A 54,641-nucleotide genomic window follows, 5' to 3' on the forward strand; every position below is an offset into this window, starting at 1 on the left:
CCCCCCCCCCCCCCCCCCCCCCCCCCCCCCCCCCCCCCCCCCCCCCCCCTCTTTTAGATGTGTATAAGAGACAGGGCCTGTGGCGCGCGCGCCTGCTGCTGGACGCCGCGGGCCGGCCGCGCGCCGAGGCCTTCGCGCTGGCGCCCACGCCGCAGCCGGTGCGGCTGCAACTCGCCGGGCGCGCCTTCGCGCAGGCGCAGAGCGAATTCGTGCGCCACAAGACCACGCGCCGCGCCCACTACGCCGTCTTCGCACCCACCGCGCCGGGCGTCTTCGACACCCTGCTCTGGAACGAGGCCGGCGAGATCACCGAATGCACCTTCGGCAACGTCGCCGCGCTGCTGGACGGCCGCTGGATCACCCCGCCGCTGGCCTGCGGCCTGCTGCCCGGCATCGGCCGCGCCGTGGCGCTGCGCGAGGGCCGCATGACCGAGGCCGTGCTGCGCGTCACCGACGTGCCGCGCGTGCAGGGCTGGGCCTTCGTCAACAGCCTGCGCGGGTGGCTGCAGGCGCAGTGCGGGTGACAATCCCCGTTCTGCGAAAGAAAAGGAAACGGTCATGCTGACGCGCCTGCAAATAGATGGCTTCAAGACTTTCGAGGATCTTGACATCAGCTTCAGCCCATTCACGGTCATCCTGGGCAGCAATGCTGCGGGCAAGAGCAACCTGTTCGATGCCATCAAGCTGCTGTCGAATCTGGCGACCAAGGATGTCAACGAAGCGTTGAAGGACATGCGCGGCGAACCGCTGGAGCTTTTCCGGCAGGTTCCCTCGGGCGGCCGGGCCAAGCAGATTTTCCTGGCCGCAGAGGTGATCGTGGATCGCCTGGTGCGCGACCCTTGGGGCAGCGAGGTCAGTCTCTCTCACACTCGAATGCGCTATGAGGTGACGTTGGAGCGGCGCGCGGTCAAGAACGGGCTGGAGCGCGTGCAGGTGGCCAGTGAGGCGGTCTATCCCATCAAGAGCAAGGATGACCGGTGGGTCAAGGCGCAGAAGCCCACCCGATCGTTCAAGGATGCCTACCTCAAATACAACCGCCAGAATCCCTGGCTGACGACCGAGACGCTGCCCGAAGGCCTGTCGTTCAGCATCCACCAGGATGGCAAGCAGGGGCGCAACCGCCCAGCGAGTGCGGCGGAAGCGACGGTGCTCTACAGCATCACGAATGCGGAGTTTCCGCATCTGTTCGCCCTGCGCGAGGAAATGCGCCATTGGCGTCTGCTGCAACTCGATCCTGCACTGCTGCGCAAACCCGTGCCGGCAACGGCGTCCGACGTGCTCGACGTGGACGGCGCCAATCTGGCCGCCGTGCTGGCGCGCCTGAAGGCAGAGACGGCGACGGCCGAGCGCCCGAACGGCGTGCTGAGCGACATCGTCGGCGAACTCGCCAGCCTGATTCCTGGCGTCGTCCAGCTCGATGCCGGATTGCACGACGCCAGCCGCGAATACCGGATCGAGCTGACCATGCGCGACGGGCTGCCCTATTCGTCGCGCGTGATCTCCGATGGCACCCTGCGTGTGCTGGCCTTGCTGACGCTGCTGAACGACCCTAAACACCGGGGCCTGATCTGTTTCGAGGAACCTGAGAACGGAGTGCATCCGGGACGCGTGAGGCAACTCGTGCGCAGCTTGAATGAAATGGTGTCGACGCCGGCAAATTTCGAGGCAGTGGAGGGGCCGGCTGCGCCGCTGTGCCAGCTATTGCTGAACAGCCATTCGCCCGTGGTGCTTTCCGCACTGCTGGAGGCCGGCGAAGACCGTCAAGCGCTCGATGCCGAAATCCTCTTCGCCGACACGGCCACCGTCAGCGATCCCGCCCGCAAGGAACTGCGGCGCAAGACGCGGCTGCGTCCGGTGGTGGACCCACGCTCCCGAGTGCAGGCCGATCTCTTTGACGCAGCCCACGTGCCACAGGGGCATGTCTCCAGGCTGGAGGTGGACAAGGTCCTTGGAACCGTGGTCGCGGAAGGCTAGACCATGCACTACCTGGGACTGGCGCTGTATGCCGAAGGCCGCACCGACCAACGTTTTCTGGGCCCGATATTGCGGCGGCTGTGCGGGCAGGTGTGCGCAGAGTCGCCACGCCCCGTGGAAATCAATGACGAAATCCTGATGCTGTCGGATACGCAAGAGTCAAAAACTGAGCGCAGGGCTGAGCGCGTTCTTTCTGCCGCACGCCATGCGCAAGGTGCATGGTCGCTCTTGTTCGTACATGCCGATGCGGATGGTGATGCGATCAAGGCCAGGCAAGAGCGTGTGCAGCCCGCGCTCGACAGGCTGCGCGGGGCGTTTGATCAGCGCGTCTGCCAGAGCGTCGCGGTCATCCCGGTGCAAACCACCGAATCGTGGCTCGTCTGCGATGGCGCTGCTTTGCGGCAGGCCTTGGGCACGACGCTGGATGACAAGGCCTTGGGCCTGCCGGCTTCGGCCAAGGCTGCCGAAAGGCTGGCTGACCCCAAGGCTTGCCTGGAGGCCGCCTTCAGAGCAAGCCATGCAGGTGGACGACGCAGGCCGCTTGCGACCGTGCATGCAAGACTGGGCGCGTTGGGTGAGCAGGTGGCGCTGCATCGTCTGCGCCAGCTGGTGGCATTCCAAGGCTTGGAATCCGAGTTGAGGCAGGCATTGCAGGCCATGGGCGTGCTCGATCCGACATAGTGCGCTCGTCGCTTCCTGCAACAGCAGGCCGGAGGATCGGAGCTTGCTGCAAACCGAGCGCACCAGCCTCACACCGACGCGCCCTGTACCGGGATGTGGGCGCGCTCTTCCTGGATGCGGTTGGCCGCGTCGACGAACACCAGGCGGGGGGTGAAGCCCGCCACGCGCTCCTCGGCCACCTGGGCGAAGGCCGCGATGATCAGCAGGTCGCCCACGGCGGCGCGGCGTGCCGCCGAGCCATTGACCGAGATGATGCCGCTGCCGCGCTCGCCGCGGATGGCGTAGGTGACGAAGCGCTCGCCGTTGTTGATGTTCCAGATGTGCACCTGCTCGTTCTCGGCCAGGTTGGCGGCGTCGAGCAGGTCCTGGTCGATGGCGCAGGAGCCTTCGTAATGCAGTTCGCAATCGGTGACGGTGGCGCGGTGGATCTTGGATTTGAGCAGGGTGCGGTACATCGGGCTTGCCTCTCTTGGTGATGGAATCAGTCAGTCGGCCGCGGGCAGCATTTCCTTGACGTAGGACGGGCGGTCCATGTCGACGATCTCCACGCTCAGCGCCACCTGCAGCCCCGCGGGCCGCGGCAGCTGCCGCCGCAGCACGCCGGCCACCAGGTGCGACAGCTCGCGCTTGGCCTCCGGCGTGCGCCCCGAGAGCAGGGCCAGCCGGGCGTGCACGAAGGCGCGCGCATTGGGCGCCGTGCCGACCTGGAACGTGTCATGCACCACCAGGCGCGACTTCAGGTCGGATTCGTCCGCGATCTCGGGGTGGGCGGTGACCGCTTCGTTCAGCGCGCGCAGCAGTTCCCGCTCGGGCAGGCCGGCGAGGTTGCGGGAGTATTCGACGGTCAGATGGGGCATGGCACTCTTCTCCTGAATGGAATTGGGTTGGGGCTACAGGTCCAGCGCGCAGCCGTCGCCGACCGAGTCGCGCCAGACGCGTACCTGCGACAGCGGCGGCTGCAGGTCCTGCAGCGAGCGGGCGATGAACAGGCACAGGTTCTCCAGCGTGGGCGTGCCCAGGCCGGGGACTTCGTCCAGCAGATGGTGGTCCAGCCGCTCGCGCAGCGCGGCCAGCCGCAGGCGCAGATGGCCCAGGTCGATCACCATGCCGCTGTCAGGATGGCGCGGGCCGCTGACGGCGATCTCCGCGTAGTAGGTGTGGCCGTGGATGCGGCGGCTGCCTTCGACTTCGATCTCGCGCTCCAGCGTGTGGGCGGCGTCGAAGAAGAAACGTTGGCGGACGGTGAACTGCATGGGGGAGGACGCTGGGGCACAGCGATGCGGCGCGCGCATCGCTGCTGAAAACGGATGAACCCGCCGGGAAGGCGCGCCATTGTCGGCGCCGCTGGCAGGTCACGAACGGTGCTGAGCATAAAGCCCTCTTCGCCTTCGCGCCGGCCCCGCCCACAGAGCTTGCGACTTCGGCTGTGCAAGCTCATGAAGGTATGATTTACATTTAATACTTTTTCTAACTTCTTGTTGCAGAGATGAACCCAAGCCGTCTATTGGTTGTTCTCATACCAGCGTTTCTTGCGGGGTGCGCAGTCCCGAGCACTCCCCAGCAACCGGTGGAGCCCCCGGTTTCACGTACACAGCAGATCGATGCGCAGAAGCTGGCTTTGCAGCCGGCGGCGAAGGCGCTCAAGCGCAAGGTCGCCATTGGCCGCTTCTCCAACGAGACACGCTATGGCCGCACGCTGCAGACGGATGCCAGTCTCGATCCCCTGGGCAAGCAGGCCTCCGACATGCTGTCCAGCCGGCTCGTGTCCTCCCAGAAGTTCCTGGTGTTCGAGCGTCCTGACATCAGCAAGATCCAGGCAGAGCAGGCGATTCTGAAGGATGGCGGCCTCGTTGGGGTGGATGCACTTCTGTTGGGCTCCGTCACGGAGTTCGGGCGCAGCACCTCGGGACAATCCGGCTTTCTGAGCGCGACGAAAGTGCAGACCGCGCGGGCAAAAGTGGAGATTCGCCTGGTCGACCCCAAGACCGGACTGGCCTTCTTCGCCGCCACTGGCACCGGAGAGGCGAGCACCGAGTCCGGGTCCGTAGCCGGTTTCGGCAGCAAGGCCGACTATGACGGATCACTGAACGACCGTGCCATTGCCGCGGCCATCTCCGACGTGCAGAACGCGCTGATCAGCAAGTTGGAGGAGCGTCCCTGGCGTACCGACATCCTGCGTGTGGCCGGCAAGCAGATCTTCATCTCGGGCGGAACCAAACAGGGGCTGAAGGTCGGGGACAACCTGGCCATCCTGCGCCAGGGTGAAACCGTGAAGAGCGCCCAGACCGGCTTTGCCATCACGCTGCCGGCCACGCCCGTGGGCAAAGCGAGGGTCGTGAGCCTGTTCGGCGACAGCGAAAGCAATGAAGGCGCAGTGGCGGAGGTCACCTCAGGTGCCGTGAGCGCCGCGGATCTGTCTTCCGTATTCATCAGCGAGTGGAAGGAGTGAGCGCCATGCGACGCATAGCCCTGTTCATGATGGCCGCCGTGTTGACGGCCTGTGCCATGCCAGAGACGAGCGTCAGGACGGGTTCTCCCCGCCCCGCAATTTTCGTCAAAGGCGCGCCCGAGGGTGCCACCTTGTTTGTAGACGGCCTGGCCATGGGTGCCGCCAGCCAGTTCAACGGCACGCCTCAGACCTTGCGGGTGGAGGAAGGCGTGCACCTGGTCGAGGTGCGCAGCGGCAATGCCGTGCTGCATTCCGAAAAGTTGTTTGTCAGCAATGGCGAATCCCGTGGCGTGACCGTCTCCGGGGGGGCTCGGTGATGCGAAGCTGTACCTGGGCATTGGGCCTTGCGGCGCTGCTGCTGACCGGCTGTGCCGCGCAGCAGAAGTACCACTGGGGCAGCTATGAGGGGGCCATGTATTCGTACTACAAGGACCCGGCCAAGGCCAGCGAGTTTGCCGCCTCGCTGCAGCAGACCATTGCCGCGGCGGAACAAGCCAAGCGCATCGTTCCGCCCGGGGTCTATGCCGAATATGGATTCCTGCTGCTGCAGCAGGGCAAATCGAAAGAGAGCATGGAGTACTTCGCCAAGGAGAAGGCGACGTGGCCTGAATCCACCGTGTTGATGGACACCATGACCAAGACCGCCGGGAAAACCGCCAATGCACAGGCCAGTACACAGTGAAAACGATATCTAGACTCCTGCGGGCTTCATTCCTGCTCAGTGCCGCACTGGCACTCGTTGGCTGCGCGGCTACCGCGCCTCCCAAGAAAACGGACTACACCCAGTTGCGGACGGAGAATCCCCGCTCCATTCTGGTGGTGCCCACAGTCAATCGAAGCGTGGAAGTCAATGCGCCCGACTACTTCCTTTCGACCATCGTGCGACCCATCGCGGAACGGGGTTACTACGTTTTCCCAGTCCATCTCGTCAAGTCGGTGATGGAGGAAGACGGCCTCAACGATGCGAACATGGTGCATGAAGGCGATCCCGCGCGATTGGGTCAAATCTTCGGCGCGGATTCCATCATGTACATCTCGATCGAGCGATGGGATGCGCAGTACATCGTCCTGTCAACCACCGTGACGGTCGAGCTCTCGTACGCACTCAAGAGCACCAAGTCCGGCGAAACCCTGTGGAGCAACAAGCAGAAGCTGGTCTATCAGCCGCAGAACAACCAGAGCGGAGGAGTCGCCGGGCTTATCGCCGCGGCAATCGTCGCGGCGGTCGAGAGGGTTGCGCCCAACTACATTCCCTTGGCGCAGCAGGCCAATGCCATCGCGGTATTTGGCAAGGGCACGGGCCTGCCGTCAGGGCCGTATGACCCGCTCTACCTGAAAGACCAGGCCGACTTCTAACGAATGCCGGTGAGCTTGTGCGTCTGCAGGCTCAGCCGCCAGGCCGGGCGCTGCATGCAGGTGGCGATGCAATGCGCGATGTTCGCGGCCTGCGCGGGGCCGTCCATGGGCTGCAGGAAGCGGTGGGTGAAGTCGGTGCCGGCCTCCAGCGCGTCCAGGTCGAAGCCCGGCTGCGGCCAGACCAGCTTCAGTTCCTGGCCGCGCTTCTGCACCCAGGGCGCGCCGGCCTTGGGGCTGATGCAGAGCCAGTCGATGCCCTTGGGCGCGGCCAGCGTGCCGTTGCTTTCCACGGCGATGCGAAAGCCCTCGGCATGCAGCGCATCGACCAGCGCGGCGTCGACCTGCAGCAGCGGCTCGCCGCCGGTCAGCACGACCAGGCGGTGCGCTCGGTCGCGCCGCGGCCATTGCGCGGCGATCCGCGCCGCCAGTGCGGCGGCGTCGGTGAACTTGCCGCCCAGCGTGCCGTCGGTGCCGACGAAGTCGGTATCGCAGAAGCGGCAGATGGCGCTGGCGCGGTCTTCCTCGCGGCCGCTCCAGAGGTTGCAGCCGGCAAAGCGGCAGAACACCGCGGGCATGCCGGCCTGGCCGCCTTCGCCCTGCAGGGTGTAGAAGATTTCCTTGACGCTGTAGGCCATGGCGGTCAGGGCGTGAGAACGGTGGGCACGGCCGTGTCGGCCGTGGCTGGATGGTCGCGGCTGAAGTGCAGGCCGCGGCTTTCGCGCCGCGCCTGGGCCGAGCGCACGATCAGCCCGGCCACCTGCACCAGGTTGCGCAGCTCCAGCAGGTCGCGGCTGACATGGAAGTGGGCATAGAACTCGTCGATCTCGGCCTGCAGCAGCGCGATGCGGTGCGCGGCGCGCTCCAGCCGCTTGTCGGTGCGCACGATGCCCACGTAGTCCCACATGAAGCGGCGCAGTTCGTCCCAGTTGTGCGAGATGACCACGGCCTCGTCGGCGTCGGTCACGCGGCTGTCGTCCCAGGGGCGCAACGCGGGCGGGGCCGCAGCGGGCGCCGCATCGATGGCGGCGGCGGCCGCGCGGGCGAACACCATGCATTCGAGCAGCGAATTGCTGGCCAGCCGGTTGGCGCCGTGCAGGCCGGTGCAGGCGGTCTCGCCGATGGCGTAGAGGCCGGCCAGGCCGGTGCGGCCGTCCAGGTCGGTCTGCACGCCGCCGCAGGTGTAGTGGGCGGCCGGCACCACGGGGATCGGCTGCCTGGTGATGTCGATGCCCAGCGCCGCGCAGCGCGCCAGGATGGTCGGAAAGTGCTCGTGCAGGAAGGCCGGGCTCTGGTGCGAGATGTCGAGGTGGACGCAGTCCAGGCCGTGCTTCTTCATCTCGAAGTCGATGGCGCGGGCGACGACGTCGCGCGGCGCCAGCTCGGCGCGCGGGTCGTGCCGGGGCATGAAGCGGGTGCCGTCGGGCAGCTTCAGTTGCCCGCCTTCGCCGCGCAGCGCCTCGCTGATCAGGAAGGACTTGGCCTGCGGGTGGTGCAGGCAGGTCGGGTGGAACTGCATGAATTCCATGTTGGCCACGCGGCAGCCGGCACGCCAGGCCGCGGCAATGCCGTCGCCGGTGGCGCTGTCGGGGTTGCTGGTGTAGAGGTAGACCTTGCCGGCGCCGCCGGTGGCCAGCACGACCTGGCCGGCGCCGAAGGTGGCGACCCGGTCGCGGGCGGTGTCGAGCGCATGCAGGCCGACGCAGCGGCGGCCGCACCCGGTGGTGGTCTCGGTGACCAGGTCCACCAGCACATGGCCTTCGAGCAGGGTGATGCCGGGCGTGGCGCGCACCCGCTCGATCAGGGTGCGCTGCACGGCCGCGCCGGTGGCGTCGGCGGCATGCACGATGCGGCGCTGGCTGTGGCCGCCCTCGCGCGTGAGGTGCAGCGCGCCGTCTTCGCGCGTGAAGGGCACGCCCAGCGCCTCCAGCCAGGCGATGGCAGCGGGTGCCTGCCCGACCACGAAGCGCGCCGCGGCCGCGTCGCACAAGCCGGCGCCGGCGACCAGCGTGTCCTGCAGGTGCTGCTCCACGCTGTCGCCCTCGGCCAGCACGGCGGCGATGCCGCCCTGCGCCCACTGGCTGGCGCCGTCGGCGAGCGCGCCCTTGGTCAGCACCGCGACGCGGTGGCGCGGGGCCAGGTGGAGCGCGGCGGACAGGCCGGCGAGGCCGCTGCCGACGATCAGGACGTCGAAATGGGTGGTGCTCATGCTCGCGGGGGGCCGGCTGCTGTGCCGCGGCCGGTTTTCATGCCGGGGTGAATGCCAGGCGCACGTAGATCGGCGCGAACGCCTCGGCCTGGGTGATTTCGATCAGGGTTTCCTTGGCCAGTTCCAGCAGCGCGATGAAGGTGACGACCAGCACGGTGGCGCCCTTTTCGGGCTGGAACAGTTCCTCGAACTCGACGAAGCGCCGGCCCTGCAGCGTCTTGAGCACCATGCTCATGTATTCCCGCACGCTGAGTTCCTCGCGCGTGATCTTGTGGTGCTGCACCAGCTTGGCGCGCTTGAGGATGTCGCGCCAGGCGGCCTGCAGGTCGGCCAGCTCCACGTCGGGGAAGCGCGGCTGCAGGCTCTGCTCGATGTAGACCTGGGCCTTGAGGAAGTCGCGGCCGAGCTGCGGCATTTCGTTCAGGCGCGCGGCCGAGAGCTTCATCTGCTCGTACTCGAGCAGGCGGCGCACCAGCTCGGCGCGCGGGTCTTCCGGCTCCTCGCCCTCGGCCGCCTTCTTGGGCGGCAGCAGCATGCGCGACTTGATCTCGATCAGCATCGCCGCCATCAGCAGGTACTCGGCCGCCAGCTCCAGGTTGCGGCTGCGGATCTCGTCCACGTAGGAGAGGTACTGCCGCGTCAGCCCGGCCATCGGAATGTCGAGGATGTTGAAGTTCTGCTTGCGGATCAGGTAGAGCAGCAGGTCCAGCGGGCCTTCGAAAGCCTCAAGGAACACCTCCAGCGCGTCGGGGGGGATGTACAGGTCGGTCGGCAGCGCGAACAGCGGCTCGCCATAGAGGCGGGCCAGCGCCACCTGGTCCACCACGTCCGGCAGGCTGCCCGCGGCGGGGGCGGCGTCGAGGGCCGCATCGGCCTGCGCGTCGGAAGACATCGGGTGGGTGCTATAGAAAATGTAGCTAAAAACCCAGGTGCTACCTGGGCTATAGCTGCTTTTTCTTCAAAATCAGCCGGCGTCGGTCTGGTAGACGTAGGGTTTCTGCGGCACGTCGCCGGCGCGGAATTCGCGCGAGGCGCTGCGGTCCACGTTCTTGTCCCACAGCAGGGCCCGGCCGGCGCGCTGTTCGGCCTCCAGCGTCGGCCTCTGCTGCTTGAGCTGCTGGATGAACTGCGTGGCGTCGGAGGTGTAGTGCGGGCGGTTGAAGAAGGACATGGCAGGCTGCTATCGTGGAACCCTCGATTTTACCGGGGATGGGATATGAAGGCGGTCTGGCGAGGCGGGGCGCAGGCGGCACATGCGGCGCTTCTGGCCCTGGTGCTCTGGCTGGCCGGCTGCGACGGCGATCGCATCCGGGCGCTGGAGGAGGGCGTTTCCACCGAAGCCGACGTGCGCCGCGCCTTCGGCGAGCCCGAGCGCATCTGGCCCGAGGCCGACGGCGCGCGCACCTTCGAATACAACCGCCAGCCCGCCGGGCAGCGCAACTACATGATCACCATCGGCCCCGACGGCCGCATGAGCGCCCTGCGCCAGGTGCTCACGCCCGCCAACTTCGCCGCGATCCAGCCCGGCATGGCGGCCGACGAGGTGCGGCGGCGGCTCGGCCGGCCCATGAAGGACACGCCTTTCGCCCGCATCGGCGAGACGGTGTGGGACTGGCGCTACCTGGAGCCGCCCAACACCCCGATGGTGTTCAGTGCCACCTTCGGGCCCGACGGCCGGGTGCTGCGCACCGGCAGCACGCTCGACCCGCAGTCGGAGGCCCAGCGCGGCGGCTGAGCATTTACACCAGGTCACAAGAGGCCCGGGCGGCTCTTCTTATAAACATGGGTCCGGGCCGAAGATCCCCGGCCCTCCTGCTTCAACTCAAAGGAACTGCGCCATGTCCATCATCGGAACCCTGATCGTCGGCCTCATCGTCGGGCTGATCGCACGCGCGATCAAACCGGGTGATGACAGCATGGGCTGGATCATGACGATCATCCTGGGCATCGCGGGATCGTTCATCGCCGGCTATGTCGGCCAGGCCATGGGCTGGTATGCCGTGGGCCAGCCGGCCGGCTGGATCGCGTCGGTCGTCGGCGCGATCGTGCTGCTGGTGATCTACGGAATGGTCCGGCGCCGTAGCTGAGGCTGCGCGGCCGCGGCAGGCCGTGGCGCGCGTCATCCCGCCAATCCCGCCAGAATCGCCTCGCGGTCCTGGTCCAGCCGTGGCGGCTGCCGCAGCACCTGCGTGCGGTGCCCGCCCACGTGCACCGGGTTGCCTGCCACCGTGAGCGGCCGGCCGCTGTGCGTGCGCACCTGCACCAGCATCTCTCGCGCCCGCACCTGCGGGTCTTTCACCACCGCGGCCACGTCGTTGTAGCCGCCGGTGGGAATGTTGTGCTGCATCAGCAGTGCCTGCCAGTGCGCGCAGGTCGCCGATGCCAGGCGCTGTTCCAGCAACTGTTTCAGCGCCTCGTGGTGCTGGCAGCGCGCCGGGTTGGTGGAAAAGCGCGGGTCGTCCTGCAGCGCCGGCAGCTCCAGCACCGTGCACAGGCGCTGGAACAGCGCGTCGTTGCCTGCTGCGATCACGAACCAGCCGTCGGCAGCGCGGAACAAGTCGAAGGGGGTGATCGACGGATGCCGCGAGCCGATCGGCCCCGGCGCGCGGCCGTCGGCCTCCATGCGCGAGATCGCGTTCTCGAGCAGCGCGACCTGGCAGTCGAGCATCGCCACGTCGACCCGGTCGCCCAGTCCGGTGCGCCCGCGCTGCAGCAGCGCGGCCTGCGTGCCGATGGCCGCGTACAGGCCGGCGCCCAGGTCGCCGATCGACACGCCCACGCGCGTCGGCGGCGCGCCGGGGTGGCCGGTCAGGCTCATGATGCCGCCCATCGCCTGCACCACCATGTCGTAGGCGGGGCGCCTGCTGTACGGCCCGGTCTGCCCGAAGCCCGAGACCGAGGTGAACACCAGCCGCGGAAAGCGCGCATGCAGCGTCGGCCAGTCGTAGCCCAGCTTCTCCATGGTGCCGGGGCGGAAGTTCTCCACCAGCACATCGGCCTTGGCCAGCAAGGATTCGAAGACCGCCCGGTCGGCCGGCGCCTTCAGGTCCAGCGCGATCGACTCCTTGTTGCGGTTGACCGACATGAAGTAGGCCGAGTCGCCCTCGACGAAGGGGCCGATCTGCCGCGCATCGTCGCCCAGGCCCGGCTGCTCCACCTTGATGACGCGCGCGCCCAGGTCGGCGAGCAGCAGCGTGCAGTACGGGCCGGCGAGCACGCGGGTCAGGTCGATGACGGTGAAGCCCTGCAGCGGGCCGCTCGTTGGCATGCCCGGCGTCATTCGAGGGTGGCGCCCGAGCGCTGGGTAAGTTCCTTCGATTTCGCACCTTCGGCCGCGGCCCAACTGCGGAATTCGGCCAGCGACTGCGACGGTGCCGATTCGTTGCCCGACTTCTCCAGCCGCGCCTTGACCTCCGGGTCGTTCAGCGCCGCCACGCTGGCGTCGAACAGCTTCTGCGCCACCTCCGGCGGCACGCCGGCCGGCGCGAACAGGCCGAACCAGAAGGTGTAGTCGTAGCCCTTCACGGCCTCGCCGATGCTCGGCAGGTCGGGAAACAGCGGCGAGCGCTGGCCCGAGGTGACGGCCAGCACGCGCAGCTTCTGCCCCTGGGCCATCGGCAGCACCGAGGGTGGCGTGCCGAAGGTGAGCTGCACGTCGCCCGCGGCGACGGCCTGGATCGACGGGGCGCCGCCCTTGTAGGGCACGTGCAGCATGCTCACGCCGGCGGCCTTTTCGAACGACAGCGCCGCAAGGTGGGTGACCACGCCGGTGCCCGAGGACGAATAGGTCAGCCTGCCTGGGTTCTGCCGCGCCTGGGCGATCAGGTCCTGCACGGTCCGGGCGCTCATGTCCTTGTGGACCGCGAGCAGCATCGGCGCCGAACTCCAGCGCGAGATCGGCACGAAGCTCCTGGCGCCGTCGTACTTCACGGCCTTGTAGAGCAACTGGTCGCTGCCGTAGAGGTTGCCGCTGCCCAGCAGCAGCGTGTAGCCGTCGGGCGCCGCGCGCGCCACGAAGTCCGATCCGATGGTGGTGCCGGCGCCCGGCCTGTTGTCGATGACGATCGGCTGCCCGAGCAGCCTGGCCATCTTGTCGCTCACGATGCGCGCCACCGTGTCGGCCCCGCCGCCGGCGGGGAAACCCACCACCAGCGTGATCGGCCGCGTCGGGTAGCTGTCCGCCACGGCGCAGGCCGAGGCGAGCAGCGCCGCGGCGGCGAATGAAAGGGCGCGAAGTTCTTTCTTCATGTCTTTGTCTCCTGTTGCTTGTGGGGAGTCCAGGGGGAAGGCCGGGCTCGGCCTCTCAGCGGCCCCTGAAGACCGGCGGTCGCTTCTCGCGCCAGGCGCGGCCGCCCTCGGCCAGGTCTTCGGAAGCGACGGAGCGCTGCACCTCGCGCTGGATCGCAGCGGCGTCGGCCGTGCCGCGCGCGATCTGGTTCAGGTGCTTCTTCATGCCCAGCAGCGCCAGCGGCGCCATGCCGGCGAGCGTGCCGCGCAGGCGCAGCACTTCGGCCTCGAGCGCGGCGGCGTCGTCGACCAGTTGCGTGAGAAAGCCGCAGTCCCGCATGGCGGGGCCGTCGAGCTTCTCGGCGGTCAGGAACAGCCGCTTGGCCGTATCCAGCCCGAGCCGCGACACATAGCGCTGCATGCCGCTCTGGTAGTAGTGCAGGCCGAGCCGCGCGGCGGGCATGAACATCTCGGCGCTGCGCACGCCCACGCGGAAGTCGCAGGCCAGCACCAGATCGGTGGCGCCGCCGAAGACGCCGCCATGCACCGCCGCGATGGTGACCGCACGGCAGTTCTCGAGCGCATCGACCATGTCGCCGAAGCTGCGGCCCTCGGTCTGGCTGGAGGCCACCTCCGAGATGTCGTAGCCGCTGCAGAAGTACTTGCCTTCTGAGCGCAGCACCAGCACCAGCACCTCGGGCGCGCGGTTCACCGTCTCCAGCAGGCGAACCAGCTCCGGCAGGTCCTCCGGCGTGAGCTTGTTCGCGGCCTGGGGGCGGCGCAGCGTGAGGAAGGCGGCCGGGCCGTCGATCTGGAGCGTAGGCAACATTGATGTACCAAATGATTGAATTGATATATCTGAAAGGTTAGCTAATATAGCCGCACCCATGCAACCCGCGAAAACCCTCGACACCGGCAGCCTGCAGGACCAGATCCGCGCCCGGCTCGAAAAAGACATCCATGACGGCACGCTGTCGCCCGGCATGCCCATTGACGAAAAAGCGCTGGCGCTGAGCTTCAACACCTCGCGCACCCCGGTGCGCGAGGCGCTGCTGGTGCTAAGCGCGCGCGGGCTGGTCGACATCGTTCCGCGCACCGGCATCTACGTGCGCCAACTGCGAGCGAACGAACTGGTGGCGATGATGGAAGCGCTCGGCGAGCTGGAAGGTGTGCTGGCGCGGCTGGCCGCACTGCGCATCGGCCCGGCGCTGCGCGACGAACTGCAGCACGCGCTGGCCGGAACGGCCGCGCAGGCCCAGGTGGACGACGCGGCGGGCTACCAGCTCGCCAATGCCGCGCTGCACGACGTGATCTACCGTGCCAGCGGCAATCCCTTCATCGTCGAGCAGGCGCAGACGGTGCGCCTGCGCATCGCCGCCTACCGGGGGCAGATGTTCGAGAAACCCGGGCGCCTGGCCGCTTCACAGCGCGAGCACGAGCGGGTGGTGGAGTGGATCCTGAAGGGCCACGCCGACAACGCCGCGGAGGCGATGCGCGACCACATCTCGATGGGCGGCAAGGTGTTTGCCGACCTGGTGCTGAACAACAGTTTCGGCTAAGGCGACGCTGAACAGGTCCCTCGCGTGTCGCGGGGACTGGTTCAGCGTCGCCCTTGATGAAACACGCCGTGTGAGGTGCGCAGCCTTGCCAGGCAACCGGGTGCGCCCCCTTGAGGGGGAAGCGCCGCAGGCGCTTCGGGGGTGTTCCACATCAACGCACCCGCATGCCCGGCGTTGCGCCCGGCCACGGCTCCAGTACGTGGATGCCGGGGTGGGCCTTTTCGTCGGCGTGGCTCGCGGCCAGCACCATGCCTTCGCTGATGCCGAACTTCATCTTGCGCGGCGCGAGGTTGGCGACCAGCACGGTGAGCTTGCCCACCAGTTGCGCGGGCTGGTAGGCCGAGGCGATGCCGCTGAACACGTTGCGGGTCTTTCCCTCGCCGGCGTCGAGCGTCAGGCGCAGCAGCTTGCTGGAGCCCTCGACCTTCTCGCAGGCCACGATCTTCGCGATGCGCAGGTCGATCTTCGCGAACTCGTCGATGGTGATGCCCGGCGCCAGCGCCTCTCCGCCGGGCAGGGCGGCCTCGGCCTTGGCTTCGGGCGCGGCGGGCGGCTCGAACAGCGCGTCGAGCTGCTTCACTTCCACGCGCTGCAGCAGGTGCTGGTAGGCGCCGATGCGGTGGCCCGCACCCAGCAGCGTCTGCGCGTCGGCCGCGCCGAGCGGGGCGGGGAGCTGGAGGAAGGACTCCACCTGCGCCGCGAGCGCCGGCAGCACCGGCTTGAGGTAGATGCAGAGCAGGCGGAAGGCCTCGATGCAGGTGGTGCAGACGTCCTGCAGGCGCGCGTCCTGTCCGTCCTGCTTGGCCAGTTCCCAGGGCTTGTTGGCGTCCACGTATTCATTCACGCGGTCGGCCAGCAGCATGACATCGCGCAGGGCGCGTGCGGTGTCGCGTTTCTCGAAGGCGTCGAAGATGGTGGACGCCTGTGCGCGCAGCGCGTCCAGCAGCGCCTGCCCGTCCGCGCTGACCGTGCCGAGCTGGCCGCCAAAGCGCTTGGCGATGAAGCCCGCCGCGCGCGACGCGATGTTGACGAACTTGCCGACCAGGTCGCTGTTGACCCGGGCCATGAAGTCCTGCGGGTTGAAGTCGATGTCCTCGTTGCGGCCGTTGAGCTTGGCCGCCAGGTAGTAGCGCAGCCATTCCGGGTTCATGCCCAGGCCCAGGTACTTGAGCGGGTCCAGGCCGGTGCCGCGGCTCTTGCTCATCTTCTCGCCGTTGTTCACGGTGAGAAAGCCGTGCACGAATATGTTGTCCGGCGTCTTGCGGCCGCTGAACTTCAGCATCGCCGGCCAGAACAGGGTGTGGAAGGTGACGATGTCCTTGCCGATGAAGTGCACCTGCTCCAGCGCCGGGTCGGCCATGTAGGCGTCGTAGTCCTCGCCGCGTTTCTCCAGCAGGTTCTTCAAGGAGGCGAGGTAGCCCACCGGCGCGTCCAGCCAGACGTAGAAGTACTTGCCCGGGGCATCCGGAATCTCGATGCCGAAGTAGGGCGCGTCGCGGCTGATGTCCCAGTCGCCCAGGCCCTCGCTGGTGCTGCCGTCCGGGTTCGTCCGCACGGTGAACCACTCCTTGACCTTGTTGGCCACCTCGGGCTGCACATGGATGCCGTTCTGGGTCCACTGCTCCAGGAATCCGACGCAGCGCGGGTCCGACAGCTTGAAGAAGAAGTGTTCGGAATTCTTCAGGACCGGCCTGGCGCCCGAGAGGGCCGAGTACGGGTCGATCAGGTCGGTCGGCGCATAGACCGTGCCGCAGGCCTCGCAGTTGTCGCCGTACTGGTCCCTGGCGTGGCACTTGGGGCATTCGCCCTTGATGTAGCGGTCCGGCAGGAACATGTTCTTCTCGGGGTCGAAGAACTGCTCGATCGTGCGGGTCTCGATCAGGCCGGCGGCCTTCAGGTCGCGGTAGATCTGCTGGGCCAGCTGGTGGTTCTCGGGCGCGTCGGTGCTGTGCCAGTTGTCGAAGGCGATGTGGAAGCCGTCGAGGTAGGGTTTGCGGCCCGCCGCGATGTCGGCCACGAACTGCTGCGGCGTCTTGCCCGCCTTCTCGGCGGCGATCATGATCGGCGCGCCGTGGGCGTCGTCGGCGCCGACGAAGTTCACCGCGTTGCCCTGCATCCGCTGGAACCGCACCCAGATGTCGGCCTGGATGTACTCCATGATGTGGCCGATGTGGAAATGGCCGTTGGCGTAGGGCAGCGCGGTGGTGACGAAGAGTTTGCGTGGGGGCATCGGGACGGGCTTTCGGCAGTCGTTCGGTCGCCTCGGACGGGCGAACCCACGATTTTAAGGTGGCACCTGCCACACCGCAGATGCGTCCCGGCATGGGAGGATCAATGGATGCGGCCGGCTTCGCTAGACTTCCCGCCATGACAGAACAAACTCTTTTGGCAGCGCTGGCCGAGGTCCGCGATCCGGCCACCGGCAAGGACTTCGTCTCCACCCGCGCACTGCGCGGCCTGACGCTGGACGCGCGGGGCCATGCGCGCTTCGAAGTCGAGCTGGGCTACCCGGCCGCCAGCCGGCATGCCGCGCTGCGCGATGCGCTCGTGGCCGCCGCCCTGCGCGTGCCGGGCGTGCAGCAGGTGTCCGTGCAGATCGGCACCCGCATCGTGGCCCATTCGGTGCAGCGCGGCCTGCAGCCCATGCCCGAGGTGAAGAACATCGTGGCCGTCGCCTCGGGCAAGGGGGGCGTGGGCAAGAGCACCACCGCCGCCAACCTGGCGCTGGCGCTCGCGGCCGAGGGCGCGGCGGTGGGGCTGCTCGATGCCGACATCTACGGCCCGAGCGTGCCGACCATGATGGGCATCGCCGGACAGAGGCCCCCCAGCACCGACGGCAAGACCATGGACCCGCTGCATGCCCATGGCATCCAGGTGATGTCGATCGGCTTCCTGGTCGAGCCCGACCAGGCCATGATCTGGCGCGGCCCCATGGCCACGCAGGCGCTGGAGCAGTTGCTGCGCCAGACCAACTGGAAGGGCCTGGACTACCTGGTGGTCGACATGCCGCCCGGCACCGGCGACATCCAACTCACGCTGAGCCAGCGCGTGCCGATCGCCGGCGCGGTGATCGTCACCACGCCGCAGGACATCGCCCTGATCGACGCCAGGAAGGGCGTGAAGATGTTCGAGAAGGTGGGCGTGCCGCTGCTGGGGCTGGTGGAGAACATGGCGGTGCACGTCTGCAGCCAGTGCGGCCATGCCGAGCACATCTTTGGCGAGGGCGGCGGCCGCCGCATGGCGGCGGACTACGGCATGGCCTACCTGGGCGCGCTGCCGCTGGCGCTGGACATCCGCCTGCAGGCCGACGGCGGCACGCCGACCGTCGCCGCCGCGCCCGAGGGCGCGCATGCGGCGCTCTACCGCGACATCGCCCAGCGCGTGGCGGTGGCGCTGGCCGAGCGCGGCAAGGACTACTCCGCGCGCTTCCCGAGCATCACGGTCAGCCAGAACACGTGAGCACCGCTGCCACCGCCGCGGCATGAACCTGCTGGCGTCCATGCGCTACCTGGTGGCGCTGCACCAGTACCGGCATTTCGGCCGTGCGGCGCAGGCCTGCCACATCACGCAGCCGGCGCTGTCCAACGCCCTGCGTGCACTGGAAAAGGAATTCGGGGCGGTGATCGTGCGGCGCGGGCGCGCCTACGCCGGGCTCACGCCGGAGGGCACCCAGGTGCTGCACACCGCCCAGCGCATGCTGCACGAGCATGAGCGGCTGCGGCAGGACATCAGCGCATCCGCGGGCCGCCTGCGGGGCACCCTGCGCATGGCGGCGGTGCCCACCGCGATCCCGATCCTCACGCGCTTCGCGGCCATGCTGTTCACGCGGCAGCCCGGCATCACGCCGGTGGTGCTGTCCACCAGTTCGCAGGAGCTGGAGACCGGGCTCGAGGACCTGTCGCTCGAACTCGCACTGGGCTACACCGAGCGCATGGGCCGCGAGAGCCGGGCGCGCCTGCTGGCCTGGGCGCAGTACGCCGAGCACTACTACTTCGTGCGCCGCGCCGCGCCGGCCGCGCAGGAAGGCTTGCGCATCGGCCCGGCGCTGAGCTGGGCCGAGGCTTCGAGGCATCCGCTGTGCCTGCTCACGCCCGACATGCACAACCGCGCCCTGATCGACCAGGCGTTTCTCGCCGCGGGTGCGCCGGTGTCGCCGGCGCTGCAGACCAACTCCGTGCTGAGCCTGGTGCTGTCGGTGGCCGGCGGCGGCGTCTGCAGCATATTGCCCGGCGCCATGGTGGCCACGCTGCGCGGCCATCGCGAACTCGAGGCGCTTCCCCTGACCGGCCCCGAGGTCCGCACGCCCATCGGGTTCATGACGCAGGCCGGCGTGCAGCCGACCAGGGCGCTGCAGGCCGCGCTGGACCTGCTGGCCGATCCGGACTGGGTCCGGCAGTGCGGCGAAAACGCGGGCGACATCACGCCCTGACGTCGGGGTTTGCCCGGGGTCCGACGCCGCCGCGTGCACGGTCCGCGCCTGCGCCCCAGAGGAAGGGCGGCGGATGTGCACTGCATCATTTCTTCTGCGAATGCCCCGATCCAGGGATTGAATTTGACGCGGCAGAAATGCCTCGCCCACACTCCGGCGCACGGCGGGCGGACAGCCTGGGCCGGACATCTCCATTTGCGGGCCTCCATGACCGATCTTTCCTCTCCCGATGCGCTGGACGTGGTGGCAGCGCTGATCGCCCGGCACCGCGGCAGTCCCGGCGCGCTCATGCCCTTGCTGCATGCGGTGCAGGACGCGCTGGGCCACGTGCCGGCCGCGGCCGTGCCGCTGATGGCGCAGGCGCTCAACCTGTCGCGCGCCGAGGTGCATGGCGTCATCCGCCACTACCCGCACTTCCGTGAAGCCCCGGCGGGCCGCCATGTGGTGCAGGTCTGCCGCGCCGAGTCCTGCCAGGCGCTTGGGGCGGACGCGCTGATGGCGCATGCGGCCCAGGTGCTCCACTGCGCGGAGCACGCCACCCGCGAGGATGGCGCGGTGACGCTCGAACCGGTGTACTGCCTGGGCCTGTGCGCCTCGTCGCCGGCCGTCATGGTCGATGGGCGCCTGCATGCGCGCATGACGCCGCAGAAGTTCGACCGCATCGCGGCGGCGCTGGAGCTGGCGTGAACCCGGTTCGCATCTACATCCCGCGCGACTCGGCGGCGCTGGCCGTCGGCGCGGACGAAGTCGCGGCGGCGCTGGCGGCTGCCTGCGCGCAGCGCGGGCTGTCCGTGCAGATCGTGCGCAACGGCTCGCGCGGCCTGTTCTGGCTGGAGCCGCTGCTGGAAGTGCAGACGGCGCAGGGGCGCCTGGCCTACGGGCCGGTCGAGCCCGAAGATGTCCCCGGCCTGCTGGACGCGGGCCTGCTGTACGGCGGCACGCATCCGCTGGCGCAGGGCCTGACGGAGCAGATCCCCTTCCTGGCGCGGCAGGAGCGCCTGACCTTTGCCCGCGTGGGCGTGACCGATCCGCTCTCGCTCGCCGACTACGAGGCCCATGGCGGCTGGGCGGGCCTGCGCCGCGCACTCGCGCTGGGCGGGGCGGCCGTGGTGGAGGAGGTGCTGCAGTCCGGCCTGCGCGGCCGGGGCGGCGCCGCTTTCCCTGCCGGCATCAAATGGAAGACCGTGCGCGCCGCCGCGGCGGCCCGCAAGTACGTGGCCTGCAACGCCGACGAGGGCGACTCGGGCACCTACTCCGACCGCATGACCATGGAAGGCGACCCGTACATGCTGATCGAGGGCATGGCGATCGCCGGCATTGCCGTGGGCGCGACGCAGGGCTACGTCTACATCCGTTCCGAGTACCCGCACGCCATCGCCACGATGCAGGCCGCGATCGAGCGGGCGAGCGCGGCCGGATTCCTTGGCGAGCATGTGCTGGGCTCCGACGGCGCGTTCCGCCTCGAGGTGCGCAAGGCGGCGGGCTCTTACGTGTGCGGCGAGGAAACCGCCATGCTCGAAAGCCTCGAAGGCAAGCGCGGCATCGTGCGCGCCAAGCCTCCGCTGCCGGCAGTGCAAGGGCTGTTCGGCCAGCCCACGGTGATCCACAACGTGATCACCCTGGCCTCGGTGCCGCTGATCCTGGAACGCGGCGCGGAGTTCTATCGCGGCTTCGGCGTGGGGCGCTCGACCGGGACGCTGCCGATCCAGCTGGCCGGCAACATCCGCCGCGCGGGCCTGGTGGAGAAGGCCTTCGGCGTGACCCTGCGCGAACTGATCTTCGATTACGGCGGCGGCACGGCCTCGGGCCGCCCGGTCAAGGCGGTGCAGGTCGGCGGGCCGCTGGGCGCCTACGTGCCAGCGGCGCACTGGGATCTGCCGCTGGACTACGAGGCCTATGCCGCCGTGGGCGCGGTGGTGGGGCATGGCGGCATCGTGGTCCATGACGACACCGCGGACATGGCCCGGCTCGCACGCCATGCCATGGAATTCTGCGCGATCGAGTCCTGCGGCAAGTGCACGCCCTGCCGCATAGGCTCCACGCGCGGCGTAGAGGTGATCGACCGCATCACCGGCAACCAGCAGCGCGAGCAGCAGGTGCGGTTGCTGCGCGACCTGTGCGACACCATGCTGCACGGCTCGCTGTGCGCCATGGGCGGGATGACGCCTCATCCGGTGCTGTCGGCCCTCGAGCACTACCCGCAGGATTTCGGCCTGGCCGCGCCCGCACCGCATGCTGCCTGAAGGAGAACACCATGTTCGAACCCCTCCACGACACCGACTGGGGCACGCCCCGGCGGGAATCCGCCGAAGACGTGACGCTGCAGATCGACGGCGTGCCGGTCACCGTGGCAAAAGGCACGTCGCTGATGCGTGCGGCCATGGAAGCCGGCGTGCGCGTGCCCAGGCTGTGCGCCACCGACAGCCTCGAACCCTTCGGCTCCTGCCGCCTGTGCCTGGTGGAGGTTGAGGGGCGCAGGGGCTTCCCGGCTTCCTGCACCACGCCGGCCGAGCCGGGCATGAAGGTGCGCACCCAGACGCCCAGGCTGCAGGAACTGCGCAAGGGCGTCATGGAGCTCTACATCTCCGACCATCCGCTGGACTGCCTGACCTGCAGCGCCAACGGCGACTGCGAACTGCAGGACATGGCCGGCGTCACCGGCCTGCGCAACGTGCGCTACGGCTTCGACGGAGCCAACCACCTCCAGGACGAGAAAGACGAGTCCAACCCCTACTTCACCTACGACCCGTCCAAGTGCATCGTCTGCAGCCGCTGCGTGCGCGCCTGCGAGGAGACGCAGGGCACGTTCGCCCTGACCATCAGCGGCCGGGGCTTCGCGTCGCGCGTGTCCGCGGGGCAGGACCAGCCGTTCATGGAGTCCGAGTGCGTGAGCTGCGGCGCCTGCGTGCAGGCCTGTCCCACGGCCACGCTGCAGGAGAAGAGCGTCATCATGCTGGGCCAGGCCGAGCACAGCGCCGTGACCACCTGCGCCTACTGCGGCGTGGGCTGCGGCTTCAAGGCCGAGATGAAGGGCAGCGAAGTGGTGCGCATGGTGCCCTGGAAGGATGGCAAGGCCAACGAGGGCCATTCCTGCGTCAAGGGCCGTTTCGCCTGGGGCTATGCCACGCACCCGGACCGCATCACCAGGCCGATGATCCGCAGCAGCATCACCGATCCCTGGCGCGAGGTCAGTTGGGAGGAGGCCATCGGCCACGCCGCCCGCGAGTTCCGCCGCATCCAGGCGGCCCACGGCAAGGATGCGGTGGGCGGCATCACCTCCTCGCGCTGCACCAACGAGGAGGCCTACCTGGTGCAGAAGCTGGTCCGCGCGGCCTTCGGCAACAACAACGTGGACACCTGCGCGCGCGTCTGCCATTCGCCGACCGGATACGGCCTGGGCCAGACCTTCGGCACGTCCGCCGGCACCCAGACCTTCAGGTCCGTCGAGAAGGCCGACGTGATCATGGTCATCGGCGCCAACCCGAGCGCGGCGCACCCGGTGTTCGCCTCGCGCATGAAGAAGCGCCTGCGCGAAGGCGCGCGCCTCATCGTGGTGGACCCGCGCCAGATCGACCTGGTGCGGTCGCCGCACGTCCAGGCCGACTTCCACCTGCAACTGCGCCCGGGCACCAACGTCGCAGTCATCACGGCGCTGGCGCACGTGGTGGTGACCGAGGGCCTGCTGGCGGCCGACTACATCGGCGAGCGCTGCGACGAGAAGTCCTTCCGCGAGTGGAAGGACTTCGTGGAGCAGCCCGGGAATTCGCCCGAGGCGCTGGAGGCCGTGAGCGGCGTGCCCGCCGCCCAGGTGCGCGGCGCGGCGCGCCTGTACGCCACCGGCGGCAACGCGGCGATCTACTACGGGCTGGGCGTCACCGAGCATGCACAGGGCTCGACCATGGTCATGGGCATTGCCAACCTGGCCATGGCGACCGGCAACGTCGGGCGCGAGGGAGTCGGCGTCAATCCATTGCGCGGGCAGAACAACGTGCAGGGCTCGTGCGACATGGGCTCGTTCCCGCACGAGCTGCCGGGCTATCGGCACATCTCGGACTCCACCGTGCGCGCGCAGTTCGAGGGCGCCTGGGGCGTGGAGCTGAACCCGGAGCCCGGGCTGCGCATCCCCAACATGTTCGATGCCGCACTGTCGGGCAGTTTCAAGGGCCTGTACTGCGAAGGCGAGGACATCGTGCAGTCCGACCCGAACACCCAGCACGTGGCCGCATCGCTGATGGCCATGGAGTGCATCGTGGTGCAGGACATCTTCCTCAACGAGACCGCCAAGTACGCCCACGTGTTCCTGCCGGGGGCGAGCTTCCTGGAGAAGGACGGCACCTTCACCAATGCCGAGCGCCGCATCTCGCGCGTGCGCAAGCTCATGCCGCCGCTGGCCGGCCATGCCGACTGGGAGGTGACGCAGATGCTCTCCAACGCGCTGGGCTACCCGATGCACTACCGCCATCCGCGCGAGATCATGGCCGAGATCGCGGCGCTCACGCCGACCTTCCGCGGCGTCAGCTACGAGAAGATCGACCGCCTGGGCAGCGTGCAGTGGCCCTGCGACGAGAGCACGGAAGAGGCCGGAACGCCGACCATGCACGTGGGCGCCTTCGTGCGCGGCAAGGGCCGCTTCATCATCACCCAGTACGTGCCGAGCGAGGAGAAAGTCACGCGCCGGTTCCCGCTGCTGCTGACCACCGGGCGCATCCTCTCGCAGTACAACGTGGGCGCCCAGACCCGCCGAACCGCCAACAACCAGTGGCACGGCGAGGACCGGCTCGAAATCCATCCGCTCGATGCCCAGGACCGCGGCATCCGCGACGGCGACTGGGTCGGGGTGCAGAGCCGGGCCGGGGACACCGTGCTGCGCGCCACCGTCACCGAGCGCATCCAGCCGGGCGTGGTCTACACCACCTTCCACTTCCCCGAGTCCGGCGCCAACGTCATCACCACCGACAGCTCCGACTGGGCCACCAACTGCCCGGAGTACAAGGTGACCGCGGTGCAGGTGATGCCGGTGGCCCAGCCTTCGGCGTGGCAGCGCTCGTACTCGCGCTTCCATGCGGACCAGCTTGGGCTGCTGGCGGCGGCGCAGCGCCCCGCCGGCGTGCCCGACGCGGTCAGCGCCAAGTGAGCCGGCATGGACAGTGACAACCTCATCCGCATGGCCAACCGCATAGGCGAATTCTTCGAGGCCATGCCGGACCGGCCCGAGGCCATCGAAGGCATTGCCACCCATCTGAAGAAGTTCTGGGACCCGCGCATGCGGCGCCAGTTCCTGGCGCTGCTGGAGCAGGACGACGCCGGCCGCATCAAGGACATCGTGCGCGTCGCCGCGCACAGGCATCGCGCGCTGCTGGAGTGAGGCGCAAAAGCGTGGTTCGGGGCATGATCGCGCCATGCCACGCCTCACCGACAGCCCCACGGCCCTCCTGCCTCCCGCACTCGAAGACTGCGCCGTCCAGGTGTTCGCCAACGGATCGCTCACGGCGCGCGCCGACACGGTGGCCGCCGAGACGCCGGTGGCCCTGGTGTTCAACGGCGTGTCGCATGCCGTGATGATGGCCACGCCCGCGGACCTGGAGGACTTCGCGCTCGGCTTTGCGCTGAGCGAGGGCCTGATCGACAGCCGCGCGGACTGCTATGGCATCGAACTGCGCTGCGACGGCGCGGCCAGCGGCGGCGATCTGGAGGCGCCCGCCGTCGAGGTGCATCTGGACATCGCCAGCCGCTGCTTCGCGCGGCTCAAGGAACGCCGGCGCTCGCTCGCCGGCCGCACCGGCTGCGGCGTCTGCGGCATCGACAGCCTGCAGGCGCTCGACCTGCTGCCCGAGGCCGTGCCGCAGCCCGCCTGGCTGCAGGCGCTCGATGGCCGCGCCGTGCTTGCCGCCTTCGACGGGCTGGCCGCGTTGCAGCCGCTCAATCGCGCCGCCGGCTCGCTGCACGCCGCCGGCTGGGCCTTGCCCGACGGGCGCCTGACCGACGTGCTCGAAGACGTCGGCCGCCACAACGCGCTCGACAAGCTGCTGGGCCGCCTGGCCGCCGCCGGCCGGCTGGGCGAGCCGGGCTTTGCCGTGATGTCCAGCCGCGCCAGCTACGAGCTGGCCCGCAAGTGCGCGCGCCTGGGCGTGCCGGCGCTGGCCACCATCTCCGCGCCCACCGCGCTCGCCATCCGCATCGCCACACAGGCCGGCATGCGGCTCTGGGGCCTGTGCCGCGGGCCGCGCGCGGTGCTGTATGCCGGCGCCGCTGGCAGCGACGCCGGCTGGTGACGGCGCGGGTGTGCGGCGGTGGCAGCACCCGTGCAGGGCCTTGCAGGATATTCTTGGGTAAGAAGTGGCTGTAGCCCAGGTAATACCTGGGCTTATTGCTATGATTTTTATAGCTGAATGACGTCTGCAGGCTGCTCGGCAACCTGGGCGACGGCCGGATTCTCCGGTGGCGCAGGGAACCGCACCGAGCCCCTGGCGGGAAGGAAGCCCGCGTCCCGGCACGCCGATAATCCGCCCACCCGCACAGCCGCAGACCCACGATGCCCCCACGCCGCGCCTCCGTCTCCAGCCACACCGATGCCGATAGCAGCGTGGCCCGCTCGGCGATCCTCGCGGCGGCGCGCATGGAGTTCTCCGCCAAGGGCCTGAGCGGCGCGCGCGTCAACGAGATCGCGGCCCGCGCCGGGGTCAACAAGCAACTCATCTACTACTACTTCGGCAGCAAGGAAGACCTCTACCGCACGGCGCTCGAAGCGGTCTACACCGAGATCCGCACGCAGGAGCGCAGCCTGAAGCTGGGCGACATGCAGCCCGAGGAGGCGATGGCGGCGCTGATCGGCTTCTCGTTCGACTACCTCGCCGAGCACCCCGACTTCATCGGCCTGCTCAACCACGAGAACGCGCAGGGCGCGCGGCACGTGCGCGACTCCAGCGCCATCCGCGACACCAACTCGCCGCTGATCGACCTCATCACCAAGACGCTGGCGCGCGGCATTCGTGCGCGCGTGTTCCGCCGGGGCATCGACCCGGTGCAGCTCTACATCTCGGTGGCCGGCATGTCGTACTTCTTCTTCTCCAACCGCCTGACGCTGGCGTCCATCTTCGGCCGGGATCTTGCGTCGGCCGAGGCGGTGAGCGCCTACCGTGCCCACGTCGTGGGCTTCGCCATGGCCGGCTTGCGCGCCTGATCGCCTCCCTCCGATCCGATGGGCGTTCGCCCAGGCGGGGCTCAGTCCCGACTCATTTTCAACCAAACGGTTGACGCAGTCCGAATGAACCCATATGCTCGTTCCATCGCGTTCGAGAAAGGGCCATGCCATGCAAGGCAACGTTGTCAGACTGCTCGATCCCGCGCAGCTTCCGGCTCGCTTCGAGTCGGTCGAAGCGCTGGAGGAGTTCCTGTCGCGGCCCAGCCAGGCCCTGATCGACGACCTGGCGCAGGTGGACGGCGACATCATGATCCTGGGCGTGGCCGGCAAGATGGGGCCCACGCTCGCGCGCCTGGCCAGGAACGCCGCGCCGCACAAGCGCGTGATCGGCGTGGCGCGCTTCAGCGACGCCGCCGTGCGCCAGCGGCTGGAGCGCTGGGGCATCGAGACCATCGCCGCCGACCTGCTGGACCGCGCCGCCATCGAGGCCCTGCCGCGCCTGCCCAACATCGTGTTCGCGGCCGGCCACAAGTTCGGCGCCAAGGACAACCGGGCGCTGACCTGGGCCATGAACACCCACGTGCCGGCCCTGGTGGCCGATACCTTCCGCGCATCGCGCATCGTCGGCTTCTCCACCGGCAACATCTACCCGCTCACCACGGTGGGGCGGCAGGGCGCGAGCGAGAAGACGCCGCCCGCGCCGCTGGGCGAGTACGCGCAGTCGTGCATCGGGCGCGAGCGCATGTTCGAGTACTTCTCGGGCCGGCATGGCACGCCGGGCCGCATCTTCCGGCTCAACTACGCGATCGACATGCGCTACGGCGTGCTGTATGACATCGCCTCCAAGGTGCACCGGGGCGAGACCGTGGACGTGACCATGGGCCACGTGAACGTGATCTGGCAGGGCGACGCGAACGCGCAGGTGCTGCGCTGCCTGCGCCACTGCACGGTGCCGCCCACGCCGGTGAACTGCACCGGGCCCGAGACGCTGTCGGTGCGCTGGCTGGTGGACGAGTTCGCCGCGCGCCTGGGCGTGAAGGCGCGGGTGAGCGGCCAGGAGGCGCCCACCGCGCTGCTGTCGGACACCACCTTGGCCGGCCGCCTGTTCGGCTACCCGCTGGTGCCGGTGGGCGCCATGTTCGACTGGGTGGCCGACTGGGTCAGGCACGAGCAGCCGGCGTTCAACAAGCCGACCAGGTTCGAGGTCCGGGATGGCGCCTTCTGAGCAACCGTCTTGGCGGTCAAGCGGTATGCATGGTCGAGTCCCATATAGAGCCGTGTTTGGCGTTGGCGGTGCGCCCGCCGCGGCGCCGCTGCCGGCCTGGCTGGAGCGGAGCGGTCTGGCGCGCCGGCGCACGTCCCCGGGCGCGGCCCCCGTCGCCTCCGTCAACGACCACCTGCCTGGGCTGGCCGGTCCCGAATTGGGTTGAACCATGAGCCTCGCTGTCTCTCAAGTCGAACACACGCGCGCGCTGCTGCGCCAGGGCCTGGCGATTCCGGCGCACCCGCTCGCGCTCGATGCGCAGCGCCGGCTCGACGTGCGCCGCCAGCGCGCACTGAGCCGCTATTACCTCGACGCCGGAGCCGGCGGCCTGGCCGTGGGCGTGCACACCACGCAGTTCGCGATCCGCGAGGCGGGCTTGTATGAAGAGGTGCTGCGCCTGGCGATCGAGACGGCGCGCGCCTGGGTGGCGCCCGGCCGCGCGCTCGTCATGGTGGCCGGCGTGTGCGGCCGCACCGCACAAGCCCTGGCCGAAGCACGGCTGGCGCGCAGCCTGGGCTACGACGCCGGCCTGCTGAGCCTGGCTGCGATGCAGGGCCAGAGCGAAGACGCGCTGATCGCGCACTGCGAGGCCGTGGCGCAGGAGATTGCGCTGATCGGCTTCTACATGCAGCCCGCGGTGGGCGGCATGCACCTGAGCGCCGCGTTCTGGGCCCGCTTCGCGGCAATCGGGAATGTGGTGGCGATCAAGGTCGCGCCCTTTCACCGCTACCGCACGCTCGACGTGGTGCGCGGGCTGGTGCAGGCGCGCGCCGAAGAGCGCGTGATGCTCTACACCGGCAATGACGACCATATCGTGCTCGACCTCGTCACGCCCTTCACCGTGCCGCGCGACGGCCGACCGGTGACGGTGCGCTTTCGCGGCGGCCTGCTCGGCCATTGGTCGGTCTGGACCTCGGGCGCGGTGCAGATGCTGGAGCAATGCAAGGCCGCGGCCGCCGGCGCGGCGGTCACGGCCGGGATGCTGGCGCTGGACAGCCGGGTGACCGACTGCAACAGCGCGTTCTTCGACGTGGCCCACGACTTCCACGGCTGCATCGCGGGCTGCCACGAGATCCTGCGCCGCCAGGGCCTGCTCGAAGGCATCTGGTGCCTGGACCCGAACGAGGGCCTGAGCCCGGGCCAGAAGGAAGAGATCGACCGCGTGTGCGCCGAGCACGGCGACCTGGCCGACGATGCCTTCGTGAAGGCCGGCCTGAGCCGCTGGCTCGCGTGAAGGAAACCCCACCATGACGCAGAGCAGACTTGCCCGCTGGACCGTCCACTATCTGCCCGCCGTCGGGCTGTTCGTGGGCTTCATCGCGCTGTGGCAACTGGCGGTGTCGCTGTTCGGCATCCGCGAATATCTGCTGCCCAGCCCGTATGCGGTGTGGCGGGCCATGCTGAGCGACGAGATTCCCTGGCTCGGCCATGCCTGGATCACGGGCGTCGAGATCCTGTGGGCGTTCGTGCTGGCGGGCGTGGCCGGCGTGATGCTGGGCATGGCCATCGCGTGGTCGCCCGGCATCTCGCGCGCGCTCACGCCTTTCCTGGTGTTCGTGAACACCCTGCCCAAGGTGGCGATCGCGCCGCTGTTCCTGATGTGGCTGGGCTACGGCATCCTGCCCAACGTGCTGATCGGCGCGCTGATCGGCTTCTTCCCGGTGGTGATCAACACCGCCGTGGGCCTGACCCAGATCGAGCAGGACATGGTGGACCTCGGGCGCGTGTTCAGCGCGCCCAAATGGAAGGTGTTCATGAAGATCCGCGTTCCCAACGCCTGCCCCTACATCCTGAGTGCCCTCAAGGTCACGGCCACCTCGGCCGTCGTGGGCGCGGTGGTGGGCGAGTTCGTGGCCTCGCAGAAGGGCCTGGGCTACGTGATCATCACCACGCAGAGCAGCATGAACACGCCGGCCGCGTTCGCTGCGCTGGTGTGGATCTCGGTGCTGGGCCTGCTGCTGTATGGCCTGGTGGCGTTGCTCTCGCGCCTGCTTGCGCCCTGGGCCGACGAGGCACCGCGCTGAACCGAAGAATGTCCCCTCCGCTCTCCCCCCACGCCGCCCACCGAAAGGAAAGCACCATGAATCCCAGGATCGCTGTTTCCGCTGCCGCCGCCGTCTGTGCGGCTTTGTGGGCGCTGCTGCCGGCCACGGCAGCGGCCCAGGCGAAGGAGAAGTTCACCTTCTCCCTCAACTGGTTCGCCGTGGGCGACCACGCTGCCTACTGGGTGGCGCTGGACAAGGGCTATTACGCGCAGCGCGGCCTGGACGTGACGCTGGAAAACTCCAAGGGCTCGGGTGATTCCATCGCCAAGGTGGACACCGGCCGCGCCGACGCCGGCCTGGCCGATGCGGTGCCGGTGATCTCGGCCATCTCGCGCGGCGCGCGCGTGAAGATGGTGGGCATGGTGTTCGACAGGACGCCCATGACCTTCTTCAGCCGTGCCGACAGCCCGCTGCTCAAGCCCAAGGACCTCGAAGGCAGGACGGTGGCCGCGCCGGCCGGGGACAGCCAGCGCCTGGCCTTCCCCGCGTTCGCACGACTGAACCAGATCGACCCGGCCAAGGTGAACTGGGTGAACATCGAGCCCACCGCCAAGGTCGCCTCCATCGCCGAGAAGCGCGTGGACGGCGTGGCCGACTACACCACCGGCCAGCCGTTCTACGACAAGGCCATGGGCCCGGGCAAGGCCGTGCGCCTGCAATGGGCTGATTTCGGCTTCGACCTCTATGCCATGTCCATCATCTCGGGCGAGAAGACCATGGCCGAAAAACCCAGGCAGCTCAAGGCCTTCCTGGAAGCCTCCTACATGGGCTGGCGCGACGCGATGGCCAACCCCAAGGAGGCGCTGGCCATCTACAAGAAGCGCGTGCCCGAGATCGACGTGGCCATCATCGAATCCAACATGATGATGGGCTTCGACCTCATGCGTACCAGGAACTATGCCGACAACGGCATCGGCTGGATCGACGGGAAGAAGATGTGCGCCTCCACCGACATCGTCAACACCTACATGGGCCTGCCCAGGAAGGTGGATTGCAAGGCGGTTTTCAGCACCGACTACTTCACCAAGGTGGCGATGCCGCTGCCGGTCCAGTAGGCAAGGGCGCGACACGACGACAGGCATGCAGGAAGCCCAGTGATGAGCCCAGCAACAGAGCAAAAGCACGGCGCGGCCCCGGGCCGCGTTCTCATCGAGGTTGAGCATGCCGGCATGATCTACCAGGCCGACAGTGGCCCGGTGGAGGCGCTGCGCGACATTTCGCTGCAGATCCGCGAGGGGGAGTTCGTGGCGCTGGTCGGTCCCAGCGGCTGCGGCAAGTCCACGCTGATGCGCGCCATTGCCGGCCTGCGCCCGGTGACCAGCGGGCGCATCCGGGTGGACGGCGTGCCGGTGCATCAGCCCATCCCCAAGGTCGGCATGGTGTTCCAGGCCGCGCTGCTGCTCAAGTGGCGCTCGGTGCTCGACAACGTGCTGCTGCCGGTGGAGCTCTCGGGCGGCAACCCCGCGCAGCACCGTGAACGCGCGCTCGCGCTGCTGCAGATGGTGGGCCTGGGCGACTTCGCCGACAAGCGACCCGGCGAACTCTCGGGCGGCATGCAGCAACGCGCCTCGCTCTGCCGCGCCCTGATCCTGGACCCGCCCATCCTGCTGATGGACGAGCCGTTCGGCGCGCTGGACGCCATGACGCGCGACGAGATGAACATCGAGCTGCTGCGCATCTGGGGCGAGAGCAGCAGCGGTGGCCGGCGCAAGACCATCGTGTTCGTGACGCACTCGATCCCCGAGGCGGTGTTCCTGGCCGACCGCGTGGTGGTGATGTCGCAGCGCCCCGGCCGTGTGGCCAACATCCGCCTGGTGGACATCGCGCGACCGCGTACCGCCGAAACCCGAGCCGATCCGGCGCTGGGCCGCATGTCCTTCGAGCTGTACACCGAACTCTCGGGCGCCAACGGCCGGCGTGCATCGCGGGCCGGCCCGCAGTGGTGAGCAGCCGCCGCCCCGCGGCCGAAAAAGCGGCGCCGTGCGCATCGCCCTGTGCAACGAGGACACCATGACTGCCGCCCCCCGCGTGAAGGTGTTGTCCGTCGAGCGCTTCGAGTCGCCCTACCGGCTACGCCTGCCGTTCCGCTTTGGCGTCATCACCGTGACCGAAGGCCGCCAGGCCATCGTGCGCGTGCGTGTGCGCCACGAAAACGGGCGCCAGGGCGCGGGCTACGCGGCCGAGGCGCTGGGCGCTAAATGGTTCGACAAGAACCCAGCGCTGTCCGATGCGCAGAACCATGACCAGTTGCGCAAGGCGCTCGAGATGACCGGCGAGGCCTATGGCGCGGCGCCCTGGCTCAGCGCCTTCGACCTGTTCGCGCAGCACTACCGCGAGCTGTTGGACGCGGGCATGGCGTGCGGCCTGAATCCGCTGGTCACCAGCTACGGCCCGGCGCTGATCGACCGCGCGGTGCTCGACGCGCTGTGCCGCATCGAAGGCCTGAGCTTCTGGCAGGCCCTGCGGCACAACCGGCCCGGCCTGCGCGCGCACGCCATCGCACCCGATCTGCAGGGCTTTGCGCTCACGCCCTTCCTGCGCGGCCTCCAGCCCCTGACCACGGTGGCGGCGCGCCACACCGTGGGCCTGCTGGACCCCCTCGTGGCGGGCGACCAGGCGGCGGGTGCGCGCGTGAACGACGGCTTGCCCGAGACCCTGGAGGAGGTGGTGGCGGCCTACGGCAACCGCTACTTCAAGCTCAAGGTGTCGGGCCAGGCCGAGGCCGACCTGGAGCGGCTGCGCCGCATCGCCTCGGTGCTCGACCGGCTGACCGAGCCCTACGCGGTCACGCTGGACGGCAACGAGCAGTACGAAGACGCCGGGGCCATCGCCGCGCTGTGGCAGCGCATGTCCGGCGAGCCCGCGCTGCGCCGCCTGTGCGGGGCCACGCTGCTGATCGAGCAGCCGATCAGGCGGCAGAGGGCGCTGGCCCAGCCGGTGACGGCGCTGGCGCGCCACAAGCCGGTGATCATCGACGAGTCCGATGGCGACCTCGACGCATTTCCGCGTGCGCGTGCGCTGGGCTATTCCGGTGTCTCCACCAAGGCCTGCAAGGGCCTCTACAAGTCCATCCTGAACCTTGCGCGCTGCCAGGTGTGGAACCAGGCCGAGGGCCGGGCCGTCTACGCCTTGTCGGCGGAAGACCTGACCACCCAGCCCGGCATTGCCGTGCAGCAGGATCTCGCGCTGGTCAGCCTGCTCGGCATCCCGCACGTGGAGCGCAACGCCCACCACTTCATCGACGGTTTCGACGGCCGCCCGCCGGCCGAGGCACAGGCCTACCTGGACGCGCACCCGGACCTGTATCAACTGCAGGATGGCCGCGTGCGCCTGCGCATCGAGCATGGCCAACTGGCCCTGGGTTCGCTCTCAGGCGTGGGCTTCGGCTCCGGCGTGAACCCGGACCTGACGGACACCGCGCCCATGCCGCGCGCCGATTGGCCCCCCACCGCCGCGGAGACCCGATGAGCATTGGCTACGAAAACCACCAGGAAGCGAGGATCGTGCGGGATCAACGCCGCGCTTCGATCAGATGGCGGGCCGAGTGCGCCACCAAGGGCTCGCCCCGGCGCATGCGCTCGTCCAGTGCCCGTAGCGCATCGAGGTAGCTGCGCACCGAGAAGTCCGGCACCCACCACACACACTTGCGCAGGATCCAGACGACGGCGCCCACGTCATGGAACACCATGCGGCAGCGCGCGGTGCGCAGGTCCGTCACGGTGAGCCCGGCGGCCTGCGCCGCCGCCGCTTCAGCCTGCGGATCGCGCATGCGCCGCTCCCGTGGCAGCGGCCCGAGGAAATGCTCGATCAATTCGAAGGCCGATGCCGGCCCCACGTGCTGCGCGAAGTAGTGCCCACCCGGCTGCAGGACGCGATGAATCTCCGCCCAGTCCGGGCGCACCGGATGCCGCGAGGTGACCAGCTCGAAGGACGCATCGGCAAAGGGCAGCGCCGCACCGGCGGCCGTCTCCACGACCTGCACGCCCCTTGCGCCCAGCCGTGCGCGGGCCTTCTGCGCATTGGGCGGCCAGGCCTCGGTCGCGCAGATCACGGGCGGAAAACGCGGCGCCTCGTCCAGTACCTCGCCGCCGCCCGTATCCAGGTCGAGCGCCGACCGCACGCCAGCCAGGCGCTGCGCGAGCAGCCGCGCATAGCCCCACGGCGGGCGCTCCTCGGACGCCCGCCCCGCCAGCCAGTCAAAGCCCCAGCCGCTCACGTCGGCGGCTTCGGCCTCTGCCACCAGATCATCAAAAGGTTTCATTCACGTTCCAACGGTTCGAGGCCGCCGCGCGATCCATGCCGCACGATACCTGCCGTGCGGTCCCGGCCAGATAGCCCATCAACAGGTCCAGGATCGCACATTCGACCGATGCGGCCGGAAACTGCGGAGGCGCTTCGATCACCGCCGCATGCACCAGCGACTCCATCGTCTGCAGTACCACCCAGGTCGCCAGATCGCGGTTGCGCGGCGCGATCTCGTCGCGGTGTTCTTCCAGCAACTGCCGCACGCGCCGGTAGATGCCGTCGTCCGCCGGGCGCTGGTCCCTGGGCGCATCGAAGAACGGGAACTCCTTCTCCAGCGCCCGGTGCAGTTCCGGCTCGACCCGGTGCGCGGCCAGCAGCGCATGCAACATGGCCTGGACATGCCCGCGCAGGTTGCGCGGCTGGCTGGCGGCCAGCACGGTGTCTATGGCGGTGCACATCTGCGCCGCATGGCGCTCGTGCAGCGCGGTGATCAGCGAGTCCTTGTTCGGGAAGTACTGGTAGACCGATCCCACGCTGACCCCGGCGCGCTCGGCCACCGTGAGGCGTACGGCCTGGCGCAGCAGGCGAAAGCCCAGGCCGGCCTCCGCGAAGGCGCGCAGCAAGGTGGGCGCGAGCACCCCGCGGCGAGCGCGCAATCCTCGCGCGACGCAGAGGGATCCGATCTCGTCGCGCGTGTCATCGTGAAGGCCGGCCACGCCATGTGTCCTATACCCCGATGCGCAGCGTTGCGGGCACGCCCGCGATGTCAGTGCCTCTGGCCTCCAGCGCCTCAGGCCTGCCCATCGGCAGCCAGTTTGCGGCGCGCGCGGGTGGCGAAGATCTGCTGTTCTGGAATGGTCCGTGGCTGAATGGATTCAGCAGAAGTTCTCGTTAACAATGAAATACAATAAAGATTGATTCGCATTCAAAAACACACCAGAGGGACGATTTCAATCCTATGCAAGCCACTCCCCGCCGCAAGCTGCGGTTCAATTCCATCGTGCTGGCCGTGATGGCTGCCAGCGCCTGCTCCAGCGCAATGGCCCAGGTGGCGGCGGGCGCCGGCGACAGGTCCGACGCCCAACTGGCGACGCTCCCGCAGGTCACGGTGCGTGACAAGTACGAGCGCGAAGACCTCCCCACGCTGGCGCCGGGGCGCAAGGCTGCCAAGGGCGCGCGTCTGGGCATTTTGGGTGCGACTTCCATCGTCGATGCGCCGGTGCACGTCAACGCCTATACGCGCGAACTGGCCGAGGACTGGTCGGCCCTGTCGCTGCAGGACGTGATGGAAAACGATGCGGCGGTGGTGTTCACCACCAACAAGGGCCACCTGCTGCAGAACTTCAACCTGCGCGGCCTGGACGTGACGGCGATGGACATCGCCACCAATGGCCTGTACGGGATTGCGCCGGCCAATTCGGTGCCGATCGAGATGTTCGAGCGCGTGGAGGTGATGCGCGGCCCCAATGTGCTGCTGTCGGGCATGCCGCCCCTTGCCAGCGTGGCCGGCTCGGTCAACATGGTTACCAAGCGCGCGCTGTCCCAGCCGATCGCGGACCTGACGGCGACCTATGTGTCCGACTCCTACCTGCAGATGCATGCCGACGTGGGTAGGCGCTTCGGCCCCGAGCAGCGCCTGGGCCTGCGCTTCAACGGTGTCTACGGCTCGGGCGACATGGGGGCCCAGGACGAAAGCCAGAAGCGCCGGGTCGGCGCCCTGGGCCTGGACTACCTGGGCGACAGGGCCCGCTTCTCGCTGGACCTGTACAACAGCATCACCAAGATCGACGGCGGCAGCCCGGGCATGTTCAGCTTTCTCGGCACGGCGGCGATTCCCGGCGTGGGACGGCTGCTGGCGCCTCCCCGAGGCGACGTGAACATGTTCCGTGGCACCCACGGCCAATACGACAACAGCGGCGTGCTGGCCCGCGCGGAGGTCGACTTCACGCGGAGCTGGCAGGGCTACTTCGCCATGGGCGGGTCCGAGGCCGACGCCAAGGGCCTGCTGTTCGGCACCCGCGCCATCGTCACCGGCGCGGACGGCACCACCCGCGGCGCCATCTACAACGTGCAGACCCAGTCGGAGCGCCGCACCGCCGAAGCCGGGGTCATCGGCAGGTTCGGAACCGGCAGCGTGCAGCACCGCCTGCAACTGTCCTTCAACGTCTTGAAGCACAAGGAGGGGTCGGTCAACACGGCCTGCAACTACTGCTACACCACCAACCTGTATGCGCCGACCACGCCGACCTTCCCGGGCGCGCCGCAGTGGAAGGGTTACAGCACGGAAAACGAATTCCGCTCGCTGGCGCTGGCCGACGTCATGAGCTTTGCCAACGACAAGGTGCTGCTGACGCTGGGTGCGCGCCACCAGACGGTGAAGACACCGCTCGTGAACGGCGTGCCGTCCCGCTACAGCAAGAGCCGTGTCTCGCCGATGGCCGGCGTGGTGGTGCGGCCCTGGAGTGACGACGTTTCCCTGTATGCCAACTACACCGAAGGCCTGGAGCCCGGCCGCATCGTGGGCGCCGGCTTCGCCAATACCGGCGAGACACTGGCGCCCATGCAGACCCAACAGGGCGAGGTTGGCGTGAAGCTGCAGGCCGGGCGGACCACGCACACGCTGAGCGCCTTCCGCATCCAGAAGCCGTCCATCATCACCAACGGCGGCAACTACCAGGTCCTCGATGGCGAGCAGCGCCTGCGCGGCCTCGAATGGAGCGCCTTCGGCAAGCTCACGCAGACGCTGTCGCTGCTGGGCGGAGTCGAGTACATCAAGTCGCGCCAGGTCAACACCGGCCGGGAGAACTTCGGCGTGCCCAGGCTGCGCACGCGCATCGGCATGGACTGGGAAACACCGGTACACGGCCTGACCATCGGCGGCCGCGTGCTCTACACCGGCTCGCAGTGGGTCGATTCGGGCAACAGGCTGCGCGCGCCGTCCTGGAACCGGCTGGACCTGATGGCCAAGTACGAGACCCGCTTCGGCACCCTGCCCGTGCGCCTGAATGCCAGCGTGGAGAACGTGGCGGACAAGAACTACTGGATCGGCATGTTCAGCGACGGCTTCGTGATGCCCGGCGCGCCGCGCACGTTCCGGCTGTCGGCAACCGTGTCACTCTGATGTCCGGCGTCCCGCCGGGTGTTTGCTGAGCCTGCATGCCCCTCTTCACCCTCGCCGGCCTGGCCCTCACGGCACTGGCCTGTCTTTGCATCTACGCGGCTTCGCACCACCAGCGGCTGTGGTCGGCGGCCTGGCCCGCCTGGCCCGCGCGCCTGGCGGGCGCGGGCCTGCTGGTGGCCGGCTGGCTTGCCTTCGCGCAGGACATGCAGCGCCTGGCGGCCACCTTTGCGTTCCTCGCCACGCTGATGCTGGCCTTCGCCCTGCTGCCCTATATCGGAGCACTGTTCCATGCCCGACGCACACGTTGAGCCCATCGCGGACCGGCACAAGAAGCCGGACCCGATCCGGCCCGACTGGATCTCCAAGACCCTGGCCGGCCTGCTGCTGGGCCTTTGCCTGGCGCTGACCTGCAGCGCTCTGCTGGCGGCGCTGCTGACCGCCATGCCATTGGCCGTGAGCGGGCAACTTGTCATGTGGCTGGTGCCGCCCGTGTGGCTCTGCGTGCTGTCCGGCGTGTACTTCTTTTCCAGCGGCCTGCGTGCCTGGGCCTGGCTGGCGGGTGCCAATGCCCTGGCCCTGGGCCTCTGGTGGCTGCAGCGCCCGGGGGGTGTCGCATGAGAGCCGAGCACGTCCGCATCTACAAGTCCGTCCACACCTGGACCGGCATCATCAGCGGCATGGCGCTGTTCGTCGCCTTCTATGCGGGCGCGCTCACGGTGTTCAAGGAGCCGATCCGGCGCTGGTCCACGCCGCCTGCCGCCATCGTGCATCCGGTGCCCCTGGACGATGTGCAGCCGCTGATCGTCAAGACCTTCGCGAGCACGCCGGCGGCCGCGCGCGGGGCCATTGTGCGGCTGGAGGGCGGGCAGGCCATTCCGCGCGTGGAGTGGCAGGTGCGCGATGCCAAGGTCGACGAGCACGACGAAAACGCCGCGCGCCACTACACCGCCATGCTCTCCGCCGACGGCAGTGTGCAGGTGAGCGAGCAGCGCCCATCGCGGTTGGTGGAGTTCATCGACGTATTGCACCGCGTCGTCGGGCTGCCCGTGGATTCGGACCCGAACCGCTGGGTGATGGGCGTGATCTCCGGCCTGTATTTCGTGGCGCTGGTGTCAGGGGTCGTGGTGCTGCTGCCCTCGCTGGTCAAGGACTTCTTCGCCCTGCGCGCGGGCAGGAACCTCAAGCGCATGTGGCTGGACGCACACAACGTGGTGGGCATCGTCAGCCTGCCGTTCCACATCGTCATGGCCTTGAGCGCCGTGGTATTCGCCTTCCACGATCAGATCTTCGAAGTGCAGGACCGGTTGATCCACCAGGGCCGGTGGGCGCAGGCCTTTGCGCGGCCCCGGGACACGGCCGAACAAGCGCCCGGCCGCAATCCCGCCGACATGCTCAAGCCCGCGCAACTGGTGCAGATCGTCAGGCAGGCCGCGCCGGGCTTCGAGCCCGAGCGGCTGCAGTACGCGCAGGTCACCGGCCCCAAGCCCGCCGTGCGCGTGTGGGGCAAGAATCCCCAGGCCGTCTCGCCGCGCGCCGTGGGCGGCTTTGCAGCGCTCGATCCCTACAGCGGAAAGCTGATCTCGGCCGACTATATGTCGGGTGCACAGAACACGCCCAACCTGTTCATCAGCAGCTTCTTCGCCTTGCACATGGCGTCCTTTGGCGGGGTGGCCGTCTGGTGGCTGTACTTCCTCCTGGGTCTGGCGGGCGCGTGGCTGTTCTACAGCGGCAACCTGCTGTGGGTGGAAACGCGCCGCAAGGCCCAGCGCAAGGGCGGCGACATGCCGGTGCAGCGGCGCGACACGGCCTTCATGGCCTCGGCCACGGTCGGCGTATGCCTGGGCTGCGTGGCCGGCATCTCCTTGACCATTGCTGCCGCCAAATGGCTGCCAGGCCGGGTGGACGACGTGCCCGCGTGGCACATGGGCATCTACTACGCCGTATTCTTCGCCAGCGTAGGCTGGGCGTTCTGGCGCGGCGCGGCGCGCGCGGCAGTGCCGCTGCTGTGGCTGGCGGCGGCCTGCACGGCGGCCATTCCACTCTCCAGCGCGCTGGCCGGACTCCTGCCGCAATCCGGCCTGTGGGCGGACAGCACGCTGCTCGGCGTGGACCTGACCGCGCTGGCCGGGGTACTGGCGCTGGCGTGGATCGCGCGCGCCACGAAGCGGCGTGTGCACTGCGGGCCGGCGGATAGCGTTTGGGCTGTGCGGCGGGGGATGTGACTCGCAGCGCGTCTGCTTGGGGATGTGGATTAGGGCAACGCTGAATAAGGCCCTCGCGTGTCTCGCATCCCTGCTGTGGGCGGTCTGCGGCGTTGCAAATCCTCGCTATGGCGGCGGCCATGGCTGCGGTTTGCGCCTTGCATCCCATCCCGCACCAGGGCGCGCGCCATCGCGGGGACTTGTTCAGCGTTGCCTTAATGTGGAACACCCCCGAAGCGCCTGCGGCGCTTCCCCCTCAAGGGGGCGCACCCGGTGGCCTGGCAAAGCCAGTTCCACGGATGCCCTGGCAAGGCTGCGCACCTCTCACACGGCGTGTTTCATCATCCGGGGTGCCATCACTCATGTCACTTAGGCAGAAGAGGGTGATTGCTCTGTGTATGCACAAAAATGCTATATAAAAAATAGCATGAAGCCCATTATTCATCTTTATTACCGATGCATTTATATCGAGATATGAGGTGTTGTTTGGGCTTCATGCTATGAATCCAGGAGCAATCCAGAAGCGCCATCCCACTCCCTTGCCCCCATGCGGCGGTGGCCCGCGCGACATGCGCTAAGGTCCCGCCATGCACACATCCTTCCTCGCCATCGGCTGGCGCTCGCTGCGCCGCGACCTGCGGGCCGGCGAGTTGCGGCTGCTGATCGTGGCCGTGACGCTGGCCGTGGCGGCGCTGACCTCGGTCGGCTTCTTCTCCAACCGGCTGCAGGGCAGCCTGGAGCGCGATGCGCGCCAGCTCATGGGCGGCGATCTGGTGGTGGTCAGCGACAACCCCACGCCGGCGGCCTTTGCCGAGCGGGCGCGGGCGCTCGGCCTGCAGACCAGCACCAGCATCAGCTTTCCCACCATGGGCCGCGCGCCCGAGGCCCGGGGCGGCGCGAGCCGGCTGGTGGCGTTGAAGGCGGTGGACCCGGCATACCCCTTGCGCGGCAGCCTGCGCGTGGCGAGCGCGCCCGGCGTGCCCGATGAAGCCACGCGTGCCGCGCCGGCCCCGGGCGAGGCCTGGGTCGATGCCGCCGTGCTGGAGGCGCTGGCGCTGCGCGTGGGCGACCCGCTGCTGCTGGGCGACACGCAATTGCGCATTGCGCGCATCCTCACCATCGAGCCCGATCGTGGCGCCGGCTTCTTGAACTTTGCGCCGCGCGTCATGATGAATGCTGCGGATCTGGCCGCCACCGGCCTGGTGCAGCCCGCCAGCCGGCTGACCTACCGCTTTGCCGTGGCCGGTGCCGATGTGCCGGTGCGCGACTTCTCCGCCTGGGCCGAGGCCGCGGCCAGGCAGCCCGAGGTGCATGGCCTGCGCGTGGAGACGCTGGAGTCCGGCCAGCCGCAGATGCGCCAGACCCTGGACCGGGCCGAGAAATTCCTCAACCTGGTGTCGCTGCTGGCCGCGCTGCTGTCGGCCGTGGCGGTGGCGCTGGCCGCGCGCGGCTTCGCCTCGCGGCACCTGGACGACTGCGCCATGCTGCGCGTGCTGGGGCAGAGCCAGCGCACCATCGCGCGCGCCTACGCGCTCGAATTCGTGCTGGTCGGCCTGTTCGCCAGCGCGCTGGGCGTGCTGATCGGCTATGCCGTGCACTACGTGTTCGTGGCGCTGCTGGCCGGGCTGGTGGAGACGGCTCTGCCGGCGCCGGGCCTGTGGCCGGTGGCCTTCGGCTTTGGCGTGGGGCTCACGCTGCTGCTGGCCTTCGGGCTGCCGCCGGTGCTTCAGTTGGCGCGCGTGCCGCCGCTGCGGGTGATCCGGCGCGACGTGGGCGGGCTGCGGCCGGCCTCGGCCGGTGTGCTGATCCTGGGCGTGGCCGGCTTTGCCGCGCTGCTGCTGGCGGCCAGCCGCGATCCGAAGCTGGGGCTGATCGCGGTCGGCGGCTTTGCAGGCGCGGTGCTGCTGTTCGCGGCCCTGGGCTGGGTGGCGGTCCAACTGCTGCGCCGCGCGGTGAACGAGCAGACCGCGCCGCGCTGGCTGGTGATCGCCACGCGCCAGATCTCCGCGCGGCCGGCCTACACCGTGGTGCAGATCAGCGCGCTGGCCGTGGGCCTGCTGGCGCTGGTGCTGCTGGTGCTGCTGCGCACCGACCTGATCGGCAGCTGGCGCGCCGCCACGCCGCCGGATGCGCCCAACCGCTTCGTCATCAACGTGCAGCCGGACCAGAGCGAGGCCTTCCAGCAGGCGCTGCGCACGGCCGGCGTGGCGCAGTACGACTGGTACCCGATGATCCGCGGCCGGCTGGTGGCGGTGAACGGCAAGACGGTGGGCGCGGCCGACTATCGCGACGAGCGCGCCCAGCGCCTGGTGGACCGCGAGTTCAACCTGTCCTACAGCGCCGTGCAGCCGCCGCACAACGAGGTGGTGGCCGGTCGCTGGACCGACAACGAGGCTGGCGCCATCAGCATCGAAGACGGCCTCGCCCAGACCCTGGGGCTCAAGCTGGGCGATACGCTGCGCTTCGACATCGGCGGCATGCTGCAGGATGCGAAGATCACCTCGCTGCGCAAGGTCGATTGGGGCTCCATGCGCGCCAACTTCTTCGCCATGTACCCGGTGGCGCAGATGCCCGATCTGCCGGTGACCTTCCTCGCCGCCTACCGCGCGCCGGCCACGCAGGGCTTCGACAATGCGCTGGTGCGCGCCTTCCCCAACATCACCAGCGTGGACATGGGCAGCACCCTGGCACAGATCCAGCGCGTGCTCGACCAGGTGATACGCGCGGTGGAGTTCCTGTTCGCCTTCACGCTGGCGGCGGGGCTGGTGGTGCTGTTCGCCGCGGTCGCGGCCACGCGCGAGGAACGGGCGAAGGAGTTCGCCATCATGCGTGCCGTCGGCGCCAGCGCCGGCCTGCTGCGCCAGGTGCAGCGCGCCGAGCTGGCCGGTGTCGGCCTGCTGGCCGGCTTCCTTGCCAGCGTGGTGGCGGTGGCCGTGGGCTGGGCGCTGGCGCGCTGGGTGTTCGACTTCAGCTGGACCGCCTCGCCGCTGGTGCCGGTGGCCAGCGCGCTGGCCGGTGCGGTGCTGGCCCTGGCCGCCGGCTGGTGGGGCCTGCGCGACGTGCTGCGCCGCCCGGTCATGGAGACGCTGCGGCAGGCGGCAGAGTAGGGCGCTAGCGCAGGCCCGGCAGGTCCCAGCCCGACAGCAGCGCGTCGAGCGTCCGCGACGCCTCGGGCGACAGCGGCCAGGCGGACGGCGGCCGCGTGGCGCCGCAGTCCAGCCCCATGCGCTGCAGCGCGGACTTCACCACGGTGACGTTGGCGCCGTTGTGCTCCTGGGCCCGCAGTTCCTCGAACGGCAGCATGTCCGCGATCAGTGCCATCGCGCTGCCGAAGTCGCTGCGCTCCAGAGCGGCATGGATGGCCACCGAGCGCTCGGGCACCACATTGATCAGGCCGGAGGTGAAGCCGCGTGCACCCACGGCGTAGAACGGCGGTGCCCAGTTCTCGGCCAGGCCGCCGACCCAGGCCAGTCCCAGCGGGCGCGTGCGGCGGATGGCCTCGGCCAGCAGCAACGGCGTGGGCGAGGCCCACTTGACGCCGAGCACCTCGGGGATCTGGCACAGCGCCTCGATGGTGCCGATGCCGATCGACTCGTTGCGCAGGTACAGCACGACGGGCAGGCCCTCGCCGGCCGCGGCGATGCGCCGCACGTACTCCACCACGCCGCGCGGCGCGACGAACGGATCCGGCGGCTGGTGCACCATCAGCGCGTCCGCGCCGGCGCGGCGCGACGCCTGCGCCAGGTGGCAGGCCTCCTTCACGCTGCGCCCCACGCCGGCCAGCAGCGGCACGCGCCCGGCGACCAGCTCCGCGGCGGCATGCACCATGGTCTCGGCCTCGGAAGGCAGGAGCCCGTAGTACTCGCTGGTGTTGCCGTTGGCCACCAGCACGTGCACGCCTGCGGCCACGGCCTGGTCGACGATGGGGCGCAGCCGGGCCGGCGCCACGGCGTCGGCGGCGTCGAAGGGCGTGACGAGGATCCCGGATATGCCGTCGAGGGCTTGGCGGACGGCTGTACGGCTGAAGGTGGACACGGAAGCTCCTTGGTGAGGGAATGGGGCGGGTGGCTTAGAACAAGTGGCGCATGCCGAGGCCCACGGCCTTGACGCTCTGGCCGCCGGTGAGAGCGGGCGAGTCCTGGCTGATCGGGAACAGCATCGTGGTGGAGCCCTTGCCGTTGTTCAGCCGGGCCATGTTGGCATAGACCTGGGTGCGCTTGGACAGGAAGTAGGTGTAGCCCAGCGCCACGCGCCGGGCGTCGGCATCGGCCGGCCGGTCCCAGTGGCCCAGCGCGATGCGGAACTCGCCACCGCCCGCGGGGATGGCCGCGCTGATGTTCCGGGAGTTGGCAGCACCCAGCGAAGGCACGCGGTTGTTCTGCACGTAGCCCAGCAGCTTCATGAAGCCGAGGTCGTAGGAGGCGCCGATGCCCAGCGTCCTGGAGCGCGTCACCGGCACGGCCGGCAGGCCCACGGTGCTGCCGGCGATCTGCGCGTTGTCATAGGACAGGCCCACGAAGGCCGGCCCCTTCGTGTAGTCCAGCGACATGGCGTAGTTGCGGCCGGTGGCCGCACCCTCTGCCGCCTGGGCGTACACGCGCCCGAACACGCCGCCGATGGTGGGGCTGATGTACTGCACCGCATTGTTGAACTGGAACGTGTTGCCCCGGTTGTTGGCACCCTGCAGCAGCGTCTGCACGGCGCCGAGCTGCGCCCGCCCGAAGGCGTCGGACTTGCCGGAGATCCAGACCGAGGGCCCCCACATGGAGCCCAGCAGCACCGAGCCCCACTGCCTGTCGGACAGCCCCACGTAGGACTCGCGGTTGAAGAAGCCGGTGGCGCTGGACGTGCCGGTGGACACGTCGAACTGGCTCTCCAGCTTGAACAGGGCGCTCAGGCCGCCGCCCAGGTCCTCCTGCCCACGGAAGCCGAAGTAGCTGGTGTCGGACGACAGCGTCACGCTGTGGGCGCCGGGGTTGGCGCGCGACTGGTAATACACCGCGCCGTCCACCCGGCCGTACAGGGTGACCGAGGACTGGGCGCTGGCCGCGCCGGCGGCTGCGGCGAGGGCGAGTGCAATGGAGGCGCGGGTGATCGTTCTTTTGTGCAATGGCATTGTCTTCTCCAGGTTGGTGGGGGCCGGGCCTGGGGCCGCGGCGCGTTCTTCGGGCGTGCACGTCCCCGGGGCCGCCCTGGGGCAGCCCCGCGTTGCGTTGCGGGGGGCGCCGGGCCTAGAGGCCGGTGCGGCGGATGACGGCGCCCTCGTCCCGCTTGACGGCGGGCGACAGGCGGGTGCCCAGCCCGGGGGCCGTGGGCAGTTCGAGGAAGCCCGCGTTGAGCACCGGCAGCTCTGTGACCAAGTCGCGGTAGAAGGTGTGCAGGAAGGCGCGCACCACCTCCTGGAAGATCGCGTTGGGCGAGCTGAAGGCCAGGTGCAGCGAGGCCCACAGCACCACGGGACCGGTGCAGTCATGTGGTGCCATGGGCTTCTGGTAGGCATCGGCCAAGCTTGCGATCTTGCGCGCCTCCGTGATGCCGCCGCACCAGGACAGGTCCAGCATCACGATGTCCAGCGCGTGCGCCGCCAGATGGTCGCGGAAGGCGCCCTGCGCCGCCAGCGTCTCGCTGCCGCACACCGGGATGCCCGCGCTGCGCCGGTAGTCGGCCAGCGCCTCGGAGCTGTCCATCTTGATTGGGTCCTCCGCCCAGAACGGCCGGTACTGCTTCAGTTCGCGCGCGATGGACAGGGCCGAGGTCAGGTTCCACATGGAGTGGAACTCGCACATCACCTCGATCCTGTCGCCCACGGCCAGGCGGATCTTCTCGAAAACCTCCAGCCCCTGCCGCATCTGCTGGGCACTGACGTACTGGCCGTCGGTGGCCGCGGCGGCCCCGTCGAAAGGCCAGATCTTCATGGCGCCGAAGCCGTCCTCGATCAGGCTCTGGGCCAGCTCGGCCGGGCTCTCGATGAAGGCGATCTGGTCGTCATAGCGGCCACGCACCTTCTCCGCGCCGGGCTCGATCAGCCGGCGCTGGATGCTGCGGCTGTTGTAGTCGGTGCCGGCGCAGGTGTTGTAGGTGCGCATCTTCTGGTGGCAGGCGCCGCCGAGCAACTGGTAGATCGGCTGGCCCGTGGCCTGCCCGAAGATGTCCCAGAGGGCGATGTCGATCGCGGAGGCCGCGCGCGTCTCCACGCCGCTGCCGTTGAAGCCCAGGTAGCCGCGCAGCAACGTGCGGTGCAGGCGCTCGATGTCCAGCGGGTTCTGGCCGCACACCAGTGGCGCGGCCATGCTGTGGATGTAGGCTTCGACGGCCTCGGCCCCGCGGAAGGTTTCGCCCAGGCCGACGATGCCTTCGTCGGTGTGGACCTCGACCCAGATCAGGTTCGGTTGCGACTTGAGCCGCGTCGTTTCGATACCGGTGATGCGCATGCTCTTATTCCGCCGTGATTTTCTGGGCCTTGATCAGTTCGCCCCATTTGTCGTGTTCCGCCCGGATGTGCTGGCCCAGCGCCGCGCTGGTGCCGCCGGTCGGCGTGATGCCCGCGTCCTGCAGCGCCTTGCGTACCGCAGGGTCCTGCAGGCCGCGGTTGAATGCGGCGTTCAGGCGGGCGATAACCGCAGGCGGCGTGCCGGCCGGCGCGCCTATCGCATACCAGGGCTCGATCACGAAGCCCTTGTAGCCGAGCTCCTCCATGGTCGGCACGTCCGGCAGGTTGGCCGAGCGTTGCCGGCCGGTCACGGCCAGCGCCTTGACCTTGGCCGACTTGATGAAGGGCAGGATCGACGGCTCGTTGTCGAAGAAGGCCTGGATCTGCCCGCCCAGCAGGTCGGTGATGGCCGGACCCGAGCCCTTGTAGGGCACGTGCAGCAGCGGCACGCCGGTCATCTTCTTCAGCAATTCACCAGACAGATGGTTGGATGCGCCGACGCCGGACGAGCCGTAGCTGATCTGGCCGTCCCGGCTCCGCTCCACCAACTCCTTGACCGAATGGATGCCCGTGGCCGGATTGACGGTCAGCACGTTGATCGAGGTGCCCAGCAGGATCACCGGCGCCACGTCGCGGAACAGGTCGAAACCCGGATTGGCGTACAGGCTGGGGTTCACCGCGCAATTGCCGATGCTGCAGAGAAAAATGGTGTAGCCGTCGGCAGGCGATTTCACCGCCGCCGCCGTGCCGATGTTGCCGGTGGCGCCGGGGCGGTTCTCCACCACGATGGACTGGTTCAGGTCCTTGCCGGCGGAGGTGGCCATGAGCCGCGAGACCAGGTCACCGGTGCCGCCCGGGGGCACCGGCACGATCATCTTGATCGGCCGCGTGGGGAATTCCTGTGCCGAACTGATGCCAGGCGACAGGGCGCAGGCCAGCGCCAGGGCGGCCAAGCCTGAAAGGAATCGTCTCATGGTGGCTGTCTCTCTTTGTGAAGGCAACGCCAAAACTGGCGCTTCGTAGAATCATACAATCATCAGATGATTGAAATCAACGCCTCGCAGGCATTTCGCTGATGCGGCGGGCGGTATGCTCCGCTGCATGTCACGACCCATGTTGCGCAATTTCCACGAACAGATGGTGGAAGCGCTCGGAAGCAAGATCGTTGCGGGGGGCTATGCGGAGGGCGAGCAGTTGCCCACCGAGCCGCAGCTGGCCGAGGCCTACGGCGCCAGCCGGATGATCATCCGAGAGGCGATGAAAAGCCTCTCGGCCAAGGGCCTGGTGTCGATCCGGCCGCGCACCGGCACCCGCGTCCAGCCCAGGACGCAGTGGAACCTGTTCGACCCGTCGGTGCTGGGCTGGCACAGCGCTGCGCGCTTCGACAGGAAGCTTATCGCCGACCTGATGGAGCTGCGCCGCGCCATAGAACCGCTCGCTGCGCGGCTGGCGGCCGAGCGCGGTGCGCCGGAGGCTATCGACGCCTTGCGCACCGCCTACCTGGCGATGGCCGCCGCCGGCGAGCGGGACGACTACATCGAGGCCGACCTGCGCTTCCACGGCGCCGTGGTGCGCGGCTGCGGCAACCAGTTCATCCTGCAACTGGAGAACGCGCTGTCCGCCGTGTGGAAGACGAGCTTTCGCGCGTCTAGCGACCCGTGGGGCCCGGATACCCAGGCCCTTGCTCTGCACAAGACGCTGCTGGACGCCATCGAGGGCCACGACGGCCCGGCTGCCGAGGCCGCCGTGCTGGCGCTGATCGAGCGCGCCACCGTGCGCATACAGGAAGTCTCGGCAACCGGGTCCAAGCCTGTGCAGTAGCCGCGCGCCTAGTGTGCTGCCGCAATCTGGCAGAGCTCACGGGCCTTCAGCGCTCCCGCCCTCAGGCGCCCTGCACCGCGATGCGCCGGGCGCGCGCCTCGTCGGCCTTGGGCAGCTCGATGCGCAGCACGCCGTCGCTATAGCTCGCCTTCGTCTGGTCGGCCTTGACCGGCACCGGCAAGGCGACGTCGCGGCGGAAGCTGCCGTAGGCGCATTGCACGACGCGCCAGCGGCCTTCGGTGGCTTCGCGGTCGAAGCGCTTCTCGCCCCAGACGGTGAGCAGGTCGCCATGCAGCTCGACGTTGAAGTCTTCGCGCCGCATGCCGGGGGCTTCGATGCGCACGAGTACCTTGTCGTCGTCGTCGAATACGTCCGCCGCCATGAAGGCCCAACTGCCCAGCCGCGGCCATGCGCCGCGCGGCGCCGCTGGCGTGCTCGGGGCGGATGGGCCGCTGGTGTCGGCGGCATGGGCGGGCGCGGGCCAGAAGCGCGTCAGCGCGCTGCTGGCGCGGCTGCTCAGTTCGCGCCAGCCTTCCGCGAGCGACTCCAAGGCCTGATCCGCGCCTTGCTTGAGTTGGTCTGCAAGCTTGGTCATGGTTCCTCCTTTCTGAAAGTTCGCGTCAGGTTCTTGCACCCGCTTTGGCCATCAACCCGCCGTCACGGCGATGCGGCGCGGCTGCGCATGGGCCTGCTTGGGGATGCGCAGGGTCAGCACGCCGTCCTTGAGGTTGGCTTCGATGCGGGTCGTGTCGAGTTCACGGCTCAGGGTGAAGCTGCGGCGGTAGCGCGGCACGCGCACCTCGGCGTAGAGGGCTTCCAGGCCCTCGGGCATGCGCTGTTGCATGGTGCCTTCGATCAGCAGGGCCTCGCCCTCGACCTTGAGTTCCAGCTGATCCTTGGGCACGCCGGGCATGTCGGCCAGCAGCGTGATGCCGCTGGCATCCTCGAACACGTCGACGGCCGGCAGCACGGCGCGCTGGTCCTGCTCACGGGGCGCCGTCGCAGAGGCCGAGCCATTCGCCGCGGACGGGGTCGTCACTTGCTTGTTGTCGCTCATGATGTTCTCTCCTTGGATGGGGGGTGTCACTGCACGGTGATGCGCTTGGGTTGGGCCGATTCGCGTCGCGCGATGCTGACCTGCAACACTCCGTCGCGGTAGCTCGCGCTCACCTGCGCCGGATCCACGTCGTCCGGCAGGGAGACCGTCCGCGCGAAACTGCCGGCGCCGCGCTCCCGGGTATAGACCTGCGCCTTGGGGTCGTCCGCGGGGATGCCGCTGGCGCGCTCGCCCGCGATGCGCAGCACGCCGCGGTCCAGGCTCACGTCGATCTTCGAGGCGTCCAGGCCGGGCGCGAAGGCATAGACCTCCACGCTGGTGGGCGTGCGCCCGACGTTGATCGCCGGCAGGGTGCCCGGCGCGACCGAGCGGATGCTGCTGGGCAGCGCGGAAACGCCGAACACGTCGTCCAGTTCACGGCGCAGCCGCTCGAACTGGCCAAACAGGCTGCTCGGGTGATTCAACAACGATGCATACATGGTGTGTCCTCCGATGGGGTTGAAAGACACCGGCGGGCAAACCAGTCCAGCCGGCTCGACTCGGAATTAAGGCCTGCGGAAATGGTTTCAAGGGGGTGCGCAACGCGGCTTTGGTGGCGCCGTGGCCGGCGGGCGTGCGCCGATGAAAAACGGCCGCGTCGGCGGCCGTTGAGAGAAAGACCAGCGGAAGACTTGGTTCAGCGTTCGAAGGCGCCGAGCGGAAACAGTTCGTCCACCTGCACGATGCCCAGGTTGGTCGCCTCGGCCGCGTAGTCGGGAAGCAGGACGGCAGTCGCCGCCGAGATGGCCACGACGATGGTGGCGGTGAAGGCGGCAAGAGCGGTGCGGAGCGAACGTCTCATGATGATCTCCAGCAGCATGACTTGATTGCACCCTGGCCGCGGATGGCGATCTGCCGGACGAGGTGGGCGCCTCGTGCCGGATGCGGCCTACATAGGTGAGAGCGTAGCCCGCAAAGCGCTATGCCTCCAGTAAAAAGTCACGTAAACGGTGGAAAAATCCGTAGTTGTTTCGTGCTGCAATGCGCCGGTCCTCACTCCGTATCCGGCAGCCAGACGAGGCGCCCCTGGGCGCGCTCCTGCAGCCGCTGCAGCAGCATGGCGGCAGCGCCTTGCGGCAGTCGCCAGCGCAGCCGTACCGTGCTGCCGTGCCGTACGTCGAGCAGCGTGGCGCCCGCGGCGTCCAGTTCGCGCCGCAGCATGCCTTCCAGTGCGTAGGGCACCTCGCAGCATTGGCGGATCAGGCGCTGCACCGGCAATTTCCGCGCCTGCAGCAGCGCCTGGGCCACGGTATCGGTGTAGGCCCGCACCAGGCCGCCGGCCCCGAGCTTGACGCCGCCGAAATAGCGTACCGCCGTCGCCAGCACGCCTTCCAGGTCCTGGTGGCGCAGCACGTCGAGCATCGGACGTCCTGCGGTGCCGCCGGGTTCGCCGTCGTCCACCGCCGCCGACTGACCGCCGGCCAGCAGCGCCCAGCAGACATGGGCGGCGCCCGGGTGCTGGGCGCGCAGCTCCGCCACCCGGCGCTGGGCCGCGGCGCGGTCTTCCACGGCTTGGACGCAGCCCAGGAAGCGGCTCTTCTTGAGGATCAGCTCGCTGTGGCCGGGGGCGGCCAGCGTCCAGGGCACGGATGCGGAAAGGGCCGTCAGCCCTTGGCGGCGGCCAGCGCCTGCATGGCGGCAGCTATCGCGTGGGCGTCGGCCGCGCCCTCTGCGCAGTCCGCCAGCAGCGCGGGCAGGTCGGCGCCCGCTTGCCGCAGCGCGGCGATGGCCTGGGCGGCCTCACGCGGGTTGGCGTAGCCGCGGCTTTGCAGCAGCAGCGCGCCCTGGGCGTCGTGCAGCTTGAAGCGGAACTGGCCGTCGGCCTCGCGGTACTGCTTGAAAACGGGCAGGCTGGCACGTTCCGCTTTCTCCGGCCGGGGCGCGGCGGCGGTGCCCAGGCGGCGCAGGCCCACGGCTTCGCGCAGGGTGGCCATCAGCGGCGTGGCCAGGCGGCGCGCCTTGAGGGCGCCGGCCTGCAGCAGTTCCTCGACACGGGCCGGGTGGGCCATGAGATCCTGGTAGGTCTCGCGCAGCGGGGCGACCTCGCGGTCGATGCGCTCGAACAACTGCTGCTTGGCGTCGCCCCAGGCGATGCCCTCGGCGTAGGCCTGCCGCAGGGCGGCGGTTTCCTCGGCCGAGGCGAAGGCCTGGTAGATCTGGAACAGCGCCGAGCCCTCGGTGTCCTTGGGCTCGCCGGGCGCGCGCGAGTCGGTCACGATGGAGCCGATGCGGCGCCTGAGTTCCTCGCGCGGCGAGAACAGCGGGATCGTGTTGTCGTAGCTCTTGCTCATCTTGCGGCCGTCGAGGCCGGGCAGGGTGGCCACCGACTCCTCGATCGCCGCCTCGGGCGGCACCAGGTGCTCGCCGTAGAGGTGGTTGAAGCTGGCGGCGATGTCGCGCGCCATCTCGATGTGCTGGATCTGGTCGCGCCCGACCGGCACCTTGTGCGCCTGGAACAGGAGGATGTCCGCGGCCATCAGCACCGGGTACATGAACAGGCCGGCGCTGACGTCGGTATCCGGGTCGCTGCCCGCGGCCTGGTTCTTGTCTAGCGCGGCCTTGTAGGCGTGGGCGCGGTTTAGCAGGCCCTTGCCGGTGACGCAGGTCAGCAGCCAGGTCAGCTCGGGGATTTCGGGGATGTCGGACTGGCGGTAGAAGGTCACGCGCTGCGGGTCCAGCCCGGCGGCGATCCAGCTGGCGGCGATCTCCAGCGTGGAGCGCTGGATGCGCGCCGGCTCGTCGCACTTGATCAGCGCGTGGTAGTCGGCTAGGAAGTAGAAGCTCTCGACATGGGCCTGCCGGCTGGCCATGACGGCCGGGCGGATCGAGCCGACGTAGTTGCCGAGATGGGGAGTGCCGGTGGTGGTGATGCCGGTCAGGAAGCGCGTGGGACGCATGGGCTAACGAACAAAGCGGGAGGAAGAGCGCCGGTCAGCGCAGCAGCGCGACCAGCGGCGAGATCAGCAGGTTGATGATGGCGTAGCCCGCCGACATCAGCGGCTGCAGCCAGAGGCGGCCGACGATGCCGGTGAGGACCAGCGCCAGCACTATGAAGAAGCCATAGGGCTCCAGGCGGGAGAGCAGCTGCGCCTGCTTCCAGGGCAGGAGGCCGACCAGCACGCGCCCGCCGTCCAGCGGCGGCAGCGGAAACAGGTTGAAGGCGCACATCACCAGGTTCACCAGCACGCCGGCGCGCGCCATCTCCAGGAAGAAGCGCTCCTGCACGCCGAAGGCCACCAGCAGCACCAGCATCAGCGCCCACAGAATGGCCTGCACGAAGTTGGAGCCGGGGCCGGCCAGCGCCACCCAGACCATGTCGCGCCTGGGATTGCGCAGGTGCCCGAAATTGACCGGCACCGGCTTGGCATAGCCGAACAGGAAGGCGCCCGACGTCGCGAAGTACAGCAGCACCGGCATCAGGATCGTGCCGACCGGATCGATGTGCTTGAGCGGGTTGAGCGTGATGCGGCCCAGCGCGAGCGCCGTGTTGTCGCCGAAGTGGCGCGCGGCATAGCCGTGTGCGGCCTCGTGCACCGTGATGGCGAACAGCACCGGAAGGGCGTAGATGAGAACGGTCTGGAGCAGGTTGGAGAAATCCACAGGCAGGATTGTGTCAGACGGCCGTCCGGCCTCAGCCCGCGAGGCCGAGCGCCGCCAGGCTGCCGCCGCCCTGGCGCACCACCACCGGATCTCCGCCGGCGTCCATCGGCACCAGGTCGATCACGGTGGTGGGCTGGGCCGGACAGGCGCCGGCATCGACCACCGCGGCCAGCAGCTTCTCGAAGCGGGCGCGGATGGCCGGGGCGTCGTTCAGCGGCTCGCTCTCGCCCGGCGGGATCAGCGTGGTGGCCAGCAGCGGGCCGCCGTGCTGCGCGAGCAGTTCCTGCAGCACGCGGTGGTCCGGCACGCGCAGGCCGATGGTCTTGCGCTGCGGGTGGCTGACGCGGCGCGGCACCTCCTTGGTGGCCTCCAGCAGGAAGGTGTAGGCGCCGGGCGTGCCGAGCTTGAGCAGCCGGTACTGGCGGTTGTCCACGCGCGCATAGCTGGCCAGCTCGCTCAGGTCGCGGCACAGCAGCGTCAGGTGGTGGCGCTCATCGACCTGGCGGATGCGGCGCAGCGCATCGACCGCGTCCTTGTCGTCGAGGCGGCAGACCAGCGCGTAGCTGGAGTCGGTCGGCACCGCCGCGACGCCGCCGCGCTGCAGCAGGGCGGCAGCCTGCTTGAGCAGGCGCGGCTGTGGGTTGTCGGGATGGACTTCGAAATACTGGGCCATGGTGGAGTGGATTGTCTGCCGATGCGCGGCTCCGGCCAGCGCCGGTTGCACCACGATACGGCTTTGGCGCGCGTGGGCCACCGCGCCGGGGCCTCACTGGATGCGGTCTTCCAGCAGCGTCCAGACCGGCGTCAGGGCGGCGGGCAGGGGCGGCAGGCGGCCCAGGTCGGTGTGCGATTCGGCGGGGCTGTGGAAGTCGCTGCCGCGGGAGGCGGCCAGGTTGAATTCCAGCGCCATGTCGGCATAGGTGGCGTACTCGGCCGGCGTGTGGCTGCCGGTGACCACCTCGACGCCGCGCCCGCCGTGTGCCTTGAATTCGCTGAACAGCGCGAATTCCTCGTTGGCGGTGAACTTGTAGCGGCCCGGGTGGGCGATGACGGCCACGCCGCCGGCGTAGGTGATCCAGTGCACCGCGTCCGACAGCGAGGCCCAGCGGTGCGGCACGTAGCCGGGCTTGCCCTCGGTCAGGTACCTGCGGAACACCTCGGAGGTGTCGCGGCAGACGCCGGTTTCCACCAGGAAGCGGGCGAAGTGGGTGCGCGCGACCAGGGCCGGGTTGCCGGCGTACCGGAGCGCGCCCTCGTAGGCGCCCGCAATGCCGACGGCCTCCAGTTGCGCGGCCATGTCGCGGGCGCGCGCGCCGCGGCCGCCGCGGGTGTCGGTCAGGCCCTGGCGCAGGGCGGCGTCGTCCGGGTCGAAGCCCAGTCCGACGATGTGCACGGTTTCATTGGCGAAGGTGACGGAGATCTCGACGCCGGTGAGGTAGGGCAGCCCGTGGGCCCTGGCGGCGGCGGCGGCGCGCTGCTGGCCGCCGATCTCGTCGTGGTCGGTCAGGGCCCACAGTTCCACGCCGTGCGCCTTGGCGCGCGAGGCAAGCTCCTCTGGCGTCAGCGTGCCGTCGGAGATGACGGAATGGCAGTGCAGATCGGCGTTGGAGAAGGTGGCCACCGCCGGATTCTAGGGCGCGCGCCTTGCCCTGGCGGGAGCAGGGTCTGCCGGAGGGCCTGCCGCGCCTCGCCATGCTACTTATTTGATAGCTGATGGCCCAGGAAAAATATGGGCTACAAGCCTTTTTTGCTTGATTCTTGCGGCTTGGCGGTGTCACGACCCAGGCGCAGGACTTGCTTGCGCTGCGGTGTTTCTTCGTTTTACCTGTTCACCATGAAATTCAATGACATCCGCGTCTCGCACAAGCTCTGGGGCGGCATCCTCGGGCTGCTCGTCCTCATGCTGGCCATCAGCCTGTGGTCGCAGCAGCGCGCCTCGGCGCTGGCCGACGAGGCGCTCACCCGCATCCGCTCCTACGACGAGCGCATCGCCACGGCCGTGCAGTGGCGCGGCGCCATCGAGACGGTCGGCGAGCGCGTGATGGTCAGCAACGCCAGCGCGGACTCCGCTCTGGTGGCCCTGTTCGACGAGCGCGTGAAGGCCGGGGTGGCCGCCATCTTGGCGCTGCAGAAGAAGGTCGAGGCCGAGGCCACCGGCCCCGCCGAGCGGGAGGCCTTGCAGCGCATTGCGGCCGAGCGCAGCGCCGTGCTCGAACTCCACCAGAAGGCCCGCGAGCTGCAGTTGGCGTCCGCCAGCGCTGCCGTGCCGACCGCATTCGTGCAGTCCACCTTCCTGCCGGCCATCGCCCGCTACGTGTCGGCGGTGGACGCATTCGTGGAGCTGCAGCAGCAGGCCCGCGACGACGCCGTGGCGCGGATGCAGTCCGGGCGCAGCAATGCGGCCTTCGCGGCGGTGGCCGGCGCGGTGGTGCTGCTGCTGGCCGGCGTGGTGCTGGCGGCGGTGCTGGTGCGCGCCATGGTCCAGCCGCTGGCGCATGCGGTGCAGATGGCGGAGTCGATCGCCGCGGGCGACCTGAGCCCGGTGCCCGATGTGCTCCGGCGCGATGAATTCGGCCAACTGCTCGCGGCCCAGGCCGCCATGGTGCGGCACCTGCGCGGCGTGGTGGGCGCGGTGCGCAGCGGCGTGGAGTCGGTCTCCACCGCCTCGGCCGAGATCGCGCATGGCAACCAGGACCTGTCGGCCCGCACCGAGCAGGCCGCCTCCAACCTGCAGCAGACGGCCGCCAGCATGGAGCAGCTCACCGGCACGGTGTCGCTGGCGGCCAGCACCGCGCA

General features: G+C 69.0%; 57 protein-coding genes (1 of these 57 running past the window's edge). 31 read left to right on the forward strand and 26 right to left on the reverse strand.

Annotated elements, in window-relative coordinates:
* From JHD63_RS04845 to JHD63_RS04855, 3 genes are all read left to right on the forward strand, one after another.
* Positions 1–524: aminotransferase class IV (locus tag JHD63_RS04845; protein ID WP_198969613.1), on the forward strand; the 524-nt coding region annotated here is incomplete at its 5' end.
* Positions 525–558: 34 nt separating this feature from the next.
* Complete coding sequence (locus JHD63_RS04850) at positions 559–1,974, forward strand: AAA family ATPase (protein ID WP_198969614.1); 1,416 nt, start codon at positions 559–561, stop codon at positions 1,972–1,974.
* Positions 1,975–1,977: 3 nt separating this feature from the next.
* Positions 1,978–2,655, forward strand: coding sequence for a DUF4276 family protein (locus tag JHD63_RS04855; protein WP_198969615.1), 678 nt, complete (start codon positions 1,978–1,980; stop codon positions 2,653–2,655).
* A gap of 68 nt (positions 2,656–2,723) precedes the next feature.
* Here JHD63_RS04855 and panD read toward each other — a convergent pair whose 3' ends face one another.
* Genes panD through JHD63_RS04870 form a run of 3 tightly spaced genes read right to left on the reverse strand, consistent with a single transcriptional unit; the run spans position 2,724 to position 3,908 of the window.
* On the reverse strand, positions 2,724–3,110 hold the full coding sequence (gene panD / locus JHD63_RS04860) for an aspartate 1-decarboxylase (protein WP_198969616.1): 387 nt from the start codon (positions 3,108–3,110) through the stop codon (positions 2,724–2,726).
* 30 nt (positions 3,111–3,140) lie between these two features.
* Positions 3,141–3,512, reverse strand: coding sequence for a 5-carboxymethyl-2-hydroxymuconate Delta-isomerase (locus tag JHD63_RS04865; protein ID WP_198969617.1), 372 nt, complete (start codon positions 3,510–3,512; stop codon positions 3,141–3,143).
* Between the two features lie 33 nt (positions 3,513–3,545).
* On the reverse strand, positions 3,546–3,908 hold the full coding sequence (locus JHD63_RS04870; RefSeq protein WP_198969618.1) for a 6-carboxytetrahydropterin synthase: 363 nt from the start codon (positions 3,906–3,908) through the stop codon (positions 3,546–3,548).
* A 314-nt stretch (positions 3,909–4,222) separates the two neighbouring features.
* On the opposite strand from JHD63_RS04870, the gene JHD63_RS04875 reads away from it, so the two are divergent.
* From JHD63_RS04875 to JHD63_RS04890, 4 genes are read left to right on the forward strand one after another with little or no spacing between them, the layout of a single operon-like run.
* A complete protein-coding gene (locus JHD63_RS04875; protein WP_370590392.1) occupies positions 4,223–5,104 on the forward strand; it encodes a CsgG/HfaB family protein in 882 nt (293 codons plus the stop codon).
* Positions 5,105–5,109: 5 nt separating this feature from the next.
* The gene (locus JHD63_RS04880; protein ID WP_198969620.1) at positions 5,110–5,421 is read left to right on the forward strand and encodes a hypothetical protein; all 312 of its coding nucleotides are present in this window, start codon (positions 5,110–5,112) and stop codon (positions 5,419–5,421) included.
* A complete protein-coding gene (locus JHD63_RS04885) occupies positions 5,421–5,786 on the forward strand; it encodes a DUF4810 domain-containing protein (RefSeq protein ID WP_198969621.1) in 366 nt (121 codons plus the stop codon). Before JHD63_RS04880 ends, JHD63_RS04885 begins: the two co-directional genes overlap by 1 nt.
* On the forward strand, positions 5,783–6,460 hold the full coding sequence (locus tag JHD63_RS04890; RefSeq protein ID WP_370590393.1) for a DUF799 domain-containing protein: 678 nt from the start codon (positions 5,783–5,785) through the stop codon (positions 6,458–6,460). The genes JHD63_RS04885 and JHD63_RS04890 overlap by 4 nt, the downstream gene beginning before the upstream one ends.
* On the opposite strand, the gene queE is transcribed toward JHD63_RS04890, so the two are convergent.
* From queE to JHD63_RS04910, 4 genes are all read right to left on the reverse strand, one after another.
* Entirely contained in the window at positions 6,457–7,095 is a 639-nt protein-coding gene (gene queE / locus JHD63_RS04895; RefSeq protein WP_198969622.1) for a 7-carboxy-7-deazaguanine synthase, read from the reverse strand. The genes JHD63_RS04890 and queE overlap by 4 nt on opposite strands.
* Positions 7,096–7,100: 5 nt before the next feature.
* On the reverse strand, positions 7,101–8,666 hold the full coding sequence (gene nadB, locus JHD63_RS04900; protein WP_198969623.1) for an L-aspartate oxidase: 1,566 nt from the start codon (positions 8,664–8,666) through the stop codon (positions 7,101–7,103).
* A gap of 37 nt (positions 8,667–8,703) precedes the next feature.
* The gene (locus tag JHD63_RS04905) at positions 8,704–9,558 is read right to left on the reverse strand and encodes a segregation and condensation protein A (protein ID WP_198969624.1); all 855 of its coding nucleotides are present in this window, start codon (positions 9,556–9,558) and stop codon (positions 8,704–8,706) included.
* Between the two features lie 72 nt (positions 9,559–9,630).
* Positions 9,631–9,837: a DUF3460 family protein gene (locus JHD63_RS04910; RefSeq protein WP_198969625.1), complete on the reverse strand. Its 207-nt coding sequence runs from the start codon at positions 9,835–9,837 to the stop codon at positions 9,631–9,633.
* 45 nt (positions 9,838–9,882) lie between these two features.
* Here JHD63_RS04910 and JHD63_RS04915 point away from each other — a divergent pair, with 45 nt between their 5' ends.
* Both JHD63_RS04915 and JHD63_RS04920 read left to right on the forward strand, forming a co-directional pair.
* Positions 9,883–10,401 carry an outer membrane protein assembly factor BamE gene (locus JHD63_RS04915; protein WP_198969626.1) on the forward strand — a complete coding sequence of 173 codons (519 nt, stop codon included), beginning with the start codon at positions 9,883–9,885 and terminating at the stop codon, positions 10,399–10,401.
* A gap of 103 nt (positions 10,402–10,504) precedes the next feature.
* A complete protein-coding gene (locus tag JHD63_RS04920; RefSeq protein WP_198969627.1) occupies positions 10,505–10,753 on the forward strand; it encodes a GlsB/YeaQ/YmgE family stress response membrane protein in 249 nt (82 codons plus the stop codon).
* 32 nt (positions 10,754–10,785) lie between these two features.
* On the opposite strand, the gene JHD63_RS04925 is transcribed toward JHD63_RS04920, so the two are convergent.
* From JHD63_RS04925 to JHD63_RS04935, 3 genes are read right to left on the reverse strand one after another with little or no spacing between them, the layout of a single operon-like run.
* Positions 10,786–11,934 carry a CaiB/BaiF CoA transferase family protein gene (locus JHD63_RS04925; protein ID WP_198969628.1) on the reverse strand — a complete coding sequence of 383 codons (1,149 nt, stop codon included), beginning with the start codon at positions 11,932–11,934 and terminating at the stop codon, positions 10,786–10,788.
* An 8-nt stretch (positions 11,935–11,942) separates the two neighbouring features.
* Entirely contained in the window at positions 11,943–12,914 is a 972-nt protein-coding gene (locus tag JHD63_RS04930) for a Bug family tripartite tricarboxylate transporter substrate binding protein (protein WP_198969629.1), read from the reverse strand.
* A 55-nt stretch (positions 12,915–12,969) separates the two neighbouring features.
* Positions 12,970–13,722, reverse strand: coding sequence for an enoyl-CoA hydratase/isomerase family protein (locus JHD63_RS04935; protein WP_198969630.1), 753 nt, complete (start codon positions 13,720–13,722; stop codon positions 12,970–12,972).
* A gap of 58 nt (positions 13,723–13,780) precedes the next feature.
* Between JHD63_RS04935 and JHD63_RS04940 the strand changes: the two genes are divergently transcribed.
* Positions 13,781–14,452, forward strand: a complete 672-nt coding sequence (locus tag JHD63_RS04940; protein ID WP_198969631.1) for a GntR family transcriptional regulator — start codon at positions 13,781–13,783, stop codon at positions 14,450–14,452.
* 151 nt (positions 14,453–14,603) lie between these two features.
* Here the strand turns inward: JHD63_RS04940 and metG are convergent, their stop codons facing one another.
* A complete protein-coding gene (gene metG, locus JHD63_RS04945) occupies positions 14,604–16,682 on the reverse strand; it encodes a methionine--tRNA ligase (RefSeq protein ID WP_198969632.1) in 2,079 nt (692 codons plus the stop codon).
* Between the two features lie 137 nt (positions 16,683–16,819).
* Here metG and apbC point away from each other — a divergent pair, with 137 nt between their 5' ends.
* The 14 genes from apbC (at position 16,820) to JHD63_RS05015 (ending at position 32,799) form a co-directional block, all read left to right on the forward strand.
* Complete coding sequence (gene apbC, locus JHD63_RS04950) at positions 16,820–17,911, forward strand: iron-sulfur cluster carrier protein ApbC (protein WP_233167640.1); 1,092 nt, start codon at positions 16,820–16,822, stop codon at positions 17,909–17,911.
* Positions 17,912–17,933: 22 nt separating this feature from the next.
* Positions 17,934–18,881: a LysR family transcriptional regulator gene (locus JHD63_RS04955; RefSeq protein ID WP_198969634.1), complete on the forward strand. Its 948-nt coding sequence runs from the start codon at positions 17,934–17,936 to the stop codon at positions 18,879–18,881.
* A 207-nt stretch (positions 18,882–19,088) separates the two neighbouring features.
* Positions 19,089–19,568 carry a formate dehydrogenase subunit gamma gene (locus JHD63_RS04960; RefSeq protein WP_198969635.1) on the forward strand — a complete coding sequence of 160 codons (480 nt, stop codon included), beginning with the start codon at positions 19,089–19,091 and terminating at the stop codon, positions 19,566–19,568.
* Positions 19,565–21,124, forward strand: a complete 1,560-nt coding sequence (locus JHD63_RS04965) for a formate dehydrogenase beta subunit (protein WP_198969636.1) — start codon at positions 19,565–19,567, stop codon at positions 21,122–21,124. The genes JHD63_RS04960 and JHD63_RS04965 overlap by 4 nt, the downstream gene beginning before the upstream one ends.
* Before the next feature lie 11 nt (positions 21,125–21,135).
* Positions 21,136–24,015 (forward strand): formate dehydrogenase subunit alpha, encoded by a 2,880-nt coding sequence (fdhF, locus tag JHD63_RS04970; RefSeq protein ID WP_198969637.1) that lies wholly within the window; start codon positions 21,136–21,138, stop codon positions 24,013–24,015.
* Positions 24,016–24,021: 6 nt separating this feature from the next.
* Positions 24,022–24,246: a formate dehydrogenase subunit delta gene (locus JHD63_RS04975; protein WP_198969638.1), complete on the forward strand. Its 225-nt coding sequence runs from the start codon at positions 24,022–24,024 to the stop codon at positions 24,244–24,246.
* A gap of 34 nt (positions 24,247–24,280) precedes the next feature.
* Positions 24,281–25,153, forward strand: coding sequence for a formate dehydrogenase accessory sulfurtransferase FdhD (gene fdhD, locus JHD63_RS04980; RefSeq protein WP_198969639.1), 873 nt, complete (start codon positions 24,281–24,283; stop codon positions 25,151–25,153).
* A 260-nt stretch (positions 25,154–25,413) separates the two neighbouring features.
* Entirely contained in the window at positions 25,414–26,061 is a 648-nt protein-coding gene (locus JHD63_RS04985; RefSeq protein ID WP_198969640.1) for a TetR/AcrR family transcriptional regulator, read from the forward strand.
* 130 nt (positions 26,062–26,191) lie between these two features.
* Positions 26,192–27,247, forward strand: a complete 1,056-nt coding sequence (locus tag JHD63_RS04990; RefSeq protein ID WP_198969641.1) for an NAD-dependent epimerase/dehydratase family protein — start codon at positions 26,192–26,194, stop codon at positions 27,245–27,247.
* A gap of 208 nt (positions 27,248–27,455) precedes the next feature.
* Complete coding sequence (locus JHD63_RS04995; RefSeq protein ID WP_198969642.1) at positions 27,456–28,520, forward strand: dihydrodipicolinate synthase family protein; 1,065 nt, start codon at positions 27,456–27,458, stop codon at positions 28,518–28,520.
* 13 nt (positions 28,521–28,533) lie between these two features.
* The gene (locus JHD63_RS05000; protein WP_198969643.1) at positions 28,534–29,310 is read left to right on the forward strand and encodes an ABC transporter permease; all 777 of its coding nucleotides are present in this window, start codon (positions 28,534–28,536) and stop codon (positions 29,308–29,310) included.
* Positions 29,311–29,366: 56 nt separating this feature from the next.
* On the forward strand, positions 29,367–30,386 hold the full coding sequence (locus tag JHD63_RS05005; protein ID WP_198969644.1) for an ABC transporter substrate-binding protein: 1,020 nt from the start codon (positions 29,367–29,369) through the stop codon (positions 30,384–30,386).
* Between the two features lie 114 nt (positions 30,387–30,500).
* Positions 30,501–31,277, forward strand: a complete 777-nt coding sequence (locus JHD63_RS05010; protein WP_198969668.1) for an ABC transporter ATP-binding protein — start codon at positions 30,501–30,503, stop codon at positions 31,275–31,277.
* A 64-nt stretch (positions 31,278–31,341) separates the two neighbouring features.
* Positions 31,342–32,799 (forward strand): mandelate racemase, encoded by a 1,458-nt coding sequence (locus JHD63_RS05015; RefSeq protein WP_198969645.1) that lies wholly within the window; start codon positions 31,342–31,344, stop codon positions 32,797–32,799.
* Between the two features lie 43 nt (positions 32,800–32,842).
* Here JHD63_RS05015 and JHD63_RS05020 read toward each other — a convergent pair whose 3' ends face one another.
* The gene (locus JHD63_RS05020; protein WP_198969646.1) at positions 32,843–33,592 is read right to left on the reverse strand and encodes a class I SAM-dependent methyltransferase; all 750 of its coding nucleotides are present in this window, start codon (positions 33,590–33,592) and stop codon (positions 32,843–32,845) included.
* On the reverse strand, positions 33,579–34,214 hold the full coding sequence (locus tag JHD63_RS05025; protein WP_370590395.1) for a TetR/AcrR family transcriptional regulator: 636 nt from the start codon (positions 34,212–34,214) through the stop codon (positions 33,579–33,581). Before JHD63_RS05025 ends, JHD63_RS05020 begins: the two co-directional genes overlap by 14 nt.
* Positions 34,215–34,534: 320 nt before the next feature.
* Between JHD63_RS05025 and JHD63_RS05035 the strand changes: the two genes are divergently transcribed.
* The 5 genes from JHD63_RS05035 to JHD63_RS05055 all read left to right on the forward strand — a co-directional run bounded on the left by JHD63_RS05035 (position 34,535) and on the right by JHD63_RS05055 (position 42,005).
* Positions 34,535–36,697, forward strand: coding sequence for a TonB-dependent receptor (locus JHD63_RS05035; protein WP_198969647.1), 2,163 nt, complete (start codon positions 34,535–34,537; stop codon positions 36,695–36,697).
* A gap of 35 nt (positions 36,698–36,732) precedes the next feature.
* Positions 36,733–37,005 carry a hypothetical protein gene (locus tag JHD63_RS05040; RefSeq protein ID WP_198969648.1) on the forward strand — a complete coding sequence of 91 codons (273 nt, stop codon included), beginning with the start codon at positions 36,733–36,735 and terminating at the stop codon, positions 37,003–37,005.
* Positions 36,986–37,315: a hypothetical protein gene (locus tag JHD63_RS05045; RefSeq protein WP_198969649.1), complete on the forward strand. Its 330-nt coding sequence runs from the start codon at positions 36,986–36,988 to the stop codon at positions 37,313–37,315. Before JHD63_RS05040 ends, JHD63_RS05045 begins: the two co-directional genes overlap by 20 nt.
* On the forward strand, positions 37,312–38,919 hold the full coding sequence (locus tag JHD63_RS05050) for a PepSY-associated TM helix domain-containing protein (protein WP_198969650.1): 1,608 nt from the start codon (positions 37,312–37,314) through the stop codon (positions 38,917–38,919). Before JHD63_RS05045 ends, JHD63_RS05050 begins: the two co-directional genes overlap by 4 nt.
* A gap of 566 nt (positions 38,920–39,485) precedes the next feature.
* Positions 39,486–42,005 (forward strand): ABC transporter permease, encoded by a 2,520-nt coding sequence (locus JHD63_RS05055; protein WP_198969651.1) that lies wholly within the window; start codon positions 39,486–39,488, stop codon positions 42,003–42,005.
* Between the two features lie 4 nt (positions 42,006–42,009).
* Here JHD63_RS05055 and JHD63_RS05060 read toward each other — a convergent pair whose 3' ends face one another.
* The 4 genes from JHD63_RS05060 to JHD63_RS05075 all read right to left on the reverse strand — a co-directional run bounded on the left by JHD63_RS05060 (position 42,010) and on the right by JHD63_RS05075 (position 46,302).
* The gene (locus JHD63_RS05060) at positions 42,010–42,933 is read right to left on the reverse strand and encodes a dihydrodipicolinate synthase family protein (RefSeq protein WP_198969652.1); all 924 of its coding nucleotides are present in this window, start codon (positions 42,931–42,933) and stop codon (positions 42,010–42,012) included.
* Between the two features lie 34 nt (positions 42,934–42,967).
* Entirely contained in the window at positions 42,968–44,014 is a 1,047-nt protein-coding gene (locus tag JHD63_RS05065) for a porin (protein WP_198969653.1), read from the reverse strand.
* A 115-nt stretch (positions 44,015–44,129) separates the two neighbouring features.
* A complete protein-coding gene (locus JHD63_RS05070; protein ID WP_198969654.1) occupies positions 44,130–45,329 on the reverse strand; it encodes a mandelate racemase/muconate lactonizing enzyme family protein in 1,200 nt (399 codons plus the stop codon).
* 4 nt (positions 45,330–45,333) lie between these two features.
* Positions 45,334–46,302: a Bug family tripartite tricarboxylate transporter substrate binding protein gene (locus JHD63_RS05075; RefSeq protein WP_198969655.1), complete on the reverse strand. Its 969-nt coding sequence runs from the start codon at positions 46,300–46,302 to the stop codon at positions 45,334–45,336.
* Between the two features lie 139 nt (positions 46,303–46,441).
* Here JHD63_RS05075 and JHD63_RS05080 point away from each other — a divergent pair, with 139 nt between their 5' ends.
* Positions 46,442–47,149, forward strand: coding sequence for a FadR/GntR family transcriptional regulator (locus tag JHD63_RS05080; RefSeq protein WP_233167643.1), 708 nt, complete (start codon positions 46,442–46,444; stop codon positions 47,147–47,149).
* 61 nt (positions 47,150–47,210) lie between these two features.
* Here the strand turns inward: JHD63_RS05080 and JHD63_RS05085 are convergent, their stop codons facing one another.
* The 9 genes from JHD63_RS05085 to JHD63_RS05125 form a co-directional block, all read right to left on the reverse strand.
* The gene (locus tag JHD63_RS05085) at positions 47,211–47,744 is read right to left on the reverse strand and encodes an Hsp20/alpha crystallin family protein (RefSeq protein WP_198969656.1); all 534 of its coding nucleotides are present in this window, start codon (positions 47,742–47,744) and stop codon (positions 47,211–47,213) included.
* A 51-nt stretch (positions 47,745–47,795) separates the two neighbouring features.
* On the reverse strand, positions 47,796–48,206 hold the full coding sequence (locus tag JHD63_RS05090) for an Hsp20/alpha crystallin family protein (RefSeq protein WP_198969657.1): 411 nt from the start codon (positions 48,204–48,206) through the stop codon (positions 47,796–47,798).
* A gap of 26 nt (positions 48,207–48,232) precedes the next feature.
* The gene (locus JHD63_RS05095; protein ID WP_198969658.1) at positions 48,233–48,685 is read right to left on the reverse strand and encodes an Hsp20/alpha crystallin family protein; all 453 of its coding nucleotides are present in this window, start codon (positions 48,683–48,685) and stop codon (positions 48,233–48,235) included.
* 197 nt (positions 48,686–48,882) lie between these two features.
* On the reverse strand, positions 48,883–49,047 hold the full coding sequence (locus tag JHD63_RS05100) for a hypothetical protein (protein WP_198969659.1): 165 nt from the start codon (positions 49,045–49,047) through the stop codon (positions 48,883–48,885).
* A gap of 191 nt (positions 49,048–49,238) precedes the next feature.
* Positions 49,239–49,832 carry an IMPACT family protein gene (locus tag JHD63_RS05105; RefSeq protein ID WP_198969660.1) on the reverse strand — a complete coding sequence of 198 codons (594 nt, stop codon included), beginning with the start codon at positions 49,830–49,832 and terminating at the stop codon, positions 49,239–49,241.
* A 17-nt stretch (positions 49,833–49,849) separates the two neighbouring features.
* Positions 49,850–51,142, reverse strand: a complete 1,293-nt coding sequence (locus tag JHD63_RS05110) for a tryptophan--tRNA ligase (protein WP_198969661.1) — start codon at positions 51,140–51,142, stop codon at positions 49,850–49,852.
* 34 nt (positions 51,143–51,176) lie between these two features.
* Entirely contained in the window at positions 51,177–51,845 is a 669-nt protein-coding gene (locus JHD63_RS05115) for a site-2 protease family protein (protein WP_198969662.1), read from the reverse strand.
* 31 nt (positions 51,846–51,876) lie between these two features.
* Positions 51,877–52,518 (reverse strand): L-threonylcarbamoyladenylate synthase, encoded by a 642-nt coding sequence (locus JHD63_RS05120; protein ID WP_198969663.1) that lies wholly within the window; start codon positions 52,516–52,518, stop codon positions 51,877–51,879.
* Positions 52,519–52,611: 93 nt separating this feature from the next.
* Entirely contained in the window at positions 52,612–53,466 is an 855-nt protein-coding gene (locus tag JHD63_RS05125; RefSeq protein ID WP_198969664.1) for a 3',5'-nucleoside bisphosphate phosphatase, read from the reverse strand.
* 213 nt (positions 53,467–53,679) lie between these two features.
* Here JHD63_RS05125 and JHD63_RS05130 point away from each other — a divergent pair, with 213 nt between their 5' ends.
* A protein-coding gene (locus JHD63_RS05130; RefSeq protein WP_198969665.1) for a methyl-accepting chemotaxis protein crosses the window boundary here: on the forward strand, positions 53,680–54,641 show its 5' portion. The gene runs 715 nt beyond the window's last position; 962 of the gene's 1,677 nt are visible here — the first part of the coding sequence; the start codon lies at positions 53,680–53,682; the stop codon falls past the right edge of the window.

Origin of the sequence: Xylophilus sp. ASV27 (assembly GCF_016428875.1) — a bacterium.
In the GTDB taxonomy this organism is placed as follows: domain Bacteria; phylum Pseudomonadota; class Gammaproteobacteria; order Burkholderiales; family Burkholderiaceae_C; genus Xylophilus.

Excerpts from the sequence above, each read along its gene's own strand:
- JHD63_RS04885 (WP_198969621.1), top strand. The coding sequence starts at position 5,421 with ATGCGAAGCTGTACCTGGGCATTGGGCCTTGCGGCGCTGCTGCTGACC.
- JHD63_RS05045 (WP_198969649.1), top strand. The coding sequence starts at position 36,986 with ATGCCCGACGCACACGTTGAGCCCATCGCGGACCGGCACAAGAAGCCG.
- JHD63_RS05015 (WP_198969645.1), top strand. The coding sequence starts at position 31,342 with ATGACTGCCGCCCCCCGCGTGAAGGTGTTGTCCGTCGAGCGCTTCGAG.
- JHD63_RS05050 (WP_198969650.1), top strand. The coding sequence starts at position 37,312 with ATGAGAGCCGAGCACGTCCGCATCTACAAGTCCGTCCACACCTGGACC.
- JHD63_RS05020 (WP_198969646.1), bottom strand. The coding sequence starts at position 33,592 with ATGAAACCTTTTGATGATCTGGTGGCAGAGGCCGAAGCCGCCGACGTG.
- panD (WP_198969616.1), bottom strand. The coding sequence starts at position 3,110 with ATGTACCGCACCCTGCTCAAATCCAAGATCCACCGCGCCACCGTCACC.
- JHD63_RS04955 (WP_198969634.1), top strand. The coding sequence starts at position 17,934 with ATGAACCTGCTGGCGTCCATGCGCTACCTGGTGGCGCTGCACCAGTAC.
- JHD63_RS05065 (WP_198969653.1), bottom strand. The coding sequence starts at position 44,014 with ATGCCATTGCACAAAAGAACGATCACCCGCGCCTCCATTGCACTCGCC.
- JHD63_RS05040 (WP_198969648.1), top strand. The coding sequence starts at position 36,733 with ATGCCCCTCTTCACCCTCGCCGGCCTGGCCCTCACGGCACTGGCCTGT.
- JHD63_RS04915 (WP_198969626.1), top strand. The coding sequence starts at position 9,883 with ATGAAGGCGGTCTGGCGAGGCGGGGCGCAGGCGGCACATGCGGCGCTT.
- nadB (WP_198969623.1), bottom strand. The coding sequence starts at position 8,666 with ATGAGCACCACCCATTTCGACGTCCTGATCGTCGGCAGCGGCCTCGCC.
- JHD63_RS05070 (WP_198969654.1), bottom strand. The coding sequence starts at position 45,329 with ATGCGCATCACCGGTATCGAAACGACGCGGCTCAAGTCGCAACCGAAC.
- JHD63_RS04855 (WP_198969615.1), top strand. The coding sequence starts at position 1,978 with ATGCACTACCTGGGACTGGCGCTGTATGCCGAAGGCCGCACCGACCAA.
- JHD63_RS04975 (WP_198969638.1), top strand. The coding sequence starts at position 24,022 with ATGGACAGTGACAACCTCATCCGCATGGCCAACCGCATAGGCGAATTC.
- JHD63_RS04960 (WP_198969635.1), top strand. The coding sequence starts at position 19,089 with ATGACCGATCTTTCCTCTCCCGATGCGCTGGACGTGGTGGCAGCGCTG.
- JHD63_RS04930 (WP_198969629.1), bottom strand. The coding sequence starts at position 12,914 with ATGAAGAAAGAACTTCGCGCCCTTTCATTCGCCGCCGCGGCGCTGCTC.
- JHD63_RS04905 (WP_198969624.1), bottom strand. The coding sequence starts at position 9,558 with ATGTCTTCCGACGCGCAGGCCGATGCGGCCCTCGACGCCGCCCCCGCC.
- JHD63_RS05055 (WP_198969651.1), top strand. The coding sequence starts at position 39,486 with ATGCACACATCCTTCCTCGCCATCGGCTGGCGCTCGCTGCGCCGCGAC.
- JHD63_RS05095 (WP_198969658.1), bottom strand. The coding sequence starts at position 48,685 with ATGTATGCATCGTTGTTGAATCACCCGAGCAGCCTGTTTGGCCAGTTC.
- JHD63_RS05120 (WP_198969663.1), bottom strand. The coding sequence starts at position 52,518 with ATGGCCCAGTATTTCGAAGTCCATCCCGACAACCCACAGCCGCGCCTG.
- JHD63_RS04850 (WP_198969614.1), top strand. The coding sequence starts at position 559 with ATGCTGACGCGCCTGCAAATAGATGGCTTCAAGACTTTCGAGGATCTT.
- JHD63_RS04880 (WP_198969620.1), top strand. The coding sequence starts at position 5,110 with ATGCGACGCATAGCCCTGTTCATGATGGCCGCCGTGTTGACGGCCTGT.
- JHD63_RS04870 (WP_198969618.1), bottom strand. The coding sequence starts at position 3,908 with ATGCAGTTCACCGTCCGCCAACGTTTCTTCTTCGACGCCGCCCACACG.
- JHD63_RS05075 (WP_198969655.1), bottom strand. The coding sequence starts at position 46,302 with ATGAGACGATTCCTTTCAGGCTTGGCCGCCCTGGCGCTGGCCTGCGCC.
- JHD63_RS05010 (WP_198969668.1), top strand. The coding sequence starts at position 30,501 with ATGATCTACCAGGCCGACAGTGGCCCGGTGGAGGCGCTGCGCGACATT.
- JHD63_RS05080 (WP_233167643.1), top strand. The coding sequence starts at position 46,442 with ATGTTGCGCAATTTCCACGAACAGATGGTGGAAGCGCTCGGAAGCAAG.
- JHD63_RS05085 (WP_198969656.1), bottom strand. The coding sequence starts at position 47,744 with ATGACCAAGCTTGCAGACCAACTCAAGCAAGGCGCGGATCAGGCCTTG.
- JHD63_RS05000 (WP_198969643.1), top strand. The coding sequence starts at position 28,534 with ATGACGCAGAGCAGACTTGCCCGCTGGACCGTCCACTATCTGCCCGCC.
- JHD63_RS04990 (WP_198969641.1), top strand. The coding sequence starts at position 26,192 with ATGCAAGGCAACGTTGTCAGACTGCTCGATCCCGCGCAGCTTCCGGCT.
- JHD63_RS05035 (WP_198969647.1), top strand. The coding sequence starts at position 34,535 with ATGCAAGCCACTCCCCGCCGCAAGCTGCGGTTCAATTCCATCGTGCTG.
- JHD63_RS05005 (WP_198969644.1), top strand. The coding sequence starts at position 29,367 with ATGAATCCCAGGATCGCTGTTTCCGCTGCCGCCGCCGTCTGTGCGGCT.
- apbC (WP_233167640.1), top strand. The coding sequence starts at position 16,820 with ATGACAGAACAAACTCTTTTGGCAGCGCTGGCCGAGGTCCGCGATCCG.
- metG (WP_198969632.1), bottom strand. The coding sequence starts at position 16,682 with ATGCCCCCACGCAAACTCTTCGTCACCACCGCGCTGCCCTACGCCAAC.
- JHD63_RS05090 (WP_198969657.1), bottom strand. The coding sequence starts at position 48,206 with ATGAGCGACAACAAGCAAGTGACGACCCCGTCCGCGGCGAATGGCTCG.
- fdhF (WP_198969637.1), top strand. The coding sequence starts at position 21,136 with ATGTTCGAACCCCTCCACGACACCGACTGGGGCACGCCCCGGCGGGAA.
- JHD63_RS05100 (WP_198969659.1), bottom strand. The coding sequence starts at position 49,047 with ATGAGACGTTCGCTCCGCACCGCTCTTGCCGCCTTCACCGCCACCATC.
- JHD63_RS04935 (WP_198969630.1), bottom strand. The coding sequence starts at position 13,722 with ATGTTGCCTACGCTCCAGATCGACGGCCCGGCCGCCTTCCTCACGCTG.
- JHD63_RS04925 (WP_198969628.1), bottom strand. The coding sequence starts at position 11,934 with ATGCCAACGAGCGGCCCGCTGCAGGGCTTCACCGTCATCGACCTGACC.
- JHD63_RS04985 (WP_198969640.1), top strand. The coding sequence starts at position 25,414 with ATGCCCCCACGCCGCGCCTCCGTCTCCAGCCACACCGATGCCGATAGC.
- fdhD (WP_198969639.1), top strand. The coding sequence starts at position 24,281 with ATGCCACGCCTCACCGACAGCCCCACGGCCCTCCTGCCTCCCGCACTC.
- JHD63_RS04910 (WP_198969625.1), bottom strand. The coding sequence starts at position 9,837 with ATGTCCTTCTTCAACCGCCCGCACTACACCTCCGACGCCACGCAGTTC.
- JHD63_RS04995 (WP_198969642.1), top strand. The coding sequence starts at position 27,456 with ATGAGCCTCGCTGTCTCTCAAGTCGAACACACGCGCGCGCTGCTGCGC.
- queE (WP_198969622.1), bottom strand. The coding sequence starts at position 7,095 with ATGGCCTACAGCGTCAAGGAAATCTTCTACACCCTGCAGGGCGAAGGC.
- JHD63_RS04920 (WP_198969627.1), top strand. The coding sequence starts at position 10,505 with ATGTCCATCATCGGAACCCTGATCGTCGGCCTCATCGTCGGGCTGATC.
- JHD63_RS04865 (WP_198969617.1), bottom strand. The coding sequence starts at position 3,512 with ATGCCCCATCTGACCGTCGAATACTCCCGCAACCTCGCCGGCCTGCCC.
- JHD63_RS05110 (WP_198969661.1), bottom strand. The coding sequence starts at position 51,142 with ATGCGTCCCACGCGCTTCCTGACCGGCATCACCACCACCGGCACTCCC.
- JHD63_RS04940 (WP_198969631.1), top strand. The coding sequence starts at position 13,781 with ATGCAACCCGCGAAAACCCTCGACACCGGCAGCCTGCAGGACCAGATC.